The 56,149-nt window shown below is 69.1% G+C and carries 58 protein-coding genes and 2 tRNA genes (2 of these 60 only partly in view); 38 read left to right on the top strand and 22 right to left on the bottom strand.

The window, feature by feature from the left end; all coding sequences use genetic code 11:
• Window positions 1-1,711, top strand: the 3' portion of a protein-coding gene (locus tag FSB78_RS15030) for a hypothetical protein (RefSeq protein WP_147083389.1). 377 nt of this gene lie to the left of the window's left edge; 1,711 of the gene's 2,088 nt are visible here — the last part of the coding sequence; its start codon lies off the left edge, out of view; it ends in the stop codon at window positions 1,709-1,711.
• Window positions 1,708-3,975, top strand: coding sequence for a glycoside hydrolase family 3 N-terminal domain-containing protein (locus FSB78_RS15025; protein ID WP_242008335.1), 2,268 nt, complete (start codon window positions 1,708-1,710; stop codon window positions 3,973-3,975). Before FSB78_RS15030 ends, FSB78_RS15025 begins: the two co-directional genes overlap by 4 nt.
• Window positions 3,976-4,203: 228 nt before the next feature.
• Here FSB78_RS15025 and FSB78_RS15020 read toward each other — a convergent pair.
• Window positions 4,204-4,278: transfer RNA gene (locus FSB78_RS15020), tRNA-Thr, on the bottom strand.
• A gap of 104 nt (window positions 4,279-4,382) precedes the next feature.
• Here FSB78_RS15020 and FSB78_RS19675 point away from each other — a divergent pair.
• A complete protein-coding gene (locus FSB78_RS19675; protein ID WP_277872721.1) occupies window positions 4,383-4,517 on the top strand; it encodes a hypothetical protein in 135 nt (44 codons plus the stop codon).
• Here the strand turns inward: FSB78_RS19675 and FSB78_RS15015 are convergent.
• Window positions 4,514-6,307: an aminopeptidase P family protein gene (locus FSB78_RS15015; RefSeq protein ID WP_147083388.1), complete on the bottom strand. Its 1,794-nt coding sequence runs from the start codon at window positions 6,305-6,307 to the stop codon at window positions 4,514-4,516. The two genes, FSB78_RS19675 and FSB78_RS15015, sit on opposite strands and share 4 nt — an antisense overlap.
• Window positions 6,308-6,405: 98 nt before the next feature.
• Between FSB78_RS15015 and FSB78_RS15010 the strand changes: the two genes are divergently transcribed.
• Window positions 6,406-6,678, top strand: a complete 273-nt coding sequence (locus tag FSB78_RS15010) for a DUF1488 family protein (protein WP_147083387.1) — start codon at window positions 6,406-6,408, stop codon at window positions 6,676-6,678.
• 149 nt (window positions 6,679-6,827) lie between these two features.
• Entirely contained in the window at window positions 6,828-7,568 is a 741-nt protein-coding gene (locus FSB78_RS15005) for a class I SAM-dependent methyltransferase (RefSeq protein WP_147083386.1), read from the top strand.
• A gap of 258 nt (window positions 7,569-7,826) precedes the next feature.
• On the opposite strand, the gene FSB78_RS15000 is transcribed toward FSB78_RS15005, so the two are convergent.
• Entirely contained in the window at window positions 7,827-8,309 is a 483-nt protein-coding gene (locus tag FSB78_RS15000) for a hypothetical protein (RefSeq protein WP_147083385.1), read from the bottom strand.
• The gene (locus tag FSB78_RS14995) at window positions 8,306-9,175 is read right to left on the bottom strand and encodes a 3-hydroxybutyryl-CoA dehydrogenase (protein WP_242008333.1); all 870 of its coding nucleotides are present in this window, start codon (window positions 9,173-9,175) and stop codon (window positions 8,306-8,308) included. The genes FSB78_RS15000 and FSB78_RS14995 overlap by 4 nt, the downstream gene beginning before the upstream one ends.
• A 76-nt stretch (window positions 9,176-9,251) precedes the next feature.
• Between FSB78_RS14995 and FSB78_RS14990 the strand changes: the two genes are divergently transcribed.
• Window positions 9,252-10,385, top strand: coding sequence for a DUF1176 domain-containing protein (locus tag FSB78_RS14990; protein WP_147083383.1), 1,134 nt, complete (start codon window positions 9,252-9,254; stop codon window positions 10,383-10,385).
• 209 nt (window positions 10,386-10,594) lie between these two features.
• On the opposite strand, the gene egtD is transcribed toward FSB78_RS14990, so the two are convergent.
• The 6 genes from egtD to gluQRS form a co-directional block, all read right to left on the bottom strand.
• Complete coding sequence (gene egtD / locus FSB78_RS14985) at window positions 10,595-11,572, bottom strand: L-histidine N(alpha)-methyltransferase (protein ID WP_147083382.1); 978 nt, start codon at window positions 11,570-11,572, stop codon at window positions 10,595-10,597.
• On the bottom strand, window positions 11,572-12,834 hold the full coding sequence (gene egtB, locus FSB78_RS14980; RefSeq protein ID WP_147083381.1) for an ergothioneine biosynthesis protein EgtB: 1,263 nt from the start codon (window positions 12,832-12,834) through the stop codon (window positions 11,572-11,574). The genes egtD and egtB overlap by 1 nt, the downstream gene beginning before the upstream one ends.
• 31 nt (window positions 12,835-12,865) lie before the next feature.
• Entirely contained in the window at window positions 12,866-13,432 is a 567-nt protein-coding gene (locus FSB78_RS14975; RefSeq protein WP_147083380.1) for a cob(I)yrinic acid a,c-diamide adenosyltransferase, read from the bottom strand.
• A gap of 10 nt (window positions 13,433-13,442) precedes the next feature.
• Window positions 13,443-13,673, bottom strand: a complete 231-nt coding sequence (locus FSB78_RS14970) for a twin transmembrane helix small protein (protein WP_147083379.1) — start codon at window positions 13,671-13,673, stop codon at window positions 13,443-13,445.
• A gap of 181 nt (window positions 13,674-13,854) precedes the next feature.
• A complete protein-coding gene (locus tag FSB78_RS14965) occupies window positions 13,855-14,151 on the bottom strand; it encodes a hypothetical protein (protein ID WP_147083378.1) in 297 nt (98 codons plus the stop codon).
• Between the two features lie 92 nt (window positions 14,152-14,243).
• Window positions 14,244-15,137 carry a tRNA glutamyl-Q(34) synthetase GluQRS gene (gene gluQRS, locus FSB78_RS14960; RefSeq protein ID WP_147083377.1) on the bottom strand — a complete coding sequence of 298 codons (894 nt, stop codon included), beginning with the start codon at window positions 15,135-15,137 and terminating at the stop codon, window positions 14,244-14,246.
• Between the two features lie 59 nt (window positions 15,138-15,196).
• Between gluQRS and FSB78_RS14955 the strand changes: the two genes are divergently transcribed.
• The 8 genes from FSB78_RS14955 (at window position 15,197) to FSB78_RS14920 (ending at window position 22,682) form a co-directional block, all read left to right on the top strand.
• On the top strand, window positions 15,197-15,763 hold the full coding sequence (locus FSB78_RS14955; protein ID WP_147083376.1) for an HNH endonuclease: 567 nt from the start codon (window positions 15,197-15,199) through the stop codon (window positions 15,761-15,763).
• A 37-nt stretch (window positions 15,764-15,800) separates the two neighbouring features.
• Window positions 15,801-16,166 carry an EF-hand domain-containing protein gene (locus FSB78_RS14950; RefSeq protein WP_147083375.1) on the top strand — a complete coding sequence of 122 codons (366 nt, stop codon included), beginning with the start codon at window positions 15,801-15,803 and terminating at the stop codon, window positions 16,164-16,166.
• A 308-nt stretch (window positions 16,167-16,474) separates the two neighbouring features.
• Window positions 16,475-19,147 carry a phosphoenolpyruvate carboxylase gene (gene ppc, locus FSB78_RS14945; RefSeq protein ID WP_147083374.1) on the top strand — a complete coding sequence of 891 codons (2,673 nt, stop codon included), beginning with the start codon at window positions 16,475-16,477 and terminating at the stop codon, window positions 19,145-19,147.
• Window positions 19,148-19,181: 34 nt separating this feature from the next.
• A complete protein-coding gene (gene argB / locus FSB78_RS14940; RefSeq protein ID WP_147083373.1) occupies window positions 19,182-20,099 on the top strand; it encodes an acetylglutamate kinase in 918 nt (305 codons plus the stop codon).
• Window positions 20,100-20,556: 457 nt separating this feature from the next.
• Window positions 20,557-20,859, top strand: coding sequence for a YggT family protein (locus FSB78_RS14935; RefSeq protein WP_242008331.1), 303 nt, complete (start codon window positions 20,557-20,559; stop codon window positions 20,857-20,859).
• A complete protein-coding gene (locus FSB78_RS14930) occupies window positions 20,840-21,157 on the top strand; it encodes a DUF167 domain-containing protein (protein WP_147083371.1) in 318 nt (105 codons plus the stop codon). The genes FSB78_RS14935 and FSB78_RS14930 overlap by 20 nt, the downstream gene beginning before the upstream one ends.
• Window positions 21,154-22,068 (top strand): bifunctional methylenetetrahydrofolate dehydrogenase/methenyltetrahydrofolate cyclohydrolase FolD, encoded by a 915-nt coding sequence (gene folD, locus FSB78_RS14925; RefSeq protein ID WP_147083370.1) that lies wholly within the window; start codon window positions 21,154-21,156, stop codon window positions 22,066-22,068. Before FSB78_RS14930 ends, folD begins: the two co-directional genes overlap by 4 nt.
• The gene (locus tag FSB78_RS14920; protein WP_147083369.1) at window positions 22,062-22,682 is read left to right on the top strand and encodes a MarC family protein; all 621 of its coding nucleotides are present in this window, start codon (window positions 22,062-22,064) and stop codon (window positions 22,680-22,682) included. The genes folD and FSB78_RS14920 overlap by 7 nt, the downstream gene beginning before the upstream one ends.
• Window positions 22,683-22,806: 124 nt before the next feature.
• On the opposite strand, the gene FSB78_RS14915 is transcribed toward FSB78_RS14920, so the two are convergent.
• Window positions 22,807-23,331, bottom strand: coding sequence for a J domain-containing protein (locus tag FSB78_RS14915; protein ID WP_147083368.1), 525 nt, complete (start codon window positions 23,329-23,331; stop codon window positions 22,807-22,809).
• A 110-nt stretch (window positions 23,332-23,441) separates the two neighbouring features.
• Here FSB78_RS14915 and FSB78_RS14910 point away from each other — a divergent pair, with 110 nt between their 5' ends.
• The 19 genes from FSB78_RS14910 (at window position 23,442) to FSB78_RS14820 (ending at window position 41,300) form a co-directional block, all read left to right on the top strand.
• Complete coding sequence (locus FSB78_RS14910; RefSeq protein WP_147083367.1) at window positions 23,442-23,726, top strand: BolA family protein; 285 nt, start codon at window positions 23,442-23,444, stop codon at window positions 23,724-23,726.
• 4 nt (window positions 23,727-23,730) lie between these two features.
• Entirely contained in the window at window positions 23,731-24,438 is a 708-nt protein-coding gene (locus FSB78_RS14905; RefSeq protein ID WP_147083366.1) for a glutathione S-transferase, read from the top strand.
• Between the two features lie 139 nt (window positions 24,439-24,577).
• Entirely contained in the window at window positions 24,578-25,027 is a 450-nt protein-coding gene (locus tag FSB78_RS14900) for an NUDIX hydrolase (protein WP_147083365.1), read from the top strand.
• Window positions 25,017-25,916, top strand: a complete 900-nt coding sequence (locus tag FSB78_RS14895) for a pirin family protein (RefSeq protein ID WP_147083364.1) — start codon at window positions 25,017-25,019, stop codon at window positions 25,914-25,916. Before FSB78_RS14900 ends, FSB78_RS14895 begins: the two co-directional genes overlap by 11 nt.
• 150 nt (window positions 25,917-26,066) lie before the next feature.
• Window positions 26,067-26,954 carry an alpha/beta fold hydrolase gene (locus tag FSB78_RS14890; RefSeq protein ID WP_147083363.1) on the top strand — a complete coding sequence of 296 codons (888 nt, stop codon included), beginning with the start codon at window positions 26,067-26,069 and terminating at the stop codon, window positions 26,952-26,954.
• Between the two features lie 85 nt (window positions 26,955-27,039).
• The gene (locus tag FSB78_RS14885) at window positions 27,040-27,519 is read left to right on the top strand and encodes an RcnB family protein (RefSeq protein ID WP_147083362.1); all 480 of its coding nucleotides are present in this window, start codon (window positions 27,040-27,042) and stop codon (window positions 27,517-27,519) included.
• A gap of 161 nt (window positions 27,520-27,680) precedes the next feature.
• Window positions 27,681-28,343, top strand: a complete 663-nt coding sequence (gene hisG / locus FSB78_RS14880; RefSeq protein WP_147083361.1) for an ATP phosphoribosyltransferase — start codon at window positions 27,681-27,683, stop codon at window positions 28,341-28,343.
• A 118-nt stretch (window positions 28,344-28,461) separates the two neighbouring features.
• Window positions 28,462-29,757 (top strand): histidinol dehydrogenase, encoded by a 1,296-nt coding sequence (gene hisD, locus FSB78_RS14875; protein WP_147083360.1) that lies wholly within the window; start codon window positions 28,462-28,464, stop codon window positions 29,755-29,757.
• 321 nt (window positions 29,758-30,078) lie between these two features.
• Window positions 30,079-30,534: a transcription antitermination factor NusB gene (nusB, locus tag FSB78_RS14870; protein ID WP_147083359.1), complete on the top strand. Its 456-nt coding sequence runs from the start codon at window positions 30,079-30,081 to the stop codon at window positions 30,532-30,534.
• Between the two features lie 6 nt (window positions 30,535-30,540).
• The gene (locus FSB78_RS14865; RefSeq protein ID WP_147083358.1) at window positions 30,541-30,717 is read left to right on the top strand and encodes a DUF4169 family protein; all 177 of its coding nucleotides are present in this window, start codon (window positions 30,541-30,543) and stop codon (window positions 30,715-30,717) included.
• Between the two features lie 130 nt (window positions 30,718-30,847).
• Window positions 30,848-31,729 carry a thiamine-phosphate kinase gene (thiL, locus tag FSB78_RS14860; RefSeq protein ID WP_147083357.1) on the top strand — a complete coding sequence of 294 codons (882 nt, stop codon included), beginning with the start codon at window positions 30,848-30,850 and terminating at the stop codon, window positions 31,727-31,729.
• Between the two features lie 91 nt (window positions 31,730-31,820).
• Window positions 31,821-33,974 carry a sodium-translocating pyrophosphatase gene (locus tag FSB78_RS14855; protein ID WP_147083356.1) on the top strand — a complete coding sequence of 718 codons (2,154 nt, stop codon included), beginning with the start codon at window positions 31,821-31,823 and terminating at the stop codon, window positions 33,972-33,974.
• A 323-nt stretch (window positions 33,975-34,297) separates the two neighbouring features.
• A complete protein-coding gene (locus FSB78_RS14850) occupies window positions 34,298-35,434 on the top strand; it encodes a hypothetical protein (RefSeq protein ID WP_147083355.1) in 1,137 nt (378 codons plus the stop codon).
• A 410-nt stretch (window positions 35,435-35,844) separates the two neighbouring features.
• Window positions 35,845-36,063 carry a translation initiation factor IF-1 gene (gene infA / locus FSB78_RS14845; RefSeq protein WP_031441079.1) on the top strand — a complete coding sequence of 73 codons (219 nt, stop codon included), beginning with the start codon at window positions 35,845-35,847 and terminating at the stop codon, window positions 36,061-36,063.
• 23 nt (window positions 36,064-36,086) lie between these two features.
• Complete coding sequence (locus FSB78_RS14840) at window positions 36,087-36,653, top strand: Maf family protein (protein WP_147083354.1); 567 nt, start codon at window positions 36,087-36,089, stop codon at window positions 36,651-36,653.
• On the top strand, window positions 36,646-37,587 hold the full coding sequence (locus FSB78_RS14835) for a ribonuclease E/G (protein ID WP_147083353.1): 942 nt from the start codon (window positions 36,646-36,648) through the stop codon (window positions 37,585-37,587). The genes FSB78_RS14840 and FSB78_RS14835 overlap by 8 nt, the downstream gene beginning before the upstream one ends.
• Window positions 37,587-37,769 (top strand): DNA gyrase inhibitor YacG, encoded by a 183-nt coding sequence (locus tag FSB78_RS14830; RefSeq protein WP_147083352.1) that lies wholly within the window; start codon window positions 37,587-37,589, stop codon window positions 37,767-37,769. Before FSB78_RS14835 ends, FSB78_RS14830 begins: the two co-directional genes overlap by 1 nt.
• A 52-nt stretch (window positions 37,770-37,821) precedes the next feature.
• Window positions 37,822-37,897 (top strand) — tRNA-Phe (locus tag FSB78_RS14825).
• 262 nt (window positions 37,898-38,159) lie between these two features.
• A complete protein-coding gene (locus tag FSB78_RS14820) occupies window positions 38,160-41,300 on the top strand; it encodes a TonB-dependent receptor domain-containing protein (protein ID WP_147083351.1) in 3,141 nt (1,046 codons plus the stop codon).
• 104 nt (window positions 41,301-41,404) lie between these two features.
• Here the strand turns inward: FSB78_RS14820 and FSB78_RS14815 are convergent, their stop codons facing one another.
• The 5 genes from FSB78_RS14815 to FSB78_RS14795 form a co-directional block, all read right to left on the bottom strand.
• Complete coding sequence (locus FSB78_RS14815; RefSeq protein WP_199743192.1) at window positions 41,405-42,493, bottom strand: 5-(carboxyamino)imidazole ribonucleotide synthase; 1,089 nt, start codon at window positions 42,491-42,493, stop codon at window positions 41,405-41,407.
• On the bottom strand, window positions 42,490-42,978 hold the full coding sequence (gene purE / locus FSB78_RS14810) for a 5-(carboxyamino)imidazole ribonucleotide mutase (RefSeq protein ID WP_242008328.1): 489 nt from the start codon (window positions 42,976-42,978) through the stop codon (window positions 42,490-42,492). The genes FSB78_RS14815 and purE overlap by 4 nt, the downstream gene beginning before the upstream one ends.
• Window positions 42,979-43,130: 152 nt before the next feature.
• Entirely contained in the window at window positions 43,131-43,817 is a 687-nt protein-coding gene (gene gpmA, locus FSB78_RS14805) for a 2,3-diphosphoglycerate-dependent phosphoglycerate mutase (RefSeq protein ID WP_147083350.1), read from the bottom strand.
• Window positions 43,818-44,028: 211 nt separating this feature from the next.
• Window positions 44,029-45,147, bottom strand: a complete 1,119-nt coding sequence (locus FSB78_RS14800) for a M14 family metallopeptidase (RefSeq protein WP_147083349.1) — start codon at window positions 45,145-45,147, stop codon at window positions 44,029-44,031.
• Window positions 45,144-45,752, bottom strand: coding sequence for a DUF4136 domain-containing protein (locus tag FSB78_RS14795; RefSeq protein WP_147083348.1), 609 nt, complete (start codon window positions 45,750-45,752; stop codon window positions 45,144-45,146). Before FSB78_RS14795 ends, FSB78_RS14800 begins: the two co-directional genes overlap by 4 nt.
• 161 nt (window positions 45,753-45,913) lie before the next feature.
• On the opposite strand from FSB78_RS14795, the gene ykgO reads away from it, so the two are divergent.
• Window positions 45,914-46,039: a type B 50S ribosomal protein L36 gene (ykgO, locus tag FSB78_RS14790; RefSeq protein WP_003046794.1), complete on the top strand. Its 126-nt coding sequence runs from the start codon at window positions 45,914-45,916 to the stop codon at window positions 46,037-46,039.
• Entirely contained in the window at window positions 46,036-46,677 is a 642-nt protein-coding gene (locus FSB78_RS14785) for an HAD family hydrolase (RefSeq protein ID WP_147083347.1), read from the top strand. The genes ykgO and FSB78_RS14785 overlap by 4 nt, the downstream gene beginning before the upstream one ends.
• An 89-nt stretch (window positions 46,678-46,766) precedes the next feature.
• Here FSB78_RS14785 and FSB78_RS14780 read toward each other — a convergent pair whose 3' ends face one another.
• The gene (locus FSB78_RS14780) at window positions 46,767-47,348 is read right to left on the bottom strand and encodes a L,D-transpeptidase family protein (RefSeq protein WP_242008327.1); all 582 of its coding nucleotides are present in this window, start codon (window positions 47,346-47,348) and stop codon (window positions 46,767-46,769) included.
• Window positions 47,349-47,550: 202 nt separating this feature from the next.
• Between FSB78_RS14780 and FSB78_RS14775 the strand changes: the two genes are divergently transcribed.
• Complete coding sequence (locus FSB78_RS14775) at window positions 47,551-48,258, top strand: murein L,D-transpeptidase catalytic domain family protein (protein WP_147083346.1); 708 nt, start codon at window positions 47,551-47,553, stop codon at window positions 48,256-48,258.
• Here FSB78_RS14775 and FSB78_RS14770 read toward each other — a convergent pair.
• The 4 genes from FSB78_RS14770 to FSB78_RS14755 form a co-directional block, all read right to left on the bottom strand.
• Window positions 48,204-49,322 (bottom strand): glycosyltransferase family 2 protein, encoded by a 1,119-nt coding sequence (locus FSB78_RS14770; protein ID WP_242008324.1) that lies wholly within the window; start codon window positions 49,320-49,322, stop codon window positions 48,204-48,206. The genes FSB78_RS14775 and FSB78_RS14770 overlap by 55 nt on opposite strands.
• Window positions 49,319-51,796, bottom strand: coding sequence for a DegT/DnrJ/EryC1/StrS family aminotransferase (locus FSB78_RS14765; RefSeq protein WP_147083345.1), 2,478 nt, complete (start codon window positions 51,794-51,796; stop codon window positions 49,319-49,321). The genes FSB78_RS14770 and FSB78_RS14765 overlap by 4 nt, the downstream gene beginning before the upstream one ends.
• A 138-nt stretch (window positions 51,797-51,934) precedes the next feature.
• A complete protein-coding gene (locus FSB78_RS14760; protein ID WP_147083344.1) occupies window positions 51,935-52,234 on the bottom strand; it encodes a hypothetical protein in 300 nt (99 codons plus the stop codon).
• Window positions 52,235-52,320: 86 nt separating this feature from the next.
• Entirely contained in the window at window positions 52,321-52,806 is a 486-nt protein-coding gene (locus FSB78_RS14755) for a winged helix-turn-helix transcriptional regulator (protein ID WP_147083343.1), read from the bottom strand.
• Window positions 52,807-52,932: 126 nt separating this feature from the next.
• On the opposite strand from FSB78_RS14755, the gene FSB78_RS14750 reads away from it, so the two are divergent.
• Both FSB78_RS14750 and FSB78_RS14745 read left to right on the top strand, forming a co-directional pair.
• Window positions 52,933-53,247 (top strand): CC_3452 family protein, encoded by a 315-nt coding sequence (locus FSB78_RS14750; protein ID WP_147083342.1) that lies wholly within the window; start codon window positions 52,933-52,935, stop codon window positions 53,245-53,247.
• Window positions 53,248-53,297: 50 nt separating this feature from the next.
• Window positions 53,298-55,403, top strand: a complete 2,106-nt coding sequence (locus FSB78_RS14745; RefSeq protein WP_147084245.1) for a RelA/SpoT family protein — start codon at window positions 53,298-53,300, stop codon at window positions 55,401-55,403.
• 133 nt (window positions 55,404-55,536) lie between these two features.
• Here the strand turns inward: FSB78_RS14745 and FSB78_RS14740 are convergent, their stop codons facing one another.
• Window positions 55,537-56,149 carry the 3' portion of a class I SAM-dependent methyltransferase gene (locus FSB78_RS14740; RefSeq protein WP_147083341.1) on the bottom strand. Its footprint extends 257 nt past the window's final position, so the window shows 613 of its 870 coding nt (coding positions 258-870); its start codon lies off the right edge, out of view — the gene reads right to left on this strand; its stop codon occupies window positions 55,537-55,539.

Raw genomic sequence — 56,149 nt, 5'->3', positions numbered from 1 at the left:
GCCGGTGCTGCGCTTCCGCCAGGCGGTGCTGTCGTCGATCCGCGTGCTGCGCGACTATGAGGCGCTGGGCAAGGCACCCGCGGAGGTCCTGGTCCAAGGACGCTACGATCCCGACCTGCGCGGCGGCGCCGGCATGGTCTGGAAGCGCGACCGGCTCGACGGTGCGCCCGGCTATGTCCTGTCGATCCGCGGGCTCGATGGTACCGTCGTCGACAAGGACGGCATCCGCGCCGGAAAAGGCGGGCGCATCCGGATCGCGATCGTCGCGGGCAGTGGCGAGACGCCGCTCACCCCGCTCGGCGGCGACGCGCTGCTGACGCGCGCCGCGCGCGCCGACCCGCGCGCGCGCAACGCGCTGTCCTACCTGTCCTACAAGGAGAAGTTCCTGGCGGGATCGTGGCGGTTCGATACCTATTTCGGGCGCGACACGCTGATGTCGCTGCGGTTGCTGATGCCGGTGCTGCAGCCGGCCGCGGTCGAGGATGGCATCGGCGCGGTGCTGGCGCGTCTCGCGCCCAATGGCGAGGTCGCGCACGAGGAGGATATCGGCGAGTTCGCGATCCTGCGCAACGCCAGCGAAGGCCGCGGCCGGATCGCGACCCCGGTCTACGACTATGCGATGGTCGACGACGACTTCATGCTGGCGCCCGTCGCGCGCGCCTGGCTGCTGGATGCGCCACGCGGGCGGGCGCGCGCCGCCGCGTTCCTCGCCGCCCCGGCGGGGCAGGGGATGCGGCAGGGCGACCTGATCGCGCGCAACTTCGCCTGGGTGGTCGCGCGGACCGCGGGGTTCGCGGCACGGCCCGACTATCGCGGGCTGGTCGCGATCAAGGCCGGGCGACTGACCGGCCAGTGGCGCGACAGCGAGGAAGGGCTCGGGCGCGGGCGTTATGCCTACGACGTCAACGCGGTGTGGGTGCCGGCCGCGCTCGCGGCGATCGAGCGGTTCGCCGCGAGCGGGCTGCTCGACCGCTATGGCACGCCCGAGGAGCGCGCGGTGATGACCAGGGCCGCGACGCAGGCGCAGGCCTGGCAGCGCGCGGCGCCGCCCCTGTTCGCGATGACCGTGCCGAACGCGCGGGCGAGCACGGACATCGCCGCCTATGCGCGCAAGGTCGGCGTGCCGTCGGCGCCTGCGCTCGCCGCGCTCGGCACCGCGCCGCTCGCGTTCAACGCGCTGTCGCTCGACGATGCGGGAAGGCCCGTTCCTGTCGTGCATTCGGACGACGGGTTCGCGCTGCTGTTCGGCAGCCCCTCGCCGGCCGATCTCGACCGGTCGGTCGACGCGATGATGCGGCCGTTCCCGGCGGGGCTGATGACCGATATCGGCCTGCTCGTCGCCAACCCCGCCTTCGCGCCCGCCGCAGTGCAGGGGCGGTTCGGCGCGACCGCCTATCACGGCACGGTGGTATGGTCGTGGCAGCAGGCGATCCTGGCGGCGGGGCTCGACCGCCAGCTGGCGCGGCGCGATCTGCCGGCGGCGACGCGCGAGCGGCTGGCGTCGGCGCGGACCCGGCTGTGGCGCGCGATCGATGCAGCGGGCGCGGTGCGCACCTCCGAACTCTGGTCCTGGGCCTATGCGAACGGCCGCTACATCGTGGCGCCGTTCGGCGCGTCGAGCGCGGACGTCGACGAATCCAACGCCGCGCAATTGTGGAGCACGGTGTTCCTCGCGCTGCGTCCGCCGCTGGCGGTGCGCACGCCGCAGTGACGATCGACCGGCGCGCGCTGCTGTCGCGGGCAGGGCTGCTGGCGGCCGCCGTCGCGGTGCCGATGCCGGCTGGTGCTGCGGCGCGGCGGATCGACGCGCTGGTCGGCGCGATGACGATCGAGGAGAAGGCGGGCCAGCTCAGCTGCTTCAACGACGATGTCCGCCCGGTCGGCGCGGTGTTCAACCCCGTCGTCAACGCCAGCAGCGCGGACGCCCTGCTCGCGCAGGTCCGGGCGGGGCGCGTCGGGATGCTGTTCAACGGCTATGGCGTCGCCGGCGCGCGGCGGCTGCAGTCGGCCGCGCTGCAGAGCCGGCTCAAGATCCCGCTGGTGCTGGCCGCCGACGTGATCCACGGGTGCCGCACGATCTTCCCCATCCCGCTCGCCGAAGCCGCGGCGTTCGATCCCGACCTGTCGGAACGCGCCGCACGTGCGGTCGCGCGCGAGGCGACCGCGGGCGGGCTCCACTGGACCTTCGCACCGGTGGTCGACGTCGCGCGCGACCAGCGCTGGGGGCGCGTGGCGGAAGGAGCGGGCGAGGACGTGTATCTCAACCGCCTGCTCGCGGTCGCGCGCGTGCGCGGCTTCCAGGGCCCCGACCTGCGCCGTGCGGATGCGATGCTCGCCACGCCCAAGCATTTCGCGGGCTATTCGGCGGTGCGCGGCGGGATGGAATATGCCGCGGTCGACATGAGCGAGGCGGAGCTGCGCGAGACCTATCTGCCGCCGTTCGCCGATGCGTTCGCGGCGGGGGCGGGCGCGACGATCGCCTCGTTCACCGATTTCAGCGGCGTGCCCGTCACCGCGAACCGCCATCTGCTGACCGACATGCTGCGCGGCGAGCTCGGCTTCACCGGCGTCTGCGTGTCCGACTATGACGCCGACCGCGAACTGATCGCGCACGGCATCGCCGCGGACGAGGCCGACGCGGCGCGGCTGGCGATCCTCGCCGGGATCGACGTGTCGATGCAGAGCGGGCTCTACACCGCGCACCTCCCCGGGCTGGTCGCGCGCGGGGCGGTGCCGATCGCGGCGGTCGACCAGGCGGTGCGCCGGGTGCTCGCGCTGAAGGAGTCGCTCGGGCTGTTCGACGATCCGTACCGGTCGATGGACGCGCGGGTCGAACGCCGCGAGACGCGCAGTCCGGCGATCCGTCGGCTCGCGCGCGACGTGGCGACCCGGTCGATCGTGCTGCTGAAGAACACCCGCGACATCCTGCCGCTGCCGCGCGCCGGCACCCGGATCGCGCTGATCGGGCCGTACGCGACCGATCGCGCGAACCTCTACGGCCCGTGGTCCTTCGCCGGCGAGCAGGGTGCCGGCGTCGACCTCGCGACGGGCCTGCGCGCACGGCTCGCCGACCCGTCGTCGCTGGTGGTCGAGGCGGGGTCCGGCATCCACGACGCGGTGCCGGACGGGATCGCCCGCGCCGTCGCGGCCGCGCGCGGGGCGGACGTGGTGCTGCTCGCGGTCGGCGAGGCCGGCGACATGTCGGGCGAGGGCAACAGCCGCGTCGCGATCGACGTCCCGGCCGCGCAGCGCGCGCTGGCGGAGGCGGTCGCGGCGACCGGGACGCCGGTCGTCGTGCTGTTGCGGCATGGCCGGGCGCTGGTACTGGACGGCGCGATCCGCGACGCCGCCGCGATCCTCGCGACCTGGTTCCTGGGCGAGGCGACCGGCGATGCGGTCGCGGATATCGTCTTCGGGATCGCGGGGCCGTCGGGTCACCTGCCCGTCAGCTTCCCGCTGGCGAGCGGCCAGCAGCCCTGGTCCTATGACCACCGCTCGACCGGCCGGCCCGCGAGCGACGCCGCCCCGCTGGAAGGCGGCCGCGCGCGGTGGCGCGACGCCCCCGACCGCGCGCTCTATCCCTTCGGGCACGGGCTGACCTACGGACGCCTCGCGCTGGAGGGCGTCATGGTCGGCCCGACGATGGCGTGGGACGGCGAGCTCTTGGTCGAAGGGGTCGTGCGCAACACGGGCGCGCGCGACGCGGTGGCGCTGGTCCAGCTCTACATCCACGACCGCGTCGCCAGCCGCACCCGGCCGGTGCAGCAGTTGAAGCGCTTCGTGCGTGTCGCCGTGCCCGCGGGGGCGTCCCGGCGGTTCGCGATGTCGCTGCGGCGGGCGGATCTGGCGTTCGTCACGCAGGACGGCTCGGTCCGCGCCGAGCCGGGCGACTTCGACCTGCAACTCGCACTGAACGGGCCGGGCAGCGGGCTGGGCGCGTCGTTCGCCCTGGTCGAGGACCGGTCCGCAGGCTGAACGGCGCCTATCCACGTCCGCAGCGTCACGCCCCAATGCGTGGCAGGCGCAGGATCACGACCGCGGCGCCTCGCATAACGGCTTCCGCAGCGTACGGCCGGCGCAGGTACGCGTGCGATCTGATGAGATGACGACGGGAAGTCGGCTGCTACGATGCTGGACGAGGGCGGCGATCCGTGCCGGATCCACCGCCGCTCGTGTCCGATCCCCCGAACCGCAAGGGGAGAATGGTGCTGCCGGTGAGGATTGAACTCACGACCTCAGCCTTACCAAGGATGCGCTCTACCACTGAGCTACGGCAGCACACGACCGGCGTTGCGGCCGGTCGGAGTGGGGCTAAGAGACGAGGGCGCGCCGGTTGTCAAGCGATGTCGACGATTGGGTCGATGACTGGTAGGCCGATCGCCATGACCGATGCCGAGAAAAAGGCTGCCCTGAAGGCCGAGCGCATGGCCGCCGCGCTGCGCGCCAACCTGCGCAAGCGCAAGGCGCAGGCGCGTGGCGACGGCCCGGTCGTGCCGCCGCCCGAGTCCACGGACTAGCCGATCGGCGCGCATTTCGCCTGCAGCCAGGCAGCGTCGTCGCCCTCCATCTCCGGGCCGAGCACGTCGAGCACCTGCGCGTGATAGGCGTTGAGCCAGGCGAGTTCGGGCGCGGTCAGCAGCGTCGGCTCGATCAGGCTGCGCTCGATCGGGCAGAAGGTCAGCGTCTCGAACCCCAGCATCGCGCGATCGGCGCCTGCAATGTCGCGCGGTTCGATCAGCACGAGGTTCTCGATGCGAATGCCGTATTCGCCCGCCTTGTAATAGCCCGGCTCGTTCGACAGCATCATCCCCGCACGCAGCGGCTCCATCGCCGCGCCGCCGGGGTAGTTGGGCGCCGCGATCCGCTGCGGCCCTTCGTGCACCGACAGATAGGCGCCGACGCCGTGGCCGGTGCCGTGCGCGAAATCGAGCCCGGCCTCCCATAGCGGGCGCCTGGCGAAGGCATCGATCTGCCCGCCCATCGTGCCGTCGGGGAACACCGCGGTCGCGATGGCGATATGGCCTTTCAGCACGCGGGTGAAGCGGTCGCGCATTTCGGGGGTCGGGTCGCCGATCGGCATCACGCGCGTCACGTCGGTGGTGCCGTCGGCGTACTGGCCGCCCGAATCGATCAGGAAGAGCTGGCCGACCTCGATGGCCGCGTCCGACTCCTCGGTGCAGTGGTAATGCGGGCTGGCGCCGTGCGCGCCGGTCGCCGAGATGGTGTCGAACGACGTGTCCTTGAGCAGCCCGGTCGCCTCGCGGAATTCGAGCAGTTTCGCGGCCGCCGACAATTCGGTCTGCCCGCCCTTCGTGCACTCGGTCTCGACCCAGCGCAGGAAGCGCGCGAGCGCGGCGCCGTCGCGGACCGAGGCGGCGCGGTGGCCCGCGACCTCGACCGGGTTCTTGATCGCCTTGGCGAGCACCACGGGGTCGCGCAGCGCCAGCACCTTCGCGCCGCCCGCCTCGAGGCCTTGCGTGATCGCGGCGACCGCGCGCTCGGGGTCGGCGGCGATGCGCTTGCCCGCATAGCCGGCGAGCGCGCCTGCGAACGCCTGGCGATCCTGCACGCGCACCGCGTTGCCGAGATGCTGGCGGACCGCGTCGTCGAGCTTCTCGGGCGCGACGAACAGGTCGGTCGTGCCGTCGGCGTCGACGATCGCATAGGCGAGCGCGACCGGCGTGTGCGCGACGTCGCCGCCCCGCACGTTCAAGGCCCAGGCGATCGAATCGAGCGCGGAGAGAACGACGGCGTCGGCGCGCTGCTCGACCAGCCAGTCGGCGATCCGCGCGCGCTTTTCGGACGACGACGCGCCCGCGAGCGCATCGTCCTGCACCGCCATCATCGCGTCCGACGGGGCAGGGCGGTCGTGCCAGATCGCGTCGACCGGGTTGCTCTCGACTGCGACCAAAGTCGCGCCGCGCTCGGCCAGCGCCGCGCTGGCTTCGGCCACCCAGGCGGCGGTGTGCAGCCACGGGTCATAGCCGATCCGCCCGCCCTCGGGCGCATGCGTGCCGAGCCAGGCGGCGACGCTGGTCTGCGGCACGGGTTCGTAGGCCCAGTGTGCGCCGTCGACCTGTTCGCGGACCTGCAGCGTGTAGCGGCCGTCGGTGAAGATCGCGGCGCGGTCGGCGAGCACCGCCGCACTGCCCGCCGATCCCTGGAACCCGGTCAGCCAGCCGAGCCGCTGCGCATAGCCGCCGACATATTCGCTCATATGTTCGTCGGTGAGCGGCACGACGAATCCGTCGAGGCGCTGGCGGGAAAGCTGGTCGCGAAGGGCGGCGAGGCGGTCTGCATAGGTCATCGCCGGGTTCTGCCAGATCGGCGGCGCGGGGGCCAGATTTCCCGAACGGGAACCTCGCGCGCGCCCCCGCGCTTGACCCAGGCAACAAGGAACATGCCATGGCCGAAGACCGCATCACCATCGATCCCCGGACGCTCGACAATGATGGCGACCTGCGACAGGTCGCGTTCGAGGGCGAGCTGAGCGGCACGCGCTACCAGTTCGCGGTGCAGTATGACGTACTCGAGGCGCTGAGCGCGCAGGTGCCAGGTGCGGACGCGGTGGCGCTGTTCCGGCAGCATAGCGACGCGATCGCAACGCTCGGCACCACCGCGCTCGCGCGCGACCCGGACCAGGAGATGGTCGTGATCAGCGAGAACGACCTAAATTAGGCGCGAGTTCGATCCGCCGACATCCTGACGTCCTTTCCGTCATCCTGACGACAGGGACAAGACGCCGAAATACCTCGACGGCGCCGCCCCGTCGCGCGATCATCGCTCACGGCCCGGCGTCGTGCGCGGGGCCGTTCAGGAGACGGACGATGAAGGCATTATCGAGTCTGATCGCGGTGGCGCTGGTCGCGACGGGCGGCATGGCGAGCGCGCAGACCGCATCGCCGGCAGTCACGAAGGCACTCGCTGCCCCCGCGCGCGCCGATGCGCAGGGCGACGACGCGAAGCGCAAGGCGGCCGAGGTACTCGCCTTCTCGGGCGTGAAGCCCGGCGACACGGTCGTCGATTTCCTGCCCGGCGCCAAATATTACTGGACGCGGATCTTCAGCGGCATCGTCGGGCCCAAGGGCCATGTCGACGCGATGTGGCCCGCCGCGATGAGCGAGCGCGCGATCAAGACGATGCCCGCATTCAACGCGATCATGACGAAGAACATGCGTTTTGTCGCAACATCCACCAACCTGCCGGCGTCGACCCGGCCGGTCGACCTGTTCTGGACCGTGCAGAACTATCACGACCTCGCCAACAAGGGTGCCGGCGAGCCCGCGCTGCGCGCGTTCGACGCCGCGGTGTTCAGGATGCTCAAAAAGGGCGGCACCTATGTCGTGATCGACCATGCCGATGCGGCGGGTACCGGGCTTGCCGGCACCGAGACGCGGCACCGGATCGACCCGGCCATGGTGCGCAGCCAGGTCGAGGCCGCCGGCTTCCGCTTCGTCGGGCAGACGCGCGTGCTGTCCAACCCGTCGGACGACCATAGCAAGCCGGTGTTCGACCCGGCGATCCGGGGCAAGACCGACCAGTTCGTGTACAAGTTCCGGAAGCCCTAGGGTCGGCGGCGGAGCTGGGGGGCGGGCGATCGGAGCCGCCCCGCCCTCGTCACCCTGAACTTGGTTCAGGGTCCACCGCGCCGCCGGCGATGGAAGTGGTTGGCGCACGGTGGATGCTGAAACAAGTTCAGCATGACGGGGGGGGGGCGCCACCCGGCCACCCGCCCCCCCCCTCGTTCGTGCTGAGCGAAGTCGAAGCACGGGACCCAAGCACGGACCCTTCGACTGCGCTCAGGGCGAACGGGCGGGGGGCAACCCCTAGTCCGCGTCGCGATACTCCAGTGCGGCCTCGACCTCGGCCTCGGACACCCCGAACGCCGCCGCGATCCCCGCGACCGAGACGCCACGCCCTGCGAACGCGCGGATCCGTTCGGGTTCGACGACCGTCGTGTAGGACGACGTATCGCGCTCCTCGTGCCGCCCGGTGCCGGGCTCCTGCTTGCCGGTACGCCGGCGTCGCCCGGTGGTCAGCTTGACCCCGGTATCGATCCCCAGCTGCGACGCGCGCAGGCCGAGCACCGCGGTCTCGGCCTGTGCGCGCTCGGCCCGCGCCCGTTCGCGCTCCTCGGTCTGCGCCTGGCGTTGCGCCGCGCGTTCCTCGGCGCGGGCGAGCGCGGCCTCGGAGCGCGCCTGCGCGCTCTCGGCACGCGCCGCCTCGCGCGCCCGCGCGCGCTCGGTACGGCCGGCGGCGGGGGGCAGGGTGCCGCCCAGCAGCGACGGCCAGCCTCGCTGGTCCGTCACCGCGTCGGCACGGGCTCGGCGCCCGAATAATCGTAGAAGCCGCGCTTGGTCTTTCGCCCGAACCAGCCCGCCTCGACATATTTTACCAGCACCGGCGCCGGCCGGAATTTGGGATCGCCGGTCCCCTCGAACAGCACGCGCGTGATCTCGAGGCACGTGTCGAGCCCGATGAAATCAGCGAGCGTCAGCGGCCCCATCGGATGGTTGAGCCCCAGCTGGCAGGCGAGATCGATATCGCGCACGCTCGCCACGCCCTCGCCCAGCGCGAAGCACGCCTCGTTGATCATCGGCATCAGCACGCGGTTGACGATGAAGCCCGGCGCGTCGTTGGCGTGCACCACCTGCTTGCCGAGGCGCTCCGCATAGGCCTCGACCGCGGCGACGGTCGCGTCCGAGGTGGCGAGCCCGCGGATCAGCTCGATCGGGCGCATCACCGGCACGGGGTTGAAGAAATGCACACCCATGAACCGCGCCGGGTCGTGCGCGGCTTGGGCGAGCCGCGTGATCGGGATCGACGAGGTGTTCGACGCCAGGATCGCGTCGGGGCCGAGCACCTTGGCCACCTCGGCGAAGATCGCGCGCTTTACGCCCTCGCGCTCGGTCGCCGCCTCGACGACGATCGCGCAGTCGCCCATCGCGGCGACGCTGTCGACCGGCTCGATGTTCGCGAGCGTCGCCGTCCGCGCGTCCTCGACGATCTTCTCCTTCTCGACGAGCCGCGCCAGCGCCTTGGCGATCCCCGCCTTGCCCGCCTCGGCGCGCTCGCGCGACACGTCGGCGAGCAGCACGCGGTAGCCGGCCTGTGCCGAGACCTGCGCGATCCCCGCGCCCATCTGTCCTGCCCCGATCACGCCTATGGTCTGCATCTTGATCCTCTCGATTCTTCGCTGCGGCTCCGATAGCGGGTTTGGCGCGGCTGTGCAGTCCGCTAAACGGGGTGCCATGACCCGTTTCGCCCTGCCGCTGCTGCTCTCCGTCGTGTCCATCGCGGGCGCCGCCTGTTCGCCGCCCAGCGCCGACATCGCGCCCGACCCCACGCCCGCCGCCGCGCCCAACGCCGTGGCCGCCGATAACGCGACCGCGCCGGAGCCCGCGGCACCGTCGCCGCCTCCCGCCGCGGTCGCCGACAGCAAGGCGGTGCCCAAGCAGGGCGCGCTCGAGACGTTCGGCGACTGGGCGGTCGGCTGCGACAACGGGCTGCGCTGCACGCTGGCGTCGCTGCTGCCCGAAGCGGGCGAGGCGGACAACGTCACGCTCAACATCGTCCGCGAAGGCGATGCCGAGACCAAGGTCTATATCGATTCGCGCGACGAGGCGATCCGGCCGGCGAGCCTGTGGGTCGACGGCAAGAAGATCGCGACCAAGCTGACGCCCGAATCGGCGCTGGCGATCGCGGAGGCGCTCCCCGCCGGCCGCCGCCTCGAACTGCGCAACCGCAAGGACAAGGCGGTCGCGACGATCTCGCTCAAGGGCGCGGCGGCGGCGATGCGCTATGCCGATGCGGAGCAGGGCCGCGCCGGCACGCCGACCGCCTTGGTCGCCAAGGGCACGTCCACCAAGGTCGTCGAGGCGCCCGTGCTGCCGACCATCGTCGCCCCGGCGATCACGGGCGAGGCGGCGACGCCGACCGCGGCGCAGCTCGCCGCGATGCGCAAGCAGGCCGAGTGCGACCTGGTCGACGACCAGACCGGCGTGCTCTCGCCCGAGGCGCATGCGGTCGGCGGCGGCAAGACGCTGGTGATCCTGCCCTGCTCCACCGGCGCGTACAATCTGATCGGCGCGCTGTTCGTGATCGACGGCAAGGCGGTGACCCCCGCCGAGGTCGATTCGCCCTCGGGCTTCGACGAGACCGGCGCGGACTCGCAGACCCCGGTGCGCAGCGTCGTCAACGGGGCGTTCAGGGACGGGCTGCTCACCAGCTACGCCAAGGGCCGCGGGATCGGCGATTGCGGTGTCCAGCAGAGCTATGTCTGGGACGGCACGACACTGCGCCTGTCGGAGCAGAGCGCGATGAGCGAATGCCGGGGGAACCCGAACTACATCAGCACCTGGCGCGCGACGGTGGTGCGGCGGTAGTCCTCCGTCATACCGGGCTCGTCCCGGTATCCAGGGCCGCAGACGCTATCGTTTGAAACCCTGGATCCCGGGACAAGCCCGGGATGACGGAACGCGTGCCACCGCCGTCGTCCCAAGTCCGTCATGCCAGCGCAGGCCGGCATCTTCCGCGGTGAGGGCGGTACGCCGCAACGGGAGACCCCAGCCTTCGCTGGGGTGACGGACAATGGTTAAGGCGCCGGCCGCTCCGCCTGCGCCTCGGCGAGGTACAGCGAGAACAACCCGTCGGGGTCGCTCCACGCCGCGATCGGCGTCCAGCCGCCCGAGCGCAGCAGGATCTTCGCGTCGCGCTGGCCGTATTTGTGGCTGTTCTCGGTGTGGATCGTCTCGCCCGCCGCCATCGAGAAGGGCCGGCCGTCGATCGTGAATTCGACGTCGCGCGTCGCCTCGAGGTGCATCTCGATCCGCGCGCGGTCGTCGTTCCAGATGGCGCGGTGGCGGAACGCGTCGACCGGGATCGTGCCGCCCAGCTCGCGGTTGATCCGCTCGAGCAGATTGCGGTTGAACGCCGCGGTCACGCCCGCCGCATCGTCATAGGCGGGTACCAGGATGTCGGGATCCTTGATCCGGTCCATGCCCACCAGCAGCATCGCGCCGAGCCCGAGCGACTGTCGCATCGTCCGCAACAGGTCGACCGCCATCAGCGGGATCATGTTGCCGATCGTCGAACCCGGGAAGAACCCCAGTTTCGGCGTCTCGGCGATCGTCTGTGGCAGGCTCAGCGGGCGCATGAAATCCGCCTCGAACGGCAGCACCAGCAGGTCGGGGAACTGCGCCGACAGCACGCGCGAGGAATCGCGCAGGAAATCGCCCGAGATATCGATCGGTACATAGACCGACGGCGCCACCGCATCGAGCAGGATCGGCGTCTTGGTCGACGACCCCGATCCGAACTCGACCACCGCGCGACCCGTGCCCGCGATCTCCGCGACCTCGGGGCACGCCGTGCGCAGGATGCCAGCCTCGGTCCGCGTCGGATAATATTCGGGCAGGTCGGTGATCGCCTCGAACAGTTCCGACCCGCGGCGGTCGTAGAACCAGCGCGCGGGGATCGCGCGCGGGCGGCGTTCGAATCCGGCCAGCACGTCGGCGCGAAACGCCGGGTCGGCGAGAGTCTGTTCGCCGTCCTCGATTTCGGGCTTCAGCATCAAAGGTCCTTTGCGAGCCGCACGCCGGTGAACTGCCAGCGCTGGTGCGGGTAGAAGAAATTGCGATAGCTGGCGCGCGCATGCCCCCGCGGCGTGGCGCAGCTGCCCCCGCGGAGCACGAACTGCCCGCTCATGAACTTGCCGTTATACTCGCCGACCGCGCCGTCTGCGGTCTTGAAGCCGGGATAGGGGCGGTACGCGCTGCCGGTCCATTCCCAGACATCGCCGAAAAACGCCGGGCCGTCCGCCGAGGGGCGCGGTTCGCACGGCCCGGCGCTATCGAGCTGGTTGCCGCCGCTGGCGTCGTATGCGGCGGCGGCCGCCTCCCATTCGAACTCGGTCGGCAGGCGCGCACCCGCCCAGCTGGCATAAGCGTCGGCCTCGAAGAAGCTGACATGCGTGACCGGCGCTGCGGGATCGAGCGCGCGGCGGCCGTCGAGCCCGAACCGCGTCCAGCCCGTTTCGCCCTGCTCCCAATAGAGCGGCGCGACGATGCCCTCCGCCTTCACCCATGCCCAGCCATCGGCGAGCCAGTGACGCGCTTCCTGATAACCACCATCGGCGATGAACGCGGCCCATTCGCCGTTGGTAACGGTGCGGTCGGCGATCGCGTGGGGGACGAGCAACGCGTCGTGGCGCGGGCCTTCGCAGTCGAACGCGAACCCGTCGCCGTCATGGCCGACCTGGACGATGCCGCCCGCACGCTCGATCCAGCCGACCGGTCCCGGCATCTCGACCGGCACTTTGCGCGGAGCAGGCCACATCGCGGGCTCGAGCGGGTTTTCCGAGAGCAGGTGGCAGATATCGGTAACCAGCAGCTCCTGGTGCTGCTCCTCGTGATGGCACCCCAGCGCCACCAGCGTCTGTACCTCGGGCGCGAGCGACGGCAGCGCGGCGAGCAGCGCGGCGTCGACCGCCGCGCGATAGGCGCGGACCTCGTCGAGGTTCGGCCGCGTGATCATGCCCCGGCGGTCGCGCGCATGGCGGCGGCCCTCGGCCTCGTAATAGCTGTTGAACAGGAACGGGAAGCGCGAATCGTGCAGCACATAGCCCGGCACATGGTCGCGCAGCACGAACGTCTCGAAGAACCAGGTCGTGTGCGCGAGGTGCCATTTGGTCGGCGACGCGTCGGGCATCGACTGCACCGTCGCATCGGCATCGGACAAGGGCGCGGCGAGCGCCAGCGACAGGTCGCGCACCGCGCTGAAGCGTGCGGCGAGAGCGGACAGGGGAGCGGGGGCAAGGGCGGGGCGGTCAGCCATCAGCGGTCTTTCTGTTCGACCGCGCGGGGTCTCAACCGCGCGTGGCGCCCGGCTTCCACAAAACGTCTCCGGCGCCATTTTGGTTCACGTGTCGCGCCGCGACGAACAGGAAATCGGAAAGCCGGTTGATATAGGCGAGCGCCGCCGGGTTCACCGGCTCCGAGACCGCCACCGCGGACCGCTCCGCGCGCCGCGTGATCGCGCGCGCCAGGTGCAGCGCGGCGGCACCCGCCGACCCGCCCGGCAGGATGAAGCTGCGCAGCGGCGACAGCGTCTCGTTCATCGAATCGATCGCGCGCTCCAGCCGCTCGACCTGCGCGGGCACGATCCGCAGCACCATCTGGGAGGGCGCGAAGTCCGTGCCCGGCGTCGCGAGGTCGGCGCCCAGATCGAACAGGTCGTTCTGGATCCGCTCGAGCTCGGGCGCGATGGCATGGTCGGCCAGCGCGACCGTCGCGATGCCCAGCGCGCTGTTCGCCTCGTCGACATCGCCGATCGCCTGCATCCGCGCCTCCGCCTTCGACACGCGCGATCCGTCGACCAGCCCCGTGGTGCCGTCGTCGCCGGTCCGCGTGTAGATGCTGTTCAGCTTGACCATGGCGAAGGGCTCAGGTGCGGCCGGCGGCGAACAGGATGACGACGACGATCAGGATCGCGATCGCCTGGAAGAAGATGCGTTGCTGCATCATCCGGTTCGATTTCAGCTGCGCCGTGCTCGGGCCACTGCCGTCCTTCACCGCCTGCGTGCCCTCCTGCAGGAACGCGACGATCCCGCGCACGAGGGCAACGAGAGTCGCGATCATCGCCGCGACCAGGAGGATGACGAGGAAGGTGTTCATGGCGACAATCTAGGCGCGCGCTGGTGGGGTAGCAATGGGTAGGCCCACGTCCCACGCCATGTACCACCCCGGCGAAGGCCGGGGCCCAATTGGGGAACGATGGTAACGGAGGGCAGCGCCCAACTCCCTGGGCCTTCCCATTTGGGCCCCGGCCTTCGCCGGGGTGGGCGCCGGGGTGGAATTACGCCTTCTTCACCGCGCACAGCAGGCGGAGCTGCTGATATTCCATCTGGCTCTCGTACAGCGCGGCATTGCCCTCGGCATAGATGAAGGGCTGGTAGCCCATATATTCGCGCTTCACGTTCTTGGAATTGACCATCCCGTAATAGCCCTTGCCCGACGGGCACGGCACGACGTCGCGGAACCGCGCGGAGGGCGATTCGATCACTTCGCCGCGCACCGCGTCGATCGCGTCGTCGACCCCCGGCTGCCCGCATGCGAGCAGACACAAGAGCGGGCAGAGGATCAGGATGCGCATGGGGGGTATGTAGCGACTGGCGGGGGTGGTGCAATCGGTCTCATCCTCCCCTGCAAGGGGAGGTGGCAGTCCGCAGGACTGACGGAGGGGTGTCACCCTATCGAGAGCGGGTCACCCCTCCGTCTGGCTGCGCCAGCCACCTCCCCTTGCAGGGGAGGATCGATGCGCAGCCGTTCGGCCAGACCCAGGCCATCTTCCCCCGCCAGCCTTCGCGCCGCCAGCGTCGGCGCGCCGTCGCGCTTCGCCAGCCGCCGCCCGTCCGCTCCGGTCACCAGCGGATGGTGGTGATACGCCGGCACCGGCAGCCCGAGCAGCGCCTGCAGCACGCGGTGGACATGCGTCGCGTCGAACAGGTCGACGCCGCGCACCACGTCGGTCACGCCCTGCGCGGCATCGTCGATCGTCACCGCGAGGTGATAGCTCGACGGCGCGTCCTTGCGCGCCAGCACGACGTCGCCCTGCGCCGCCGCATCCGCGACGACGACGCCTGCGGTCGCGTCGTGCCATGTCAACGGGCCCGTGCTGGCAAGCGCCGCCGCCATGTCGAGCCGCCAGCAACAGGGCCGATCGCCCGGCACCGGGGGATGCCGCCGGCACGTCCCCGGATAGACCGCCGCCGCATCGCCCTGCGGCGCCGACGCGCTCGCCGCGATTTCCGCACGTGTGCAGACGCACGGGTAGACCAGCCCCATCGCCTTCAGCCGCTCCAGCCCTTCGGCATGGACGGCCAGCCGCTCCGACTGGATCACCAGTTCGTCCCAGTCGAGCCCGAGCCAGCGCAGGTCCTCCAGGATCCCCGCGACATGCTCCGCGCGGCTGCGCGTGCCGTCGATATCCTCGATCCTGAGCACGAACCGCCCGCCGCGCGCCCTCGCGAAATCATGCGCGCGGATCGCCGATACCGCATGGCCCAGGTGCAGCCGCCCGGTCGGGCTCGGCGCGAACCGCGTGACGACTTGACCGGTGGCGGCGCTCCGTGCTGTCATGCTCGTGTCATCGCGGTGCGTCATTGGCGTCCTTACGCGAAGCCTGAGTGGGAGAAGCCGTGTTTCACCCCGACCTTATGCGCCATCCGGACGGATGCCCGGCGCTCGTGCTCAATGCCGATTATACGCCGCTTTCCTATTATCCGCTCAGCGTGTGGCCCTGGCAGACCGCGGTCAAGGCGGTGTTCCTCGACCGCGTCGACATCGTCGCCAATTACGAGCGCGAGGTGCGCAGCGCCAGCTTCGCGCTGAAACTGCCCTCGGTCATCGCGCTCAAGCAATTCGTCCGTCCGTCGCAATTTCCCGCCTTCACCCGCTTCAACCTGTTCCTGCGCGACAAGTTCGCCTGCCAATATTGCGGCAAGCCGAAGGACCTGACCTTCGACCACGTCATCCCGCGCGCGCAGGGGGGCCGCACCACCTGGGAAAACGTGGTCACCGCCTGTGCGCCGTGCAACCTCAAAAAGGGCGGGCGGACGCCGAAACAGGCCGCGATGCCGCTGCATCTCGAACCGATCCGGCCGACCAACTGGCACCTCCAGGAACATGGCCGGCGCTTCCCACCCAATTATTTGCACCAAACCTGGCACGACTGGCTCTATTGGGACGTCGAACTGGAAGCGTGAGCGCCGCCGGTACTTCGGGAGAATAGATATGCGCGTGATGATCGGAGCGGCTTTTGCCGCGGGGCTGCTGCTGGCAGGCTGCGGCGACAAGAAGGAAGCGCGCGCGCAGGCGGACGCGAAGGCGGCCGGGTTCGTGCCGCCCTCGGTCACCTCGCGGCTCGACTACGGCAGCTCGATGGAGCGCCGCTTCCGTGCGCTCGACCGCAACGGCGACGACAAGATCGGCAAGGACGAACTCCCCGCGCGCAACGCCCCGCGGCTGCAGGCGCTCGACCGCAACAAGGACGGCGAGATCTCCGCGATCGAGTTCAGCGAAGGCATGCTCGCGCGCTTCGACGCGATGGATCTCAACCACGACGGCACCGTCACCACCGAGGAACGCCAGGCCTCGCGCAAGCGCTGACGCCTGCAATCCTCCCCCGCCAGGGGAGGTGGCACCGCAGGTGACGGAGGGGGCGGACACGGAACGCTAATTACCCTTGCCGCCCCCTCCGTCGGGCTGCGCCCGCCACCTCCCCCTGGCGGGGGAGGATCTGATGCACCGCTACCCGCACCGTCATGCCAGCGCAGGCTGGCATCTTTCGCGGTGAGCACGGGACGCTGCAACGGGAGACCCCAGCCTGCGCTGGGGTGACGGTTGGAGGGAGGGGAGCAGGGTAGATCGCCATCCCCCCGGTTGACCTCGCGGACACCGCAGCGCAGCATATCGCCATGGCAAGCCTCCCCCCGATCGCGAACACCTCCGACATCCGCTTCCTCGGCGCCCTGCTGGGGGACGTCATCCGCGCCTATGGCGGCGAGCGGCTGTTCGAGGCGACCGAGGCGATCCGCAAGGCGTCGGTCGAGCGCCACCGCGGCAACGCGTCCGACGACGCGGTCGATCTCAGCCTCGAACGGCTCGACCTCGACGAGACGCTCGATTTCGTTCGCGGCTTCATGCTGTTCTCGATGCTCGCCAACCTCGCCGAGGATCGCCAGGGGATCACCGGCGAACAGGGCGCCGACCTCGCCTCCGCGCTCGCGCAGCTCGACGCCGCGGGGATCGACCGCGCGCAGGTCCGGCAACTGCTCGACCACGCACTGATCGCCCCCGTGCTCACCGCGCACCCGACCGAGGTGCGGCGGAAAAGCATGATCGATCACCGCAACCGCATCGCCGAGCTGATGGCGATGCGCGACGCCGGCCGCGAGACCACGCCAGACGGCGACGGCGTCGAGGACGGCATCCGCCGCCAGATCGCGCTGCTGTGGCAGACGCGCGTGCTGCGCCGCGACCGGCTCTACGTCACCGACGAGGTCGACACCGCGCTCAGCTATTTGCGTGACGTGTTCCTCCCCGCGCTCCCCGCGCTCTACCAGCGCTGGGACCGCGCGCTCGGCGCGCGGTCCCCGAGCTTCCTCAAGCCCGGCAGCTGGATCGGCGGCGACCGCGACGGCAACCCCTATGTCACCGCCGACTCGCTCAAGGCCGCGCTGGCAAAGGCGAGCGAGGCGGTCCTCGGTTACTATCTCGACGCGATCCACGCGCTCGGCGCCGAACTGTCGATCTCGACCGAACACGCCGCGCTCGACCCCGCGGTCGCAGCCCTCGCCGACGCCAGCGGCGATACCGCGCAGAGCCGCAGCGACGAACCCTATCGCCGCGCGCTGTCGGGCATTTACGCGCGGCTCGCCGCCACGCATCTCGCGCTCACCGGCAAGCCCGCACCGCGCCCCGGCCGGCTGACCGGCGAGGCCTATCCCGATCCGCAGGCGCTGCGCACCGATCTGGTCGCGATCGCGCACGGTCTGGCGAGCGGCGGCAGCGGCACGCTCGCCAGCGGCGGCGCGCTCGGCCGGCTGATCCGCGGCGTCGAGACGTTCGGCTTCCACCTCGCCACGCTCGACATGCGCCAGAACAGCGCGGTCCACGAACGCGTCGTCGCCGAGCTGTTCAAGGTCGCGGGCGTCGAGGCCGACTATCTCGCGCTCGACGAGGACGCGCGCGTCGCGCTGCTGCGCCGCGAGCTCGCCAACGCCCGCCCGCTCACCTCGCGCTTCGCCGACTACAGCGACGAAACCGCGGGCGAACTCGCGATCGTCCAGGCCGCCGCGACCGCGCACGCGACCTACGGCCCGGCGTGCATCGTCAACTACATCGTCTCGATGGCGCAGTCGGTCAGCGACCTGCTCGAGGTGAACCTGCTGCTCAAGGAAGCCGGGCTCTACCGTCCCGGCGACCATCCGACCGCGGCGATCATGGCGATCCCGCTGTTCGAGACGATCGAGGATCTGCAGGCCGCACCCGGCGTGATGACCGCGTGGTTCGCGCTCCCCGAGATTGCCGAAATCGCGCGGCACCGCGGGCATCAGGAAGTGATGATCGGCTATTCGGACAGCAACAAGGACGGCGGCTACCTCACCTCGACCTGGCAGCTGTCCAAGGCGTCGACCGCGCTGAAGCCGGTGTTCGCAGACGCCGGCGTCGGCATGCAGCTGTTCCACGGTCGCGGCGGCGCGGTCGGGCGGGGCGGCGGGTCGGCCTTCACCGCGATCCGCGCGCAGCCGCCGGGCACCGTGCAGGGCCGCATCCGCATTACCGAACAAGGCGAGGTCATCGCCGCCAAATACGGTACGAGAGATGCCGCGATGACCAACCTGGAGGCGATCGCGTCCGCCACGCTGCTCGCCAGCCTCGAACCCGAACGCCTCTCCAACGCCGACAACGCGCAATTCTCGGGCGCGATGGATCGCTTGAGCGACACCGCGTTCCGCAGCTACCGCGACCTCGTCTACGGCACCGACGGTTTCCGCACCTTCTTCCGCCAGATGACGCCGATCGCCGAGATCGCCGGGCTTAAGATCGGCAGCCGCCCCGCCAGCCGCACCAAGTCCGACCGGATCGAGGACCTCCGCGCCATCCCCTGGGTGTTCAGCTGGGCACAGGCACGCGTGATGCTGCCGGGATGGTACGGCGTCGGGCAGGCGATCGCCGCGCATCCCGACAAGGCGCTGCTCGTCGAGATGGCGCAGGGCTGGCCGTTGTTCGCGTCCGCGCTCGCCAATCTCGAGATGGTGCTGGCGAAGTCGGACATCGGCATCGCCGCGCGCTATGCCGAGCTGGTCGAGGATCCGGACCTCCGCGGCATCTTCGGCACGATCCGCGACGCCTGGCACCAGACGCATGACGGGCTGCTGGAAATCACCGGCCAGTCGCGGCTGCTCGAAAAGCACCCCGCGCTCGACACCTCGATCCGCCTGCGCCTGCCCTATATCGAACCGCTCAACCTGCTCCAGATCGAGCTGATCAAGCGCCGCCGCGCGGGGGAGGAAGATCCGCGGATCGGCGAGGGGATCCTGCTGTCGATCAACGCGATCGCGACCGGCCTGCGCAACAGCGGTTGATGACGCGCGCGTTGCGCCTCGCTAAAGCGCGGCAATGACCGACCACACGCCCGATCCCGCCCTGCTCGCCAAGGCGGAGACGCTGACCGAAGCTTTGCCCTATCTGCAACGCTATGCCGGCAAGACCTTCGTCGTGAAATATGGCGGCCATGCGATGGGCGATCCCGAGCTGCAGCGCGACTTCGCCGAGGACATGGTGCTGCTGAAGGCGGTCGGGATCAACGTCGTCGTCGTGCACGGCGGCGGCCCGCAGATCGGCGCGATGCTCAAGCGGCTCGGCGTCGAATCGCGCTTCGTCGACGGGCTGCGCGTCACCGATGCGGAGACCGCGCAGATCGCCGAAATGGTCCTCGCCGGCTCGATCAACAAGGAAATCGTCGGCTGGATCGGCCAGGCGGGCGGCCGCGCGGTCGGCATCTCGGGCAAGGATGCCGGCCTCGTCCTCGCACAGAAGGTCGGCAGTGCCCGCGAGCCCGACCGGCTGCAGGGGATCGAGCGTCACGTCGACCTCGGCTTCGTCGGCGAGCCGATCGCGGTCGACCGCAAGATCCTCGACACGCTGCTGCAGGCCGGGATCATCCCGGTGGTCGCGCCGATCGGCATCGGCGCCGACGGCCACACCTACAACATCAACGCCGACACGATGGCAGGCGCGATCGCGTCGGCGATGGGGGCGGCGCGCTTCTTCCTGCTGACCGACATCGTCGGCGTGCTCGACAAGCAGGGCGAACTGCTCACCGACCTCGACCCGGCGAAGGTCGCCGAACTGCGCGCCGACGGCACGATCACCGGGGGCATGATCCCGAAACTCGAAACCTGCGTCGCCGCGGTCCAGTCCGGCGTCGACGCCGCGGTGATCATCGACGGCCGCGTGCCCCACGCGATGCTGCTCGAGATCTTCACCAGGCAGGGCGCCGGCACGCTCGTCAGCTGCACGCCGCGCGGGCGGTAAGCACCGCCCACCGCTAGCGATCCCAAGGGGCGCCCACCCCTTACCGTCACCCCAGCGAAGGCTGGGGTCTCCCGTTGCAGCGCCCCGGGCCGCCGCACGAGATGCCAGCCTGCGCTGGCATGACGGCGGGGGGGGGTGGCGTCCTCCCCTCCCTGGAAGGGAGGGGCTGGGCGTGGGTCGGTCCGAGGCGGGTGCGGCGTTCCCCCGAGAGCAACCCACCCCCGACCCCTCCCTTCCAGGGAGGGGAGGGTACGCTCGTCCCCCGTCATCCCGGGCTCGTCCGGGGATCCCGGGTAACCGGGGGCGCCGCCTGTGACTCTGGATCCCGGGACGAGCCCGGGATGACGAAGCGCCCGGCATCACGACGATGCCCGGGATGACGAAGCGGCCGGCATGCCCTCTTCTCCCAACCCCCCGCGCGTCCTATACTCGAACCAACACCTCGCGGAGACCGTCCTTGCTCGCCATCCTCCAGATCCTCCAGCTGCTGCTCAACGTCGTGTGGTGGATCATCGTGGTCCAGGCGATCCTGTCGTGGCTGATCGCGTTCAACGTCATCAACACGCACAGCGACATGGTCCGCACCGTCTGGACCGCACTGCAGCGGATGACCGAGCCGCTCTATCGCCCGATCCGGCGCATCCTCCCCGATTTCGGCGCACTCGACCTGTCGCCGATGGTGGTGCTGCTGATCGTCTACATCCTCAGCAACATCGTCATCCCCAGCATCGCCGCGAACTATCTCACCACCGTCAACTGATCCCTGGCGCATCGTCGGCGACGGGCTGGTCGTCGCGGTCCGCGTCACGCCGCGCGGCGGGCGCGATTTGCTGAGCGCGGGGACGCCCGACCATCTCGCCGCGCGGCTCGCCGCGGCGCCGGTCGACGGCGCGGCGAATGCGGCGTTGCTCGCGCTGGTCGCCAGGCAGTTCGGCGTGGCGAAGCGCGCGGTGACGCTCGTCGCGGGCCAGACGTCGCGCGTGAAACGGCTGCACGTCGCCGGCGACCCGCACGCGCTGGCGGAAATCGCCGCCGGTCTCTATGGGACGGGCGCATGAGTGCGACCATCATCGACGGCAAGGCGTTCGCCGCCCGCTTACGCGCCCGCATCGCCACCGGCGTTGCCGAGTTCCACGCCGAGGCAGGCCGCGCGCCGGGCCTCGCGGTCGTGCTGGTCGGCGAGGATCCGGCCTCCGCCGTCTATGTCCGCTCGAAGGGCAAGGCCACGCGCGACGCCGGGATGCAGAGCATCGAGCATCGCCTGCCCGCCGACGTGCCCGCCGAGACCCTGCTGGCGCTGGTCGCCGATCTCAACGCCGATCCGGGCGTCGACGGCATCCTCGTCCAGCTGCCGCTGCCAAAGCACATCGACGCGCAGACGGTGATATCGGCGATCGACCCCGACAAGGACGTCGACGGCTTCCATCCCATCAACGCCGGCCGGCTCGCGACCGGGCTGCCGGGGTTCGTGCCCTGCACGCCGCTCGGCTGCCTGATGCTGCTGAAAAGCATTCACCCGAAACTCTCGGGGCTCGAGGCGGTCGTGATCGGCCGCTCGAACATCGTCGGCAAGCCGATGGCGCAATTGCTGCTCGCGGAAAGCTGCACCGTCACGATTGTCCATAGCCGCACCCACGACGCGAAGGCGCATGTCCGCGCCGCCGATATCGTCGTCGCCGCGGTCGGCATCCCCCAGATGGTCACCGGTGACTGGATCAAGCCCGGCGCGACCGTGATCGACGTCGGAATCAACCGCACCGAGGCCGGACTGGTCGGCGACGTCGACTTCGCCAGCGCGTCGCAGGTCGCCGGCGCGATCACCCCGGTGCCCGGCGGCGTCGGCCCGATGACGATCGCGGTGCTGCTGCGCAATACGCTGGTCTCCGCCGCCCGCCGCGAAGCCGTCGCGATCGATATCGACGCGGTGGACTCGGCCGGGGATGCAGCCGGGGATTCGGGCGCGTGCTAGAACTCTTCGTCTCGTCGCTGATCACCTTCTTCGTGGTGATCGATCCGCCGGGTTGCGCGCCGATCTATGCGGGCCTGTCCGCCGCGGCGCCGCCCGCGCAGCGGCGCGCGATGGCGTTCCGCGCGGTCGGCGTCTCGACCGCGATCCTGCTCGTCTTCGCGCTGTTCGGCGAGGATCTGCTGCGCGGGCTCGGCATCAGCCTGGCCAGCTTCCGCATCGCCGGCGGCATCATGCTGTTCCTGATCGCGCTCGAAATGGTGTTCGAGAAGCGCACCCAGCGCCGCGAGGACCGCGCCGCCAAGGTCGCCGAGGATCCCGAGGCGGACGACGTCTCGATCTTCCCGATGGCGATGCCGATGATCGCGGGGCCGGGCTCGATCGCGTCGGTGATGCTGCTGATGAGCCGCAACGACGGGATCGAGCGCACCCTGGTGGTGCTCGCCGCGATGGGCACGATCCTGCTGCTGACGCTCGTCGCGCTGCTCGCCGCCGGCCCGATCATGCGCATCCTCGGCGCGAAGATCGAGGCGGTGATCACCCGGCTGCTGGGCGTGCTGCTCGCCGCTCTCGCCGTGCAGTTCGTGATCGACGGCGTGTCGCAGGTCCTGCGCTAGTCTCTATCCTCCCCCGCCAGGGGGAGGTGGCAGGCGCAGCCTGACGGAGGGGGCGGGCGGCGGTCACCTCCGTTCCGTGTCCGCCCCCTCCGTCGCCACCTCCCCCTGGCGGGGGAGGATTAGGTCACGCGAACGCCTTCGCCCCCTTCAGTTGCTGATACGCCGCGATCACCTTCTGCAGCTCCCCCTCGTGCGCGCGGTCGCCGCCGTTGCGGTCGGGGTGGAATCGCCGCACCAGCTCGCTGTAGCGTTTCCTGAGGCCCGTCCGGTCGACATCGGTCCCCAGTCCCAGCACCTTGAGCGCGCGCCGCTCGCCGTCGCTCAGTGCGCGGCCGTCCTTGCGCGCCGCTGCCACCCGCTCGCCGAACCGCGCGCCGATCGCGTCGATCGGATCGGAAAAGTCCGCCCATTTCGGCGGCGTGTCACCACCCGCATGCGCGAACGCGCGCGTCTCGCGCTCCCATCCCGCCATCGGCCGCTGCGCATGGTGGATCTCGTCGGCGGTCATCCCGTCGAAGAAATTATACCCCGCGTTGAACGCGCGGACATGCTCGAGGCAGAACCAGCGGAATTTGGGCGGCCCGCCGTCGCTCGCGCCTTCCAAGGGCGGCGCGCGGAATTCGCCCGGCTCGTCACAGGCACCGAACATGCACTGCCGGCCTGTATTCTCGACTCGCCCGTGAAACCTCGGGCTCGGTCTTTCCTTACGTTCGTTCGCCACCGGCTCCCCGCGCTTGCCAAACGGGGTATATAGGAAGGATGACCATGCTCGCCACCGGCTCCGTCCAGGACCAGATCACCGCCCGCCTCAGCGCGGCGCTTCAGCCCACCCGCCTCGTCGTGCTCAACGAGAGCGCGTCCCATGCCGGCCATATGGGCGACGACGGCACCGGCGAATCACATTTCCGCGTCGAGGTCGAGAGCGCCGCCTTTGCCGGGCTCAACCGCGTCGCGCGCCAGCGGCTCGTGAACCAAGCGCTCGCCGATCTGTTGAGCGAACGGATACACGCGCTCGCCATCAAGGCCAGTGCACCCGGAGACTGACGCGATGGCCTATGACCTCTGGTACTGGCCCTCGATCCAGGGGCGTGGCGAGTTCGTCCGCCTCGCGCTCGAAGCCGCCGAGATACCCTATGTCGACCGCGCCCGCGATTCCGGCGAAGAGGGGCTGATGGCCGACATGGAGGCGCGGAGCGGTCGCGTGCCGTTCGCGCCACCCTATCTCGACACGGGGGGCCGCGTGATCGCGCAGGTCGCCAACATCCTGATGTATCTCGGCGAGCGCCACGACCTCGCGCCCTCGGGGATGGCCGACCGGCTGTGGCTCAACCAGCTGCAGCTGACGATCGCCGACCTCGTGGCGGAGGTCCACAACGTCCACCACCCGGTCGCGATGATGGACTATTACGACGACCAGAAGCCCGAGGCCGCCCGCGCCGCGAAGCAGTTCCGCGAGGAACGGCTGCCGAAATTCCTCGGCCATTTCGAGGACGCGGTCGAGGCCAATCCCGGTGACTGGCTGATCGACCATCGCTGGACCTATTGCGACACCTCGCTGTTCCAGATCGTCGAGGGCCTGCGCTACATGTTCCCGCGGCGGATGAAGACGCTCGAGCCGGACTATCCCAACCTGACCCGGATCCGCGACCAGGTCGCCGAGATCCCCGCCGTCCGCGCGTACCTTAACAGCGACCGTCGTATCGCGTTCAACACCGACGGCATCTTCCGCCATTATCCCGAGCTGGATTCGGAATGAGCACCACCAAATCCTCCCCCGCCAGGGGGAGGTGGCAGCCGCAGGCTGACGGAGGGGGCGGTATGCGGTCCGCTATCGTTCCGTGTCCGCCCCCTCCGTCAGGCTACGCCTGCCACCTCCCCCTGGCGGGGGAGGATCGATGACCCGAACCCCACGCCCCGCTGCACGCATCCTCTTGGTCGACGCGCAGGACCGCGCGCTGCTGTTCCGTTTCACCCCCAATGATCGCCCGCCCTTGTGGTGCACCCCCGGCGGCGCGGTCGATCCGGGCGAGAGCTTCGCCGCCGCCGCGCGCCGCGAATTGTGGGAAGAGGTCGGCCTCGACATCGACTGCGGCCCCGAGGTCGCGCGCCGCGTCGTCGACTTCCGCACCTTCGAGGGGACCGAGGTGACCGCCGACGAACGCTATTTCCGCGTCGATGTCGACAGCTGCGAGGTCGCGGCGGGCGGCCTTACCGCGCAGGAGGAACTGCTGCTCGTCGGTCACCGCTGGTTTTCCAGATCCGACATCGCGGCCCATGACGAAGTCATCTATCCAGCGGACCTCGTCGAACTCCTCGACGCCACGGAGCCGCGCCATGCTCGATGATTTCGTCCTCCAGACGATCCTGCCGTCCACGCACGACCTGGGCGGCTTCAAGGTCCACCGCACGCTGCCCAACCGCGAGCGCACGATGGTCGGCCCGTTCCTGTTCTTCGACCAGATGGGCCCCGCGCATTTGCCGGTCGGCGGCGGCATCGACGTGCGCCCGCATCCGCACATCAACCTGTCGACCGTCACCTATCTGTTCGACGGCGCGATCGACCACCGCGATTCGCTCGGCACCAAGGCACGGATCGAGCCCGGCGCGGTCAACCTGATGACCGCGGGGCACGGCATCGTCCATTCCGAACGCTCGCCCGGCGACGAACGCGCCGAGGGACCGAACCTGTCGGGCATCCAGACCTGGCTCGCCATGCCCGAGGCGAAGGAGGAAATGGACCCCGCCTTCGAACACGTCACCAAGGCCGATCTGCCGATGATCGAGGCGCACGGCGCGCGCTCGCGGATCATCATGGGGAGCCTCTGGGGCCAGAGCGCACCGACCACGACCTATTCGGGCACGATCTACGCCGACATCGCGCTCGACCCCGGCGCCAGCGTCCCGATCGACGCCGCCGCCGAGGAACGCGCGATCTACCTCGCCATGGGCGAGGCGACACTGGAAGGCGTGCCCCTCGAGCCGCAGGTCCTCTACGTGCTGCGCCCCGGCATTTCGGCGACATTGCGCTCGGCGAGCGGCGGCCGCGCGATGCTGTGCGGCGGCGACGCGTTCACGACCCCGCGCCACGTCTGGTGGAACTTCGTCAGCTCGCGCCGCGACCGCATCGACGAAGCCAAGCGCGCCTGGACCGCGGGGGAATTCCCGAAAGTCCCCGGCGACGAGAAGGAATGGATCGAGATTCCGGCGATTCCTAAGACGGTGAGTTATCCGTGATCGAGACGGCATAACCAAGCACCACCCCGGCGAAGGCCGGGGCCCAGTTGGGGGACGGTCGTGACGTCGGGCAACGCTCCGTTACATGGACCTTTCCAACTGGGCCCCGGCCTTCGCCGGGGAAGTGGCTCGTAACAGAGGGAGAAGAGCATGGCCGACGACCTCCACAGCATCGCCCTTCCGACCGGCGTCACCCTCGACGTCCAGGTCGCCGGCAACCCGTCGCACCCGCCGGTCATCCTGCTCCACGGCTTCCCCGAATCGCACCGCACCTGGCGGCACATCGTCCCCGATCTCGCGCAGGACCATTTCGTCCTCGCCCCCGACCAGCGCGGCTATGCGAAGTCGTCGAAACCCCAAGGCATCGCCGAATACACGCCGGAGAAGATCGTCGCCGACCTGCTCGCGCTCGCCGACCATTTCGGCCTCGCGCGCTTCACGCTGGTCGGCCACGACTGGGGCGGCGCGGTCGCGTGGATGGCGGCGCTGAAGCATCCCGACCGGATCGGGCGGCTCGTCATCGTCAACGCGCCGCACCCACTCGTCTTCCAGCGCAGCCTGTACGACGACCCCGCGCAGCGCGCCGCCAGCCAGTACATCACCGCGTTCCGCAACCCGGGTTTCGAGGCGCATGTCGACAAGATCGGCCTCTCCGCCTTCTTCGACTCGAGCTTCGCCCCCCATATCGCGCCCGACCGGATCGCCGACGAGAAACCCGTGTACCTCGACCAATGGGCGCAGCCCGGCGCGCTGACCGGCATGCTCAACTGGTACCGCGCCAGCGCGATCGTCGTGCCGGCGGTCGATACGGCGCCGGACCGCCCCGCCTTTCTCGACGCGCCGTTCCCGCCGACGCAGATGCCGGTGCTCGCGATCTGGGGGCTCGGCGACACCGCGCTGCTGCCCTGCCAGCTCGACCAGCTCGCCGACCATGTCCCCGATCTGACGATCGAACGCGTCGATGCCGGGCATTTCGTCCCCTGGCAGAACCCGGCCGCCGTCCTCGCGGCGCTGCGGCGCAACCTGTCGGAATCCTGACCGCGCCATTCCGAAATCGTTCAGCGCGCGGGAACCATAAGGCCTCCATGCCGCTAAACCCGGCGTCGAATAAAGGAGAGCCGTCATGCACAAGATGATTCTGGCCGCACTTGCCGCCACCGTCCTGACCCCCGTTGCTGCCCAGGCGCAGAGCGCGGGCGAAATCCGCCGCGACAACCGCGAGATCCGCGAGAGCCGCCGCGACCTCCGCCAGGCGCAGCGCTACGGCGACCGCGGCGACATCCGCGACGCCCGTCGCGAACTGCGCGAGGATCGCCAGGAGCGCCGCGAGGATTGGCGCGACTATCGCCGCACGCACCAGAACGTCTATCGCCGCGGCAATTACGTCGGCCCGCGCGGCTATCGCTATCGCCCGGTAAGCGTCGGCTACCGCTTCGCGCCCGAATATTACGGCCGCAACTACTGGATCAACGACTACCAGACCTATCGCCTGCCGCGCCCGGGCTATGGCTATCAGCGCTGGGTCCGCTACGGCCGCGACGTCGTGCTGGTCGATACCCGCTCGGGCCGCACCGTCCAGGTCTATAACAGCTTCTTCTACTGAGCTGACGTAACACCACCACCACTCGTCATGCCAGCGCAGGCTGGCATCTCCCGGTTCGGGTCACAGCACCCGCCCCGGGGAGACCCCAGCCTTCGCTGGGGTGACGGGGCGGGGGCGTGGAGGCCGTTGCACCCCCGCCACGCGCCCCGTAAAGCGCACGCGTGTCCGAACCTCCCCCCCTGATCATCGCCGTCCCCAAGGGGCGCATCCTCGCCGAGGCCCTTCCGCTGCTCGCCCGCGCGGGCATCGTGCCCGAGGCGGCGTTCTCCGACGAGGACAGCCGGCTCCTGCGCTTCGAGACCGACGATCCCGGCATCTCGCTGATCCGCGTCCGCGCGTTCGACGTCGCGACCTTCGTCGCGCACGGCGCCGCCCAGCTCGGCATCGTCGGCTCCGACGTGATCGCCGAATTCGGCTATTCCGAACTCTACGCGCCCGTCGATCTCGGCATCGGCCATTGCCGCCTGTCGGTCGCCGAGCCCGTCGCGATGGCGGCGCACGACGATCCGCGCGGCTGGAGCCATGTCCGCGTCGCGACCAAATATCCGCACGTCACCGCGGCCCATTTCGCCGCGCGCGGCGTCCAGGCGGAATGCGTCAAGCTGAACGGCGCGATGGAACTCGCCCCGACATTGGGCCTCGCGCCGCGGATCGTCGACCTCGTCTCGTCGGGCCGTACGCTCAAGGAGAACGGGCTCGTCGAGGTCGAGGAGATCATGCAGGTCACCAGCCGCCTGATCGTCAACCGCGCCGCGATGAAGACGCGCCCGCAGGTGGTCCCGCTGGTCGAGGCGTTCCGCCGCGCTGTGGAGGCGGGGGCATGAGCGGCGCAGACCTCCCCTCCCGCTTGCGGGAGGGGCTGGGGGAGGGCCTGTCCCCCAGCGTCGCGAGTATAGCTATGACACGCCCTCCCCTAACCCCTCCCGCAAGCGGGAGGGGAATGTGATCCGCCTTACCGCTACTGACGCGTCCTTCGCGTCCGCCTTCGAAACCCTCGTCGCCGCGCGCCGCGAAGCGTCCTCCGACGTCACCCGCGACGTCGCCGCGATCATCGCCGACGTCCGCGACCGCGGCGAACCGGCCTTGCGCGACCTGACGCAGCGGCTCGACCGCCACGACCTCGACGCCACCGGCTGGCGGATCGCGCCCGAGACCTGCGCCGCTGCGTTCGCCGCGCTCGACCCCGACCTGCGCACCGCGCTCGAACTCGCCGCCGCGCGGATCAAGGCGTATCACGAGAAACAGCGCCCGCTCGACACCGACGACACCGATTCCGCGGGCGTCCGCCTCGGCGCGCGCTGGACCCCGGTCGACGCGGCCGGGCTCTACGTCCCCGGCGGGCGCGCGGCCTACCCGTCGTCGCTGCTGATGAACGCGATCCCCGCCAAGGTCGCGGGCGTGAAGCGCCTCGCGATGGTCACGCCGACCCCCGACGGCACGATCAACGACCTCGTCCTCGCCGCCGCGCACCTCGTCGGCATCGACGAAATCTGGCGCGTCGGCGGCGCGCAGGGCATCGCCGCTTTGGCATACGGGGCAGGGCGGATCGCGCCGGTCGACGTCATCACCGGCCCCGGCAACGCCTGGGTCGCGGAGGCCAAGCGCCAGCTCTACGGCGTTGTCGGCATCGACATGGTCGCTGGGCCGTCCGAGATCGTCGTGGTCGCCGACGCGCAGAACGACCCCGAATGGACTGCCGCCGACCTGCTCAGCCAGGCCGAGCACGACACCACGACCCAGTCGATCCTGTTCACCGACGACGCCGCCTATGCAAACGCGGTCGCCGCCGCGGTCGACCGCCAGCTGTCGACGCTCGCGACCGAAGCCGTCGCGCGCGTCGCGTGGGACGCCAACGGTGCGATCATCGTCGTCGAGTCGCTCGCCGACGCCGCGCCTCTGGTCGATCGCCTCGCCCCCGAGCATCTCCAGCTCGCGATTCCCGACCCGCAAGCCTTCTTCGACCGCATCCGGCACGCCGGCTCGGTGTTCCTCGGCCGCTACACGCCCGAGGCGATCGGCGATTACGTCGCGGGCCCCAACCACGTCCTCCCGACCGGCCGCCGCGCACGCTTCGCCAGCGGCCTGTCGGTGCTCGACTTCATGAAGCGCACCAGCTTCCTGCAGCTCGACGAGGATGCGCTGCGCGAACTCGGCCCGGCGACGGTTGCCCTGGCCAAGGCGGAGGGGCTCCCGGCCCATGCCCGCTCGGTCGCGCTCCGGCTTCGCCTCAACACCTGATCGGGTTCGCGCAGAGGCGCAGAGGACGCTGAGGAAGAAGGGGTTCTCACGGAAAGCCGCTAAGACGCGAAGAGAAGAAGGGTTTCACGCGGAGGCGCGGAGGAGTAGCACCCGCCGCGCAGCGGCTTTCCATCTCGGACGGGGCACCCGCAACCCCCGATTGAGCCAAAGCGGCTGCGCCGCACGCGACATCTCAGCGTCCTCCGCGCCTCTGCGCGAACCAAACTCCTTCTCTTCGCGTCTTAGCGGCTTAGCGTGAACCACCCCTTCTAAAGACCAAGGGCTGACACGCGCCGCCCCGAGGCCTAAGGGCAACCGCTTATGTCCCGCACAGCCCCCCGCACCAAGGCGCGCGCCGCCGCCCGACTCGCCGCCGTCCAGGCGATGTACCAGCACGAGATGGAAGGCACCGCCATCCCCGCGCTGCTCCACGAATTCCACCAGCACCGTCTCGGCGCCACCATCGAGGACGTCGAATATGCCGAGGCCGATGTCGACTTCTTCGACGACCTGGTCAGCGGCGCGCACGCCCGCGCGGACGAGATCGACGGCCTCGTCGCCGCCAAGCTCGCCAAGGGCTGGAGCCTCACGCGCCTCGACAAGCCGATGAAGGCGATCCTCCGCGTCGGCACCTACGAACTGCTCGCGCGCAACGACGTCCCCGTCGGCGCGGTGATCAGCGAATATGTCGACGTCGCGCACGCCTTTTACGACAAGCGCGAATCGGGCTTCGTCAACGGCCTGCTCGACGCGATCGCCAAGGACGTCCGCGGCTGATCGCGCATGGCGGAGATCGTCAACCTCCGCCGCGCCCGCAAGGCCAAGGCCCGCGCAACCGCGGAAGCGACCGCCACCGCCAACCGCGCGGCCTTCGGCCGCACCAAGGCCGAGAAGGACGCGGCGCAAGCGGAGGCTGCGAAGCGCGACCGCACGCTCGACGGCGCGAAGCTGGACGACTGACCCCCCGTTCTCCCGCGAACGCGGGAGCCCAGGAGTCGCGAGCGCTGTCCTCCGTAACCCTGGACTCCCGCCTGCGCGGGAGAACCGAACACAGGGGGACACCGCCCCCCGTACAGGGTAAGCGCGGATCGTGACCGAAGACGATTTCCTTGGCCGTTTGCGCACCTTCCCGCTCCACCCCGGCGCGCAAGGCCTGCGCGACGACACCGCGATCATCGGCGGGCATGTCGTCACCACCGACACCTTGGTCGAGGGCGTCCATTTCCTCCCTACCGATGCGCCCGAGGACGTCGCGTGGAAGCTGGTCGCGACCAACCTGTCCGATCTCGCCGCCAAGGGCGCGGTGCCGGCGGGGATCCTGCTCAACTATCCGCTCGGCGACGATGCCTTCGACGCTGGCTTCCTGCGCGGGCTGGCCGAGGCGCTCGCCACGTTCGACACCCCGCTGCTCGGCGGCGACACCGTCACGCTGCCGTGCGCCGCGCCGCGCATCCTGACCGTCACCGCGTTCGGCACCGACGCCGCCGCGCCGCCACGCAGCGGGGCGCGGGCAGGGGACGCGCTCTGGGTTACCGGCACGATCGGCGATGCCGGCGCCGGGCTAGCGATCGCGCTCGGCGCCGACGGCCCGGCGGCGCTGCTCGCCGCCTATCGCCGCCCCCAGCCGCGCCTTGCCGAAGGCCGCATCATCGCGCCGCGCGCGCGCGCGATGATGGACGTCTCGGACGGCCTGCTCCTCGACGCGCAGCGGATGGCGGCGGCGAGCGGCCTCGCGGTCACGATCGACCTCGCGCGCGTGCCGCTCTCGCACGCCTACCGTGCGCACGCGGGCGACGCGCTCGCCGCCGCGACCGCGGGCGACGATTACGAGCTCCTCTTCGCAGCGCCTGCGGACGGCGACTTCCCCGCGACCCGGATCGGCGGTTTCGCCCCCGGCGCCGGCCTCACGCTCACCCGCGGCGACGTCGCCGTCCCGCTCCCCGCCAGCCTCGGCTACGCGCACGCGCGATAACTTGCGTCGGCGGTACAGGCTGTTACGCTCCCCCCACGACCCGACAAAGCGCGGGCGCACGAGAGGAAACTGAAAAAGGGACTGCTGGCCTATGACGACCGTGTACGTGTCCATCATCTGCGGCGTCATCGCCGTCTTGTACGGCTTCATCACCAGCAGGCAGGTCCTCGCCGCCAGTCCCGGCAACGAAAAGATGCAGGACATCGCCGCCGCGATCCAGGAAGGCGCGAAGGCGTATCTCGGCCGCCAGTACACCACGATCGCGGTGGTCGGCGTCATCGTCGCCGCGATCCTCCTGTTCACGCTCGGCCTCACCTCGACGATCGGCTTCGTCATCGGCGCCGTGCTGTCGGGGGTAGCCGGCTATGTCGGCATGAACATCTCGGTGCGCGCCAACGTCCGCACCGCGGAGGCCGCGCGCACCAGTCTCCAGGCCGGCCTCACCATGGCGTTCCGATCGGGCGCGGTCACCGGCATGCTCGTGGCGGGCCTCGGCCTGCTCGCGATCGCGTCCTTCTTCTGGTACCTCACCGGCCCCGCGGGCCACGCGCCCAACGACCGCATCATCGTCGAGGCGCTCACCGCGCTCGCGTTCGGCGCGTCACTCATCTCGATCTTCGCGCGGCTCGGCGGCGGCATCTTCACCAAGGCCGCCGACGTCGGCGCCGACCTCGTCGGCAAGGTCGAGGCGGGCATCCCCGAGGACGACCCCCGCAACCCCGCGGTCATCGCCGATAACGTCGGCGACAATGTCGGCGACTGCGCGGGCATGGCTGCCGACCTGTTCGAGACCTATGTCGTCACGCTGGGCGTCACGATGATCTCGATCGCGCTGCTGATCCAGGCGAGCCCCGCCGAGCTGATGCGCCTGATGAGCCTCCCCCTGCTCGTCGGCGGCGTCTGCATCGTCACCAGCATCATCGGCACCTACATGGTCCGGTTAGGGCGCGGCACGATCATGGGCGCGCTCTACAAGGGCTTCTTCACCTCCGCGATCCTCTCGATCCCCGGCATCTGGCTCGCGACCAAATACGTACTCGGCGACCTCAACGCGACGATCGGCGGCGCCGGCTTCCTCGACCCCGCCACCGACGACCTGACGACGCAGGCCACGCCCTCGCTCACGCAGAGTTTTACGGGCATGGACCTGGTCTGGAGCATGATGATCGGCCTCGTCGTCACCGCGTTGCTCGTCTGGATCACCGAATATTACACTGGCACCAACCACCGCCCGGTGCAGAGCATCGCGAAAGCATCCGAGACCGGCCACGGCACCAACGTCATCCAGGGCCTCGCGATCAGCCTCGAATCGACCGCGATGCCCACCCTCGTCATCGTCGTCGCGGTGATCGTCGCCTACCAGCTCGCCGGGATCATCGGCATCGCCTTTGCCGCCACCGCGATGCTCGCCCAGGCCGGGATGGTCGTCGCGCTCGACGCCTATGGCCCGGTCACCGACAATGCCGGCGGCATCGCCGAGATGGCGGGGCTGCCCGACGACGTCCGCCAGCGCACCGACGCGCTGGACGCGGTCGGCAACACCACCAAGGCGGTGACCAAGGGCTATGCGATCGGCTCGGCCGGGCTCGCCGCGCTCGTGCTGTTCGGTGCCTACACCACCGACCTCGCCACCTATTTCCCGGACGTGACGGTCGATTTCAGCCTCTCCAACCCCTACGTCATCGTCGGGCTGCTGCTCGGCGCGCTGCTCCCCTACCTCTTCGGCGCCTTCGGCATGACCGCGGTCGGCCGGGCGGCGGGCGCGGTGGTCGAGGAGGTCCGCGCGCAGTTCCGCGACAATCCCGGCATCATGCTCGGCACCAGCCGCCCCAATTACGGCCGCACCGTCGACCTCGTTACCAAGGCCGCGATCCGCGAGATGATCGTGCCGTCCCTGCTCCCCGTGCTCAGCCCGATTGCGGTCTATTTCATCATCACCGCGGTGGCGGGCCAGGCGAGCGGCTTCGCCAGCCTTGGCGCGATGCTGCTGGGCGTGATCGTCTCGGGGCTGTTCGTCGCGATCTCGATGACGAGCGGCGGCGGCGCCTGGGACAATGCGAAGAAATACATCGAGGACGGCCATCACGGCGGCAAGGGATCCGAGGCGCACAAGGCCGCGGTGACCGGCGACACGGTGGGCGACCCGTACAAGGACACCGCGGGGCCCGCGGTGAACCCGATGATCAAGATCACCAATATCGTCGCGCTGCTGCTGCTGGCAGCCTTAGCTGCCAGCGCAGGCTGAGGCGAAGCCCCAGCAAGCGCGACCGGCCGAGGGGTCCCCGCAAAGTAGTACTTTGCGGGGTGCCCCGGCGGGGGCGCCCAATCGCCCCCGTCCGACGACGCGGCTTCGCCACGACGCGAGGCAGGAAGGCGCGCTGCCGCCCTCTCAGCTCCCCTCCCTGAAAGGGAGGGGTCGGGGGTGGGTCGACGCCCGCGCAACGCTGGCGAGTATCACCTGGAACACCCGACGAAATTCTTCGAACATCGCCATTTCAGAAGGTAGCTGCCAAGCTCGAAACAGGCCATCATGCCGGGAGTTCCCGCATGGGGCGGTGGAGATGCTGCATGGGACTTCTGGCTCCGCTGTTTCTAGCCGCGACGATGCTGTACGTAACAATCGCGGGCGCAGCACAAGAAACGACGTCATCCTTAAATCTGCCGGAGGGGCGTGACCGCATCTTTACTTCATTCGAAGCGGCTACGCCGGCTTTGGTCGAACTACTGAAGGCGGGTGCGATCAGGCGCGCTTCCGCTGCTGATTTCCAGCGTCTTGCAAAGGCCTGGCACGCGCGTGGGGTCGATGTCGCCTTGGATGGCGACGACTCGTTCTTGGGTCATGTGACCTACGTCGTACTCCGTCGTGTCACTATTCCCACGGGTATGCACGGTGGGAAAAGCGCGGTGTTCCTGATCGAAGCAGGCGTGGAGACACCGAAAGATGCCGGCAGCCATAATTCATATGTGAGTTTGGCGAATGGCCGCTGTGTCGGAGCGAACGTGCAAATCTGCTATTCGGTCATGCCCGAGGCGGCTGTAGCGGAGCCGCTCCCCGGGGTTCGTGCGATCGGCTGCGGCGCCAATATTTGGCGGCCAGGCACGGTCAAAGCCATTCCGCCAGGACCGCTGCGCCTCGTTGAGGTCAGGTGCGGGCCGAGCAGTCACACATTTCAAACTACTCCGCCTGAGGGAAGCAACCGGAAGGCGTCTACTCAGCTCCCGCCCAACACCAAATCCATCTTGATTCTGCACGATCTGCAGCCGAAAGGAATTCAGTGTCACGATTGTGGGATACAACCGCCCCCGGAGCCCCATACCGGGCCTTTGCTGGAGCGGCGTAACGCCCAAACCGGTACGATCGAATGGATGCTGAACGCGACTGCGACGACGTGGTGGCAACAGGATCTTTTCGCCATCAGCAAAAGCGGTCGGTTCGCACTCTTGCTTATGCCGCCAGCAACGTTTGACGCCGGTTCAAGGATAGCGCTCGTGTCACTTGCTGACGGTAAGGTGATCCAAGACGTACTGAGACTATCGGTCGGCAGCATGCGTCCCCTCGCTGACTTCGTGGGTGACGATACGGCTTGGATCGCGATTGGGAACGTCACACTATGGCTGCGCCTTAATGAAGGAGCGGTACCAAAAGCGCGGAGGCACTCTGGACGCGCTCGCTCTGGCAAGCGTCAAAATGAACACGCGGTATAACGTCCGCCTCGGATCGACTGCCAACCGGCAGCTTCCCGAAGACGGGCTGGCCGGACGCGCAAAGGCCGCATTTGATGCCTAGGCCGCACAAATTCGTGTCCTACAAACCCCGTTCGCGCTACGTTCCTGCGCGACTCGCTCTTTGACACCTCCACATCCCTCTCGCGATCGCGATCGCGCGACATCCGCCGAAAGTTGAGACCCGCGAAAAACCCCCTCCACGTCTCAACATTCACAACATTCGCACCACCCCGCCGCCGCAAAACCACCCTCTCGCGCATGCCCTTCGTGACCTTCCGCCCCGCTGGAAACCCGCCCCTCCACCCCCCATATCCGGGCAACGCTTCCCTTTTCGCCGCTTTGCCGCTAAGGGCCCGCGTTCGATATTCCCCAAAGATCAGAGGTTTTGTTTGGCCAAGGAAGAACTGCTCGAGATGCGCGGCCGCGTGGTGGAATTGCTCCCCAACGCGATGTTCCGGGTCCAGCTCGAAAACGACCATGAGATCCTCGGCCACACCGCCGGCAAGATGCGCAAGAACCGCATCCGCGTGCTCGTCGGCGACGAAGTGCTGTGCGAACTCACGCCCTACGACCTGACCAAGGGTCGCATCACCTACCGCTTCAAATAAGCATTCCGGACATCGAGGCTCCCATGCTGGTTCTGGCCTCCTCCTCGCCCCGCCGCCGCGACCTGCTCGCCCGGCTCGGGGTCGTGCCGACCCGCGTCGCCGCGCCCGCCATCGACGAGACCCCGCGCAAAGCCGAGCCACCGCGCGACTATGCGCTGCGCCTCGCGGTCGAAAAGGCGCAAGCGGTGGACCGTGCAGACGGCGAGATCGTCCTCGCCGGCGACACCACGATCGCGCTCGGCCGCCGCATCCTGCCGCCCGCCGACACCGAGGCGGTCCAGCGCGACCTGCTGGCGAAGCTGTCGGGCCGCCGCCACCATGCGCTGAGCGCGGTCTGCGTGATCGACGCGACCGGCAAGGTCCGCACCCGCATCGCCGACACCGTCGTCGCGTTCAAGCCGCTCTCGCCGGACGAGATCGACGCCTACGTCGCCTGTGGCGAAGGCCTGGGGAAAGCCGGCGGCTACGCGATCCAGGGCAGGGCGGAGGCGTTCGTCCGCTTCCTGTCGGGCTCGCATTCGGGCGTCATCGGCCTGCCGCTGTTCGAGACCCGCGCGCTGCTCAAGACCGCCGGCGTCCCGCTTGCCTGAATGGCTGTTCGAGGCCGGCATCGGCGAGGCCAGGGCGGCCCTGGTCGATGACGACCGCATCATCGAAGCCGCGATCGAACTGGACGGGGGGGCCTTGCGCGTCGGCACCGTTGCCCGGGCCCGCCTCGTCGCCCTGCTCCCCGGCCGCCGCGGCCGCGTCGCGCTGGACGGCGGCGAAGCGCTCCTGCACGTCCCCCCCGGCATCACCGAGGGCGCCGCGCTCACCGTCGAGATCGTCCGCGAAGCCCTCCCGGAGGCCGGCCGCGCCAAACTCGCCAAGGCCGTCGTCACCGACGCGCCCTTACACCCCGCACCCGACCTGCGCGCCCGCCTCGCCGCCACCGGCCACCCGGTCCGCGCGCTGCGCCCCCACGAACCCGACGCACTCGAGGCCGCGGGCTTGTCCGAACTGCTCGACGAGGCGCTGACCGGCGAGATCCTCTTCCCCGCCGGCGCGCTGCGCCTGTCGCCGACGCCCGCGATGACCTTGTTCGACGTCGATGGCGGCCCCCCACTCGACGCGCTCGCCATCGCCGCGGCGCGGCACGTCGCCGCCGCGATCCGCCGCCACGGCATTGGCGGCTCGATCGGCATCGACTTTCCCACGCTGCAGGGCAAGGCGCAGCGCCAGGCGGTCGCCGCCGCGATCGACGACGCGCTGCCCCCGCCGTTCGAGCGCACATCGATGAACGGCTTCGGCTTCCTGCAGATCGTCCGCCCCAGGCCCCGCGCCTCGCTCCCCGAGCTGCTCCGCGCCGATCCGGTCGGCGCCGCCGCCCGCGCGGCACTGCGCAGCCTAGAACGCACGCCCCCCACCGCCTCGCGCCGCCACACGCTGCCCGCCGCCGTCCATGCCCGGCTGATGGCGCAACCGGGCTGGCTGGCGGAACTCGCGCGCCGCACCGGCGTCGTCCACGACCTGGAGAGTGCCTGATGCCCGCCTCGACCCCCGTCAAATGCCCGATCTGCGGCAAGCCCGCCGCGCCCGACACCACCCCGTTCTGCACCAGCCGCCACCGCGACCGCGACCTGCTGCAATGGCTCGGCGAGGGCTATCGCATCCCCGGTCGACCGATTTCTCCAACTGGGCTGGACAGCGACGAGGACGCCGACTAAACGCGCCCTTCCGGTCGAAAGACCGGCGACGTTCCGACCCCGGTCGGACGATGCCCGGATAGCTCAGTTGGTAGAGCATGCGACTGAAAATCGCAGTGTCGGCGGTTCGACCCCGTCTCCGGGCACCATTTTCTTGAAGCGCCACACCATCGTTCCGCCGCGAGCTGCCGCATGCCTGTCGTGCCGGGCGCCTCGCGCCGGCCTCCCTTTGCCCGTGACCATCCCGGAGTCAGCATGCATGTCGTATTGTGACAGATCTGTCACAATTGGATCGCAAACGGTGTGATCGACGCGTCGGACATTAACCGAAGCTTGCGGAAGCGCCCCGTTCCGCGAAATATCACCGCTTCAACGTGCGACATAACGTACAAAAATTGGGGTGATTATTCGATGAAGATCCATGGTTTCCTGTCGGCGACGATCCTCGCCGCGGGTTCGGTCCTGCTGCTGCCGACGGTGGCGTCGGCGCAGACCGCGCCTTCGACGCGGGACGATACGGTGATGGAAACCGGCACGCAGGTCGCTGCCGAGGCGGCCGCCGCACCTCTTGACGACACGATCGTCGTCACCGGCTCGCGCATCGCGCGTCCCAATCTCGAATCGCCGTCGCCGATCACGTCGCTCAGCCTGCAGGAGCTGACGCAGACCGGCGACGTCTCGCTCGGCGACACGCTGAACAAGCTGCCGTCGATGCGCTCGACCTACAGCGCCTCGAACTCGACGCGCTTCATCGGCACCGCCGGCCTCAACATCCTTGATCTGCGCGGGCTGGGCGTCAATCGCACGCTGGTCCTCGTCAACGGCCGTCGTCACGTGACGACGTCGCCCGGCGACAGCACGGTCGACGTCAACACGATCCCGGTCGACCTGACCGAGCGCGTCGACGTCGTCACCGGTGGCAACTCGGCCGTCTACGGCTCGGATGCCGTCGCGGGTGCGGTCAACTTCGTGCTCAAGCGCGACTATGAGGGGCTGCGGTTGCGTGCGCAGAGCGGCGTCACGCCGCGCGGTGATCGCCCGTCCTATTTCGGCAGCCTGACCGCGGGCACGAACTTCGCCGACGGCCGCGGCAACATCGCCGGGTCGGCGGAATACAGCGAATCGGGTGCGCTCTACTTCACCGACCGCAGCCGCTACGGCTCGACCGGCCGCCGCCAGTTCAACGCGAGCGAGAACGTCCTCAACGAGCCGGGCGCCGGCAACGGCATCTCGGACACGACCTTCTATTCGCGCGTCCGCAACATCGCGATTTCCGAAGGCGGCGCGATCACCTCGGCCTGCCCGGCGGCGGTCGCCGGCAATGCCGCCGTCGCCGCGCGCCGCGCGTTCAACTGCACCGGCGAGTTCAGCAACACGGGCGCGGCGCTCGGGCGCGTGTTCGTGTTCGACGACACCGGCAACCTCGTGCCCAACGTCGTCGAGAAGGATTTCCGTCCGTTCGGTTCGGGCAACGCGATCGGCGGGCTCGGCTCGTCGCAGCGCCTGACCGGACAGCTGCAGCCGGGGATCAAGCGCTATTCCGCGAACGTGCTGGCGCATTACGACGTCTCGGATGCCTTCCGCCCGTTCGTCGAGGCCAAATATGTCCGCGTCAACGCGATCCAGGAGGGGCAGCCGACCTTCCTCCAGGGTACGCTGCCGGCCAGCTACAGCGTCACCAACCCGTTCCTGTCGGCGCAGGCGCAGTCGGTGCTCGCGCAGACGCTCGCGCCCGGCGCGACGACCTTCACCGCGCAGCGCATCAACGTCGATTTCGGCGCGCGTGGCGAGAATCATCGCCGCGAGACCTATCGCATCGTCGGCGGCGTCGAGGGCACGTTCAACACCGACTGGCGCTACGAACTCGCGTTCAACTACGGCCATCTGGACACGTTCTACGCGACGTCGGGCAACGTGAACGTCCAGAAGTTCATCCGGTCGCAGAATGCGGTGCGCAACGCGGCAGGCGCCATCGTCTGCGGGGTCAACGCCGATGCGAGCACCACCAATGACGATCCGGCGTGCGTTCCGGTCAACCTGTTCGGCAAGGGCGCGCCGAGCGCGGCCGCGCTCAACTATTTCGTCGTCAATTCCACCCGCCGCGAAGAGGCCGACCAGTACGACGTCACCGCCTTCGTCTCGGGCGACCTGTCGCAGCTGTTCGAACTGCCCGGCGGCCCGATCGGCTTCTCGCTCGGTGGCGAATATCGCCGCGAGACCGCCTATTCGGCGTTCGACGAGGTGACGCGCAGCGGGGCGACCTTCCTCAACGCGATTCCCGTCTTCGACCCGCCCGCGCAGGTCGTGAAGGAACTCTACGGCGAAGTCCGCATCCCGCTGCTGAAGGACGTTCCGTTCTTCCAGGAACTGACGCTCACCGGCGCCGGGCGCATCTCGGACTATAACATCGGGGCGACGGGCACGGTCTATTCGTACAATGGCGGGCTGACCTGGTCGCCGATCAGCGACATCCGCCTGCGCGGCAGCTACGCCCGCTCGGTCCGCGCACCGACCCAGGGCGATCTGTTCTCGGCACCGAGTCAGACCTTCCTGAACGGGCTCGTCGACCCGTGCAGCCAGACCAACATCCGCAACAACCCGAACCGCGTCGCCAACTGCGCCGCGGCGGGGGTTCCGACCACGCAGACGTTCAACGGCATCACCGAGCCGTTCACCAACGTGCCGACTGCGGGCATCAGCGGCCTGAACGGCAGCAACCCGAACCTGCGCGAGGAGACCGCGGACAGCTTCACCGGCGGCGTCATCATCCAGCCGAGCATGGTCCCCGGGCTGACGCTGTCGGTCGACTATTACAACATCAAGATCACCAACGTGATCTTCTCGCTGCTGCCGCAAACGATCATCAACCAGTGCTATGACAGCCCGAGCGGCATCAACAACCAGTATTGCGCGGCGCTGACACGCAACCCGAACGGCACCTTTGCGGGGCAGTCCGGCGTCACCCACGCAGGCGTACAGATCGCCTTCCCGACGACCGGCCAGTCCTTCCTGTCGGGGCCGTTCAACTTCGCCAAGCAGAAGACGTCGGGCATCGACGCGGACCTGAGCTACAGCCGCGACATCGGTCCGGCGAAGGTCACGCTGCGCGGCATCGTCAGCTACCTGATCAACCGCGACAACTATACCGACATCAACACGCCGAGCTTCATCGACCAGCAGAAGTTCGAGGTCGGCGATCCGGAATGGGCGGGATCGTTCACCGCGAACGCCGATTTCGGGATGTTCGATATCAACTACAACATGCGCTACATCGGCAAGCAGACCGTCGCGGCGCAGTACGAGACGCAGAACTCGGTGCAGGGCCGCCCGGCGAACAACCCGGACGCGTTCCCGTTCGTCTTCTACCCGGACGTGACCTATCACAACCTCCGCGTCGGCGCGGACGTCACGGACAAGTTCCGTTTCTATGCCGGCATGGACAATGTGTTCGACCGCCAGCCGCCCTACGACATCACCGGCACGACCGGCGCGCAGGGTATCTTCGAGAATGTCGGTCGGTTCATGTACGCCGGGATCGAAGCGAAGTTCTGATCCTTCGGGCCTAAACGGAAAAGGCCGCCCTCACGGGCGGCCTTTTTTTTTGGTGCTGGGTTTCGATCGGATCGCGGGAGCGCCGCGCGCCGCGCGAGGACGTGCTAGCGCATCACCCGCGTCACATGCCCCATCTTGCGCCCCGGCCGCGAATCGCCCTTGCCGTAGAGGTGCAGGTGCGCGCCTGGCTCGGCGAGCAGCCGCGGCCACGCATCCGCCTGCGCCCCCACCAGATTCTCCATCGTCACGCGGGCGCCGGTCAGTGCGGTCGACCCCAGCGGCAACCCGCAGATCGCGCGGATGTGATTCTCGAACTGCGAGCACTCCGCGCCCTCGATCGTCCAGTGCCCGGAATTGTGCACCCGTGGCGCCATCTCGTTGAACACCGGGCCGTCGGGCGTCGCGAAGAACTCCGCCGCCATCACGCCGACATAGTCGAGCCGCTCGGCGATGTTCCGCGCGACGTCGATGGCGGCCTCGGCCTGCTCGACGATCACGCCGCGCGCCGGCACCGTCGAGGTCGCGAGGATGCCGTCGTGATGCACGTTTTCGGGCGTGTCCCAGGTAACGACCTGCCCGTCGCGCCCGCGCGCCAGCAGCACCGAGAATTCGGCGAGGAAGTCGATCCGCCCCTCGACGATCGCGGGGACGCCCGCGGGCAGGGCAGGGGGGCTCCCCAACGCCGCCCAGGCCGCCTCCGCGTCGCCGATATCGTCGATCCGCACCTGCCCCTTGCCGTCATAGCCGAACAGCGTTGTCTTGAGGATCGCGGGCGCACCGATCTCGCGCAGCGCGCGCGCCAGATCCGCGGCACTCGCGACCTCGCGGTACGGCGCGGTCCGCCCGCCGAGCTCCGTCACGAGCGCCTTCTCGTTGGGGCGATAGCGCGCGACGTCGAGCGCGCGCACCGGCGGATGCACGCGCACCCGCCCCGACAGGAACGCGACCGCCTGCGGATCGATATTCTCGAATTCATAGGTCGCGACGTCGACGCGCGCGGCAAAGGCGCGCATCGCATCGGCATCCTCGAACCGGCCCTGCGTCCATTCGGCGGCGACTTCGGTCGCGGGACCGGTCGCCTCGGGCGCATAGACATGGCTGCGATAGCCGAGCTGCGCTGCCGCGACCGCGAGCATCCGCCCGAGCTGTCCGCCGCCCAGGATGCCGATCGTCGAACCGGGGGGCAGCATCATGCGGGCTCGTCCACGACCGACTCGGTCTGTGCCGCACGCCATGCCTTCAACCGACCGGCGAGCGCCTCGTCCGACGTCGCGAGGATCGCGGCGGCCAGCAGCCCGGCATTGATCGCACCGGGCTTGCCGATCGCCAGCGTGCCGACCGGAATGCCGCCCGGCATCTGCACGATCGAGAGCAGGCTATCCATGCCCTTCAGCGCCTTGGATTCGACGGGGACGCCGAGCACCGGCAGATGCGTCATCGCCGCCGCCATGCCGGGCAGGTGCGCGGCACCGCCGGCGCCCGCGATCACGACCTTCAGCCCGCGATCGGCGGCCGTCGTCGCATAGTCATAGAGCCGCTGCGGCGTGCGGTGTGCGGAGACCACCTTGGTCTCGTACGCGACGTCCAGCGCGTCGAGCGTCTCGGCCGCGTGGCGCATCGTCTCCCAATCGGAGCTGCTACCCATGATGATGCCGACCAGCGCCATTTCGCCCCCCATGCCGAGAAGCGCCCGTGCCTAGCGGCCGGGGGTAGCGAGGGCAAGGAGGGGCCACCCTCTCCCGTTCTCCCGCGAAGGCGGGAGCCCAAGGTTACAGACGATGACGCTCGTGACCCCTGGACCCCCGCCTTCGCGGGGGAACGGCAGCCGCCTCAGCGCTCGCTCAGATAGTACCGATCGAGCGCCTTCAGATCGTCGTCCAGCTCGTACACGATCGGCTGCCCCGTGGGGATTTCCAGGCTGGTGATCTCGTCGTCGGGGATGTTCGACAGATGCTTGACCAGCGCGCGCAGCGAATTGCCGTGCGCGGAGATGAGCACGCGCTGCCCGTCCTTCAGCGCCGGTGCGATCCGCGCGTCCCAATAGGGAAGCACGCGCGCGATCGTATCCTTCAGGCTCTCGGTCTTCGGGATCGCGATCCCCGCATAGCGACGGTCCTTCGACAGGTCGAACTCTGACCCGTCCTCCAGCACCGGCGGCGGAATGTCGAAGCTGCGCCGCCAGGTATGGACCTGCGCATCGCCATGCTTGGCCGCGGTCTCGGCCTTGTTCAGCCCGGTCAGCCCGCCATAATGTCGCTCGTTCAGCCGCCAGTCCTTCTCGACCGGCAGCCACAGCCGCCCCATCTGCTCCAGCGCGATGTTCAGCGTCTTGATCGCGCGGGTCTGCAGGCTTGTGAAGGTCTGGTCGAAATCGAGCCCCTTCTCGGCCATCAACGCGCCCGCGGCCTTGGCCTCGGCCTCGCCCTTTTCGGTCATGTTCACGTCCCACCAGCCGGTGAAGCGGTTCTCGAGGTTCCAGCTGGACTGGCCGTGGCGGATCAGGACGAGTTTCGGCATGCGGGCTCCTTCAATTTTCCTCTCCCCCCGGGACAGGGGGCTCATTCGAAGTCAGGCTTTTCTCTATCCTCCCCCGCCAGGGGGAGGTGGCAGGCGCAGCCTGACGGAGGGGGCGGAAAGGGTAACGGCTGTTCCGTGTCCTCCCCCTCCGTCGCCTGACGGCGCCACCCCCCCTGGCGGGGGAGGATCGTGGACTACCTCCCGATACGCGTCAGATCTCGTCGATCATGTCGGCGAGCGTCTCGAGCATCGCATGCGCGAGCCGCTTCGATCGTTCGGGAGACCAGCCGAACTCCGCATCGGGGTTCGGGTCATGATCCTTGAACGGCATTTCCAGCGTCATCGACACCGCGCCGAACCGCTCGGCGAGCTGGTTGGTCGACATCGACAAGTTGGCAGTGCCCGGCGCCGACTTGGGATAGCCCTTCTCGGTCTGGAAATCGGGCGTGTGCGCCGCCAGCCGCCGACCATATTCGTAATATTTCTCGCCGAGCGCGTCGGTCCAGGACGGGATCCCCTCGAACCCCGCGAGGAAGTTCGCCGGGATCGCCTCGTCGCCATGGACGTCCATCGCCACCGCGACGCCGGTCTCGTCCATCGCGTTGCGCACGCACAGCACTTCGGGGCTGCGCTCGGGGGTCGGCGTGTCCCATTCGCGGTTGAGGTTCACGCCCGCCGCGTTGGTGCGCAGATGCCCGCGCCGCGTGCCGTCGGGGTTCATGTTGGGCACGACGTGGATCGTCGTCTTTTCGAGCAGCGCGGCGGTGATCGCGTCGCCGGTATCGGTCAGCCGCTCGAGCGCGCCTTCCATCCACCATTCGGTCATCGATTCGCCGGGATGCTGGCGGCCATAGATCCAGACCTGCTTTTCCCCCGTGCCGAAGGTGAAGCAGTCGATCGCCTGCCCGTCGAGCGACACGCTCAGTTCGCGGTGTTTCGCAGCCGGCGACAGCGCGGTGCGCGCGACCAGCGCCTCGTGCATCTCCATCGTGTAGGGCGCGAAATACGCGAACCAGACCAAGTCGGTATTCCCGGTCCATTCGAACTCGAGCACGCCGTCGACATAGCGCGTCGGGATCATCCGCCAGGCGATCCGGTCGGTGCTGGCGCGGACCTTGTAGCCCGGCCAGCCGAACGGATAGGCGGAGCCGCCCGCATTGACGATGCGGTAGGTGACGGTCCGGCCGGTGGCGCCCGCGACGCGGAAATAGAACCACTGGTAGAAGTCCGACTCGCGGTCGTGGACGATCTCCAGATCGACGACGTCGCCGTCGATCTGGTTCAGCCGGATGTTGCCGCCGTCGAAGGCGGCGTTGAGCGTGATGGTCATTTCACCTGAATAGTGCGCCCGGACTCGCCGGGGAACCCCGTGAACAGCGCGCGGGCCAGCTTTCCGGCCTGAATGTCGGTCGTCGCATCGGCCTTGCGCGCATCGGCGAAGCTCTGTGCGCGGCCTTCCCAGACCGGCGACTGGTCGGCGCTGCGCTTGATCGTCACCGACAGCTCGGTGACCAGGATCGCGCTGCGCCCGCCGCCGCCGATCGGAAAGCCGACGCCGCCGCCCAGGCCGACGCCACCGCTGCCGCGTCCGCCGCTGAAGCCGCCGCCGCCCAGGCCGATGCTGATCGGCGACTGGCGCGGCGGGCCGGCCTGCGTCGTGCGCGTGAACGCGACCGTCGCGATGAACTGCGGTTTCGCGCCCGCCGCCGGTACGCCGTAGCCGGACTTGAGCAGCTCGCCCTGCACGGCGGCGGCATAGCTCTTGAACTCGAGGCTCGCCGGCGCTGCCGACAGCGGCTGCACGGTCACCGTGCCACGGTCGATCGGCGCACCCAGATGATAGCGCAGCACCTCGGTCGGCGGCAGCGATACGGTGGTGCATGCCGCCAGGCCGGCTCCGGTCAGGGCCAAAGCGAGGATCGAACGCATGGTCATCGGGCGGTTCCCATTCTATTGTTGTGCATTCGTAACGCGCGAATCGTCCCGGCGGGTTCCGGCGGCGGCTTCGGGCGTCCGTTTGCTTGACTTGAACACCCCTCGCCATTAGGCGATCCCGTCTTTCCGCACACCTAGAATTGAAAAGAAGCGAATCGATCATGAAGATCCGCAATTCCCTGAAGTCGCTCAAGGATCGCCACCGGGACAACCGCGTGATCCGCCGTCGTGGCCGGACCTACGTCATCAACAAGACGAACCGTCGCTTCAAGGCGCGCCAGGGCTGAGCAGCCCCGCGCCGACCGCCGTCGTCTTCGACGTCGGTCGCGTCCTGTACGACTGGGATCCGCGGATCCTGTACGAGCGCCTGATCGAGGATGATCGGGCGCTCGATGCATTCCTGCGCGATGTCGTCACCACCGACTGGCACTTCCAGCATGATGCCGGCCGCGACTTCGCCGATACCTCGGCGGAGCTGGCAGCGCTGTATCCGCAGCATGCCGACCTGATCGCCCTCTGGGGTCCCCGTTTCGTCGACAGCATCGGCGCGGCGGTCGCCGGCATGCACGACATCGTCCGCGAGCTGGACGAGGCGGGCGTGCCGCTGTTCGCGATCACCAATTTCAGCCACGAATTCTGGCCGCCGTTCCGCGCGCGCGAATCGGCGCTGTTCGACCGCTTCCGCGACGTCGTGGTGTCGGGCGAGGAGAAGATGGTGAAGCCCGACGCGGCGATCTACCACCTCGCGCTCGACCGGTTCGGGCTGCGGCCCGAACAGGCGGTGTTCGTCGACGACAATGCCGACAATGTCGCGGGTGCGAACGCGGTGGGGATGCACGCGATCTTGTTCACCGACGCGGCCGCGTTCCGCGCGCGGCTGGTGGAGCTTGGGCTGCCGATCAAGGCACTCGCCCCGTCACCCTGAACTCGGTTCAGGGTCCACCTCTCCGCGGGAACCAGCGCCCGCGACGCCGTAGATGCTGAAACGCGTTCAGCCTGACGGAAGGCGACCCCTTACTTCCCCAGGCTCGCCAACTGCTTCCCGTTCGCGCTCGCCGTCTCGGCGTCGACCAGCGGCTCGACCGGCGCATCGCCGCTCTCGAAATCGTCCGTCACCGTCACCGTCGTCCCGATCGACGTCACGCCGAACAGCTTCTTCGCAAACCCGGTCGGCACGCGGATGCAGCCGTGCGAATCGGGGAAGCCCGGGTTGTTGCCCGCATGGATCGCGATCCCGTCCCAGGTCAGTCGCTGCATGAACGGCATCGACGCGTCGTTGTACAGGTTCGACCGATGCACGGCATTCTTCTGCAGGATCGGATAGGTGCCGAGCGGGGTGTCCTTGCCGTCGCGGCCGCTCGAGATTGTCGTCGCCGCGACCATCTGTGCGCCGCGATACACGTACGCCCGCTGCGTCGACAGGCTGATCACGATGCTCAGGGCCTCACCGGTATTGGTGTCGTTCCACACGAACTGGTTGGGCGACAGTTCGGTCGCGGCTTCCTCGATCGGCAGCGCGATGTCGTCCATCGCGAGCGCGGGCGTCGCGATGAAAGCCAGCATCACAGCGATGGCGAGTCCCGATACGCGTGCCATGTCATCCCTTCCATCCGATCATGCGAGTCCGAAAACGCCCGACATTGCCGAAGGTGCCATTTCCGGACGACTCACGACGAACCGGGCCGGACTCGCGCCGAAATGCCGGATCGCCGATGCAACCAGCGGAAATGGTTGCGGAATTTTCATAAAAAATGCGCTATATCAGAGTTCGTGGGAACGGGGCTTTTCGGGAATTTAGATGCACGACGAGCATGACTCGGTGCGCGACCGACGCGCACTTCTGAAGAATGGACTGGTCCTCGCAGGCGCGTTCGCCCTGCCGGGTGCCGTTTCGGCCACGCCGCGCCTGACCCCGCTGTTGAAGGCGAGCGATCTTCGCCCGATGACCCAGCCGCCGCTGCCGAGCGTTCCCGCCGCACCGGTCACGTCTTCGCGGGTCGTCCGTCCCGAACTGCTGCGCCAGGCGCTCGCCGCGCTCAGCCGCCACGGCAACCGCGTCGACCGGCACGACCGCATCGCGATCGCCGATTTCGCCGCGCCGTCGTCGCAGCCGCGCTTCCACTTCATCGATCTCGCCAGCGGCCGCAGCACCTCGCTGCTGGTCTCGCACGGCAGCGGGTCGGATCCCGATCACAGCGGCTTCCTGCGCCGCTTCTCGAACGATTTCGGCTCGAACGCCTCGTCGCAGGGCGCGTTCGTCACCGACGATTATTATGTCGGCAAGCATGGCCGGTCGCAGCGGCTGATCGGGCTCGACCCGACCAACGACAACGCGCTGGGTCGCGCGATCGTGGTGCACTCGGCCTGGTATGCGAACAAGGACATGATCGCGTCGCACGGCATGCTCGGCCGCAGCCAGGGCTGTTTCGCGGTCGGCGAGCGCGACCTCGATCAGGTCTTCGCGCGACTGGGACCGGGCCGGATGATCTTCGCCGCCAAGGTCTGAGCGCCCTCGCGGCTCACCCCCAGCCGGCGCGCGCCGCCGACGAGTCCCGACCACATCAGCGCCTCGACCCCGGCATAGCCGAGGCCGAGATGCTCGGGCCGCACCGCGATGACGTCGGCCACGCGAATCGTGCCCGAACGCAGCCCGGTACGCCCCACCTGCGCCCAGCGCCGCGCGGTCTCCCACTTGATCAGTCGCACGTCCTGCGCGTCACAGTCGTGCGCCGCGAGATACCAGACCTGCAGCGCGGACAGCGCCTGTCCCAGTGCCGCCAGCGCAGCACGGTCCGGGACCGGCCGCTTCGCCATCAGGTGCGTCGCGACCAGCGCCGCGGTCTCGTGCGCGGTCTCGCCGAACAGCGGCGCATAGGCCCCCGCCAGCACGCGCAGCGTGTTCGCCTCCATCGTGTCGACGAACCGCTTGGAGATGCCGCCGGGATGGCTGCGATACACCAGCAGCGGCGTGTCGAGCCGCGCGATCCGCCCCAGCGGCTGGATGCGGTGATACAGGTCGAAATCCTCGGCATAGAGGATCTCGGGCCGCGTGAACGGCTCCAGCCGTCGCGCTGCGTCCGCGCGGATCATCACCGACGACCAGACCAGCGGGTTCTCGATCAGGCTCAGCCAGCCGACCAGGTGCGGCGTGGTCACCGGCGCATAGCCCGACGGCGTGACCACCCCGTTCTCCAGGATCTCCGCCGCAGTGCCGAGCAGCACGACCTCCGGGTTCGCATCCAGATACGCGACCTGCTGCGCGAACCGCTCCGGGCGGCACAGGTCGTCATGGTCGAGCGCGGCGATATAGCGCCCGCGCGCCTCCGCGAACGCGCGGTTGCGCGCGCGCACCGGTCCGCCATTCTGCTCGAGCGCAACCAGCCGGACGCGCGGGTCGGCCCAGGCCGCGACGACGTCACGCGTCGTATCGGTCGACCGGTCGTCGACCACGATCACTTCGAAATCGCCGAAGCTCTGCGCGGTCAGCGTCGCCAGCGTCTCTTCGATCAACGCGGCGCCGTTATAGGCCGCCATGATCACACTGATGGTCGGGGCTGTCTCGGCGCTCACGCCGCCGCTCGTGCCTCGTCCGCCAGCACCTGGTCAACGATCATCTGCCCGACATCGTTCTGCCACAGCCACAAGCCGTTGGCCTGCCCCGAGAAACTCGATTCGCCCCCGAGTGGTCCCCAGGGCACGAACCCCGCCGCCAGCCCCAGCCCGAACAGGCCGGCGATCGGTTGGTCGTTCGAATCGAGGATGCGGCAATGCCGGTCGACCATCGGCCGGCCGTCCTGCGCAGCCAGCGCGATCGCGCCGTCATCGTCGAGGATGGGCACGGCGCGCGGCCGATAGCCGAGCGCGGCCACCACCAGGTCCGCGTCGGCGATGATCGCGCGCGCCGCTGCGTCGTCGTCGCCCCCGATCCGGTGCAGCGCGACGCGCGGATCGGGCGTGCGTCCGTCGATCCCCAGCATCCGCACGACCAGCTCGCGCGCTTCCAGCCGGAACCCCGCCAGCCGGTACACGAAGCCCGACACCGGGCAAATATCCTCGGGTCCGAAATCGGTGAAGCCCTCGGCCAGCGCAGCCTCCGCCGACGGGTAGAAGGGCCGCAGGGGACGCCGGTGGAGCAAGGTGATCGCGCCGGCGCCCAGCGGCAGGGCAGGGCGGCTTTTCAGCAGCAGCGCGATCGTCGTCAGCGCGCTGGTCGACCCGCCCACCACCGCGATCCGCGGCGCGCGCCGGGTCGACAGGATATCGGCGACGCGCTCGAACCCGCCGAGCGTCAGCACCTCGTCCGACTGGATCAGCCGCCCGTTCGCCAACGCTGCCAGCGACGCCCCCGCGACCTGCTGCGTCACGAGCCGGTCGATCGGCTGGTGCCCGCCGGTCGCGACCACGACATTGTGCGCCATCTGCTCGAACACGTGCCCGTCGGACAGGCGGCGGAGCGTGACGCTCCACAGTGCGCCCACCTGCCGCGCGGCGACCGCCTCGTGCCCCGTCAGCACGCTGCCGCCGTTCGCGCGGACGATGTCGCCCAGCCGATCGCCGGTCGCGCGCAGCAACGGCCCGACCTCGGTCAGCGGCACGCCCAGTGCGCCCGCATGCGCCGCCACCGCGCGCCCCGCGGGGTGATCGACCAGCTGCGCCAGCTCGGGATGGATATTGTCGCGCACCGCGGTCAGGAAGGTCTGCGCGGTCGAATCGGACGTGATCGCATAGCGGCCGAGCTGCCCGCCGCCGATCGCATCGCTGCGTTCGACCACCACCAGCCCCGACGCAGCGAGCGCGGGCAACTGCCCCCGCTTGGTCGCCGACGTCAGCATCGCGGTCCCCGCCGGCCCCCCGCCGATGACGACGACCGAGGCGATCCGCGGCGCGGCACTGGGGACCGCGGCGATCCGGTCGGCCTCGCGACACGCGCGCTGCACCGCGTCCGCCACCCGGAGCGCGTCGTCGACGGTCATCGCATCGGTGATCGGCAGCGACAGCATCCGCGCGCCGACCGCGTCCGCCACCGGCGTCGGCTCGATCGTCGCGGTCGCCTGGAACCAGGGCTGCTGCCCCAGATGCGGGCTGAAATAGCAACCGGTCGCGATCCCGTCCGCCTCGATCCGCGCCGCGATCGCCTCGCGCGCATGCGCCAGATGCGCGGGCAGCAGCACCGCCATGAACTGCGTCGCGCGCCGTGTCCCCGACACGCGTTGCAGCTGCAACGCGCTCAGCGCGCCCCGGTACGCGACCTCCAGCGCCGCGCGGTGATCCGCCACCCGCTCGATCTCCGTGAGCTTCGCCTGCGCCATCACCGCCAGGATTTCGGGCAGCTTGGCGTTGATCCCCGGCAGCGTCGCGCTGCGGCTGCCGTCGAACCCAAAATTCGCCATGACGCGAAGCGTCGCGATCAGCGCGGGGTCGCCGCTGTGGATCAGCCCGCCTTCGGCCACTGCGAAGGTCTTGGTCGCGTGCATCGAATGGACGATCGCGAACGGCGCGCGCGCGCCGAAGCCTTCGCCGGCGGCGTCACGCGTCCCCAGCGACGACGCCGCATCGACCACCACGCCGACGCCGAAGCGCCGCCGATAGTCTTCGTAGCGGTCCAGATCGATCGCGTTGCCGAACGTCGCATAGGGCACCACCACCCCGATCCGGTCGCCATGGGCTGCCAGCGCGCGCTCTTCGGCGGCGGCGCATGCGCTCCAGTCGTCGGGATCGATATCGCAGATCAGCGGCGTCAGCCCGGCCCAGGCCGCGGCGTGCGCGGTCGCGGCAAAGGTCATCGCGGGCATCAGCGCCAGCGTGCCGGGCTTGGGGTTCATCCCCGCCGCCGCGCGGATCGCGATCATCAGCCCCAGCGTCGCGTTGCCGACCGCCAGGCTGGCGCCATGCCCGCCGAACAGGTCGCGCGTCGCCTCCGCCTCGAACCGCTGCACTTCGGGGCCGTTGTTGCTGAACACCCCAGACGCCTCGACGCGGCGCAACGCATCCACATGCTCGCTCAGGCGCGGCGGGTTGGGGGCGATCAAAGGAAGACGGTTCATCGGGCGATCCAGATCTTGTTCTCTCCGCCCTTAAGTCCCTGTGCCCTAAAAACCCGTTACGGATGCATGAAAACCGAAAAGCCCCGTCCTTCGGGTGAAGAACGGGGCCTTTTTGTAAGTATTACCGAAAAGAAGGGCTCAGCTCTTGCGCGTGCCCGACATCGGAAAACTACCGAACGCGCCCGCGCCGACGGTACCGGTCAGCACGTCGCCCTCTGCGGTCGCCTTGCAGTCGAGCGTCATCGGCATCGGCACGGTCATGCTCTGCTTCCAGGTGATGGTGTCGCCGTCGACGTCGCCATTGACGTCCATCGACCCCATCGCGCCCGAATTCGTGCCGGTGAAGGTCGCGCCGTCGGTCTTGATCGTCATGACGGACTTCTGATCGCCGAGCGGCGACTTGACCACGCAATCCCAGCTGCCATCGATGTTTGCCATCATCTCTCTCCTGAACTCATCCAAAATCACGGTGCGTCGATACCACGGCGCAGCGGGCCATCACCTCGACCGACCGGCGGAAGCTGTCAAGCCGCGGCCTGGTCCAGATCGCCGGCCGGACCGGCGGCCACCTCGTCCGGCAGCGCCCAGATCAGGTCGCCCCGGCCGAGCACGCGTCCGTCGTGCGCCTGCACCGACACGGGCAGCAGCGGCCGCCGGTCGCGCACGTCGACCAGGATCGGGAAGGCCGGCACGCACGTCTCCCACCGCTCGCCCCATTGGCGCAGCGCGATCATCGTCGGCAGCAGCGCGAAGCCCTTGTCGGTCAGGCCATAAGCGATCTTGCGCCGGTCCTCGGGGATCGGCCGGCGGGCCAGGATGCCGTGCTCGACCAGTCGCGCCAGCCGGTTGGCCAGGATGTTGCGCGCGATGCCCAGCTGCGACTGGAACTCCTCGAAATGGTGAAGCCCGTTGAACGCCGCGCGCAGGATCAGGAACGACCAGCGTTCGCCCATCGCCTCCAATGCTGCGGGCAGGCTGCATTCCATCAACGGTTCGTGCATTTTTGCCATCGTCGCATCCTCTTACGGCCGAACCTATCGCAGATTCGCGAGGGCGGATAATGGATTATACATTTTCAGTTGCAACTTGAAATGTACTGGGTCAGTATCGATCGACAACTGAAAAGGGGACCCGTCATGACTCGCATTCTTCGTGGGACTTTAGCGACCTTCGGCCTCGCGTTCGCGACCGCCGCCACCGCGCAGACCGGCTATTATGTCGCGGTTCCCGTCGCCCAGCCGACCGCGCCGAGCCTCGTCACGCACCTGACGACCTGGCGGATGTCGGGCACCGCCTATGTCGCCGAACGGTCTGCCGACCGGCACCAGCTGCTCTGCCGCCAGCTCGCCGGACAGGTCGGCCCGCTCGGCAGCTTTACGGTGCGCGGCGCGGCCTATGACGCGGACGCGCTGGCGCAGTGCAATGCGCACGCCAAGCCGGAGTCGCGTTGAACGCCAACAATTGGTTGCAATATGGCAGCACGCGGCCCCATCAGGGGCGTGTGCTGCGCCAATATGAACTCGTAGATCGCGTCCTCGATTACGATCCCGATGCCGACGAGGCTCTGCTCAACCGCGCCTATGTCTTCTCGATGCAGGCGCATGGCAGCCAGAAGCGCGCCAGCGGCGATCCGTATTTCAGCCACCCGATCGAAGTCGCCGGGATCCTGACCGACCTCCACCTCGATGCCGAGACGATCGCCACCGCGATCCTCCACGACACGATCGAAGACACCGTCGCCACCCCGGAAGAGATCACGCGGCTGTTCGGCCCCTCGGTCGCGCGTCTCGTCGATGGCGTGACCAAGCTCAGCAAGATCGAGGCGCAGACCGAGAACGAGCGCGCCGCAGAGAATCTGCGCAAATTCCTGCTGGCGATGTCCGACGACATCCGCGTGCTGCTGGTGAAGCTCGCCGACCGGCTGCACAACATGCGTACGCTGCATCACATCGCCAAGCCCGAGAAGCGCCGTCGCATCGCCAAGGAGACGATGGACATCTACGCGCCGCTCGCCGAGCGGATCGGCATGTACGAGTTCATGCGCGAGATGCAGTCGCTCGCCTTCGAACAGCTCGAACCCGAAGCCTCCGAATCGATCGGTCGCCGGCTCGAACAGCTGAAGAGCGGCGACGGCGACCGCATCGCCAAGATCGCGTCGGGCCTCAAACTCGCGCTGTCGCGTGCCGGGGTCGAGGCGGAGATTTCGGGTCGCGAGAAGCATCCCTATTCGATCTTTCGGAAAATGTCCGAACGCCACATCAGCTTCGAGCAACTGTCCGACGTGATGGCGTTCCGCGCGATCGTCCCGACCGAGGAAGATTGCTACCGCGCCTTGGGCATCATCCACCGCCGCTGGCCGATGGTCCCCGGGCGGTTCAAGGATTACATCTCGACCCCCAAGCGCAACGGATACCGGTCGCTCCACACCAGCGTGATCCACGCCGAGAACATGCGCATCGAAATCCAGATCCGCACCGAGGCGATGCACGCGCAGGCCGAATACGGCCTCGCCGCGCACTGGGCGTACAAGCAGCAGATCGTCGGCAGCGACCACCAGGTCAGCTGGATCCGCGACCTGGTCGAGATCCTCGACACCGCGGAAAGCCCGGAAGAGCTGCTCGAGCACACCCGGATGGCGATGTACGCCGACCGCATCTTCGCCTTCACACCCAAGGGCGAACTGATCCAGCTGCCCAAGGGCGCGACGCCGATCGACTTCGCCTATGCGGTCCACACCGATCTCGGCGACCAGGCGGTGGGCGCCAAGATCAATGGCCGGGTGGTGCCGCTGTCGACGGTGATCGAGAATGGCGACCAGGTGCAGATCCTGCGCTCGAAGGGCCAGACCCCGCAGGCGCAGTGGCTCAACGTCGCGACGACGGGCAAGGCGCTCGCCGCGATCCGCCGCCATCTGCGCCATACCGAGCGCGTCGAGCAGGAGACGCTGGGCCGCAAGCTCTACGAGGACATCGTGACGCGCCTGCCCGCACCGATCGGCGGCGAGGCGATCCCGCAGGCGTTGAAGCGGCTGAAGCTGTCGGACGAATCGGCGCTGATGGTCGCGATCGCGCGGCGGACCCTGTCGGACGGTGCGGTGATGGAAGCGCTGATGCCAGGGTCGGGTGGCGCCGACGAGGTCCATGCGCTGGCGCCGCAGTCGAGCGCGATCTCGATCCGCGGGCTGACCCCGGGCGTCGCCTACGACCTCGCCACCTGTTGCCACCCGGTGCCCGGCGACCGCATCGTCGGCCTGCGCCGGCCCGATGCGGGGATCGAGGTCCACGCGATCGACTGTTCGGTGCTGGCGGACCTCGCCGAACGCTCCGAGAACGAGACCGACTGGGTCGACGTATCCTGGGGCGACAAGACCGAGGGCGCGGTCGCGCGCATCTCGGTGATGGTCAAGAACGAGCCCGGCTCGCTCGGCGTCGTCTCGACGATCATCGGCGGGCACAAGGCCAACATCATCAACCTGCGCCTCGACACGCGCGACACCAATTTCCACACCAACGAGATCGACGTCGAGGTCCACGACGTCCAGCAGCTCATGCGCCTCATGGCGGCACTGCGCGCGGCGGATGCGGTGAACATGGTCGAGCGTGTGTGACGTCAAATCCTCCCCCGCCAGGGGGAGGTGGCACGCGCAGCGTGACGGAGGGGGCGGACAGGGCCACGCCTGTTCCGTGCCCGCCCCCTCCGCCGCCTTCGGCGCCACCTCCCCCTGGCGGGGGAGGATTGGCTCACCGACTCCAGCGCGCCCAGATCGCGGTCGGCAGCACCAGCCCGCGCGCTTCCTCGCGCACCCCGAGCTCGCCCGCCTCGACCGTCCCCGGCAGGTCCGCGAACAGCTGGGCGAGCATCTCGCCGATCGCCAGCGCCGACATCCGCACCGCATAGACGGTCAGGAACAGGAACCGCGACTCGGCGTCGAGCAGCTGCCGGCAATTGGCGATCAGCTTGGGCAGGTCTTCCTCCAGCCGCCACACCTCGCCCTCGGGCCCGCGGCCATATTTGGGCGGGTCGAGCAGGATGCCGTCATAGCGCCGCCCGCGCCGCACCTCGCGCGCGACGAACTTCGCCGCATCGTCGACGATCCAGCGCACCGGCGCGTCCGCCATCCCCGACAGCCTCGCGTTCGCCTTCGCCGCCTCGACCGACTTCTTCGAGGCGTCGACATGCACCATCTTGGCGCCGCTCGCCGCCATCGCCAGCGTGCCGACGCCGGTATAGCCGAACAGGTTCATGCAGTTGGGCGTCTCCAGCCCCGCGGTGCGCTCGCGCATCCAGCTCCAAACCGGCGCCATGTCGGGGAAGAACCCCAGGTGGCGGAACGGCGTGGTCTGCGCGGTGAAC

The organism is Sphingomonas ginsenosidivorax, assembly GCF_007995065.1.
GTDB classification, from domain to species: Bacteria; Pseudomonadota; Alphaproteobacteria; order Sphingomonadales; family Sphingomonadaceae; genus Sphingomonas; species Sphingomonas ginsenosidivorax.
Note: the sequence above shows the minus strand (reverse complement) of the source record. Positions and strands in the feature narration are given on the sequence as shown.

Bases quoted from the DNA above. Each gene is read 5' to 3' on its own strand.
- FSB78_RS14865 (WP_147083358.1), top strand. From the start codon at position 30,541: ATGGCGGAGATCGTCAACCTCCGCCGCGCCCGCAAGGCCAAGGCCCGC.
- gpmA (WP_147083350.1), bottom strand. From the start codon at position 43,817: ATGCCGAAACTCGTCCTGATCCGCCACGGCCAGTCCAGCTGGAACCTC.
- FSB78_RS14765 (WP_147083345.1), bottom strand. From the start codon at position 51,796: ATGAACCGTCTTCCTTTGATCGCCCCCAACCCGCCGCGCCTGAGCGAG.
- FSB78_RS14820 (WP_147083351.1), top strand. From the start codon at position 38,160: ATGAAGATCCATGGTTTCCTGTCGGCGACGATCCTCGCCGCGGGTTCG.
- FSB78_RS14995 (WP_242008333.1), bottom strand. From the start codon at position 9,175: ATGCAGACCATAGGCGTGATCGGGGCAGGACAGATGGGCGCGGGGATC.
- egtB (WP_147083381.1), bottom strand. From the start codon at position 12,834: ATGGCTGACCGCCCCGCCCTTGCCCCCGCTCCCCTGTCCGCTCTCGCC.
- FSB78_RS14910 (WP_147083367.1), top strand. From the start codon at position 23,442: ATGACCATGCTCGCCACCGGCTCCGTCCAGGACCAGATCACCGCCCGC.
- purE (WP_242008328.1), bottom strand. From the start codon at position 42,978: ATGGGGGGCGAAATGGCGCTGGTCGGCATCATCATGGGTAGCAGCTCC.
- FSB78_RS14905 (WP_147083366.1), top strand. From the start codon at position 23,731: ATGGCCTATGACCTCTGGTACTGGCCCTCGATCCAGGGGCGTGGCGAG.
- FSB78_RS15005 (WP_147083386.1), top strand. From the start codon at position 6,828: ATGAAGGCATTATCGAGTCTGATCGCGGTGGCGCTGGTCGCGACGGGC.
- folD (WP_147083370.1), top strand. From the start codon at position 21,154: ATGAGTGCGACCATCATCGACGGCAAGGCGTTCGCCGCCCGCTTACGC.
- FSB78_RS14780 (WP_242008327.1), bottom strand. From the start codon at position 47,348: ATGGCACGCGTATCGGGACTCGCCATCGCTGTGATGCTGGCTTTCATC.
- FSB78_RS14965 (WP_147083378.1), bottom strand. From the start codon at position 14,151: ATGCGCATCCTGATCCTCTGCCCGCTCTTGTGTCTGCTCGCATGCGGG.
- ppc (WP_147083374.1), top strand. From the start codon at position 16,475: ATGGCAAGCCTCCCCCCGATCGCGAACACCTCCGACATCCGCTTCCTC.
- FSB78_RS14855 (WP_147083356.1), top strand. From the start codon at position 31,821: ATGACGACCGTGTACGTGTCCATCATCTGCGGCGTCATCGCCGTCTTG.
- FSB78_RS14950 (WP_147083375.1), top strand. From the start codon at position 15,801: ATGATCGGAGCGGCTTTTGCCGCGGGGCTGCTGCTGGCAGGCTGCGGC.
- FSB78_RS14885 (WP_147083362.1), top strand. From the start codon at position 27,040: ATGCACAAGATGATTCTGGCCGCACTTGCCGCCACCGTCCTGACCCCC.
- FSB78_RS14915 (WP_147083368.1), bottom strand. From the start codon at position 23,331: ATGTTCGGTGCCTGTGACGAGCCGGGCGAATTCCGCGCGCCGCCCTTG.
- FSB78_RS14800 (WP_147083349.1), bottom strand. From the start codon at position 45,147: ATGACCATCACGCTCAACGCCGCCTTCGACGGCGGCAACATCCGGCTG.
- FSB78_RS14795 (WP_147083348.1), bottom strand. From the start codon at position 45,752: ATGACCATGCGTTCGATCCTCGCTTTGGCCCTGACCGGAGCCGGCCTG.
- FSB78_RS14970 (WP_147083379.1), bottom strand. From the start codon at position 13,673: ATGAACACCTTCCTCGTCATCCTCCTGGTCGCGGCGATGATCGCGACT.
- FSB78_RS15010 (WP_147083387.1), top strand. From the start codon at position 6,406: ATGGCCGAAGACCGCATCACCATCGATCCCCGGACGCTCGACAATGAT.
- FSB78_RS14815 (WP_199743192.1), bottom strand. From the start codon at position 42,493: ATGATGCTGCCCCCCGGTTCGACGATCGGCATCCTGGGCGGCGGACAG.
- egtD (WP_147083382.1), bottom strand. From the start codon at position 11,572: ATGCTGAAGCCCGAAATCGAGGACGGCGAACAGACTCTCGCCGACCCG.
- FSB78_RS14830 (WP_147083352.1), top strand. From the start codon at position 37,587: ATGCCCGCCTCGACCCCCGTCAAATGCCCGATCTGCGGCAAGCCCGCC.
- argB (WP_147083373.1), top strand. From the start codon at position 19,182: ATGACCGACCACACGCCCGATCCCGCCCTGCTCGCCAAGGCGGAGACG.
- FSB78_RS14900 (WP_147083365.1), top strand. From the start codon at position 24,578: ATGACCCGAACCCCACGCCCCGCTGCACGCATCCTCTTGGTCGACGCG.
- FSB78_RS14990 (WP_147083383.1), top strand. From the start codon at position 9,252: ATGACCCGTTTCGCCCTGCCGCTGCTGCTCTCCGTCGTGTCCATCGCG.
- FSB78_RS14840 (WP_147083354.1), top strand. From the start codon at position 36,087: ATGCTGGTTCTGGCCTCCTCCTCGCCCCGCCGCCGCGACCTGCTCGCC.
- FSB78_RS14750 (WP_147083342.1), top strand. From the start codon at position 52,933: ATGACTCGCATTCTTCGTGGGACTTTAGCGACCTTCGGCCTCGCGTTC.
- FSB78_RS14975 (WP_147083380.1), bottom strand. From the start codon at position 13,432: ATGGTCAAGCTGAACAGCATCTACACGCGGACCGGCGACGACGGCACC.
- FSB78_RS15015 (WP_147083388.1), bottom strand. From the start codon at position 6,307: ATGACCTATGCAGACCGCCTCGCCGCCCTTCGCGACCAGCTTTCCCGC.
- FSB78_RS14850 (WP_147083355.1), top strand. From the start codon at position 34,298: ATGGGACTTCTGGCTCCGCTGTTTCTAGCCGCGACGATGCTGTACGTA.
- FSB78_RS19675 (WP_277872721.1), top strand. From the start codon at position 4,383: ATGACCGATGCCGAGAAAAAGGCTGCCCTGAAGGCCGAGCGCATGGCC.
- FSB78_RS14890 (WP_147083363.1), top strand. From the start codon at position 26,067: ATGGCCGACGACCTCCACAGCATCGCCCTTCCGACCGGCGTCACCCTC.
- FSB78_RS14760 (WP_147083344.1), bottom strand. From the start codon at position 52,234: ATGGCAAACATCGATGGCAGCTGGGATTGCGTGGTCAAGTCGCCGCTC.
- gluQRS (WP_147083377.1), bottom strand. From the start codon at position 15,137: ATGACAGCACGGAGCGCCGCCACCGGTCAAGTCGTCACGCGGTTCGCG.
- ykgO (WP_003046794.1), top strand. From the start codon at position 45,914: ATGAAGATCCGCAATTCCCTGAAGTCGCTCAAGGATCGCCACCGGGAC.
- nusB (WP_147083359.1), top strand. From the start codon at position 30,079: ATGTCCCGCACAGCCCCCCGCACCAAGGCGCGCGCCGCCGCCCGACTC.
- FSB78_RS14895 (WP_147083364.1), top strand. From the start codon at position 25,017: ATGCTCGATGATTTCGTCCTCCAGACGATCCTGCCGTCCACGCACGAC.
- FSB78_RS14775 (WP_147083346.1), top strand. From the start codon at position 47,551: ATGCACGACGAGCATGACTCGGTGCGCGACCGACGCGCACTTCTGAAG.
- FSB78_RS14755 (WP_147083343.1), bottom strand. From the start codon at position 52,806: ATGGCAAAAATGCACGAACCGTTGATGGAATGCAGCCTGCCCGCAGCA.